Annotated in this window: 52 protein-coding genes (2 of these 52 running past the window's edge); 30 read left to right on the forward strand and 22 right to left on the reverse strand. The window is 65.6% G+C overall.

All coding sequences use genetic code 11. The features are described 5' to 3' along the window. The 3 genes in view from cbiB to BLEFHOIH_RS23005 are tightly spaced (each overlapping or abutting the next) and all read right to left on the reverse strand, a layout consistent with a single transcriptional unit that may run on beyond the window. Nucleotides 1-396, reverse strand: partial view of an adenosylcobinamide-phosphate synthase CbiB gene (gene cbiB / locus BLEFHOIH_RS22995; RefSeq protein WP_088348370.1) — the 5' end (the start) only. The gene continues 567 nt to the left of window position 1, outside the view; 396 of the gene's 963 nt are visible here — the first part of the coding sequence; it begins with the start codon at nt 394-396; its stop codon lies beyond the left edge, outside the window. Then, nucleotides 386-1,705, reverse strand: coding sequence for a cobyrinate a,c-diamide synthase (locus BLEFHOIH_RS23000; protein ID WP_088348371.1), 1,320 nt, complete (start codon nt 1,703-1,705; stop codon nt 386-388). The genes cbiB and BLEFHOIH_RS23000 overlap by 11 nt, the downstream gene beginning before the upstream one ends. After that, nucleotides 1,702-2,577 carry an ABC transporter substrate-binding protein gene (locus tag BLEFHOIH_RS23005; protein ID WP_170937340.1) on the reverse strand — a complete coding sequence of 292 codons (876 nt, stop codon included), beginning with the start codon at nt 2,575-2,577 and terminating at the stop codon, nt 1,702-1,704. The genes BLEFHOIH_RS23000 and BLEFHOIH_RS23005 overlap by 4 nt, the downstream gene beginning before the upstream one ends. A 77-nt stretch (nt 2,578-2,654) precedes the next feature. Here BLEFHOIH_RS23005 and BLEFHOIH_RS23010 point away from each other — a divergent pair, with 77 nt between their 5' ends. After that, nucleotides 2,655-4,565 (forward strand): TonB-dependent receptor, encoded by a 1,911-nt coding sequence (locus BLEFHOIH_RS23010; protein WP_088348373.1) that lies wholly within the window; start codon nt 2,655-2,657, stop codon nt 4,563-4,565. 67 nt (nt 4,566-4,632) lie between these two features. On the opposite strand, the gene preA is transcribed toward BLEFHOIH_RS23010, so the two are convergent. The 3 genes from preA to BLEFHOIH_RS26945 all read right to left on the reverse strand — a co-directional run bounded on the left by preA (nt 4,633) and on the right by BLEFHOIH_RS26945 (nt 7,541). Beyond that, the gene (preA, locus tag BLEFHOIH_RS23015; protein WP_088348374.1) at nt 4,633-5,943 is read right to left on the reverse strand and encodes an NAD-dependent dihydropyrimidine dehydrogenase subunit PreA; all 1,311 of its coding nucleotides are present in this window, start codon (nt 5,941-5,943) and stop codon (nt 4,633-4,635) included. A gap of 16 nt (nt 5,944-5,959) precedes the next feature. After that, nucleotides 5,960-7,279, reverse strand: coding sequence for an NAD(P)-dependent oxidoreductase (locus BLEFHOIH_RS23020; RefSeq protein WP_088348375.1), 1,320 nt, complete (start codon nt 7,277-7,279; stop codon nt 5,960-5,962). 124 nt (nt 7,280-7,403) lie between these two features. Next, nucleotides 7,404-7,541 (reverse strand): hypothetical protein, encoded by a 138-nt coding sequence (locus tag BLEFHOIH_RS26945; RefSeq protein WP_170937341.1) that lies wholly within the window; start codon nt 7,539-7,541, stop codon nt 7,404-7,406. Between the two features lie 81 nt (nt 7,542-7,622). On the opposite strand from BLEFHOIH_RS26945, the gene BLEFHOIH_RS23025 reads away from it, so the two are divergent. The 9 genes from BLEFHOIH_RS23025 to BLEFHOIH_RS23065 all read left to right on the forward strand — a co-directional run bounded on the left by BLEFHOIH_RS23025 (nt 7,623) and on the right by BLEFHOIH_RS23065 (nt 17,729). After that, on the forward strand, nt 7,623-8,630 hold the full coding sequence (locus BLEFHOIH_RS23025) for an ABC transporter ATP-binding protein (protein WP_088348376.1): 1,008 nt from the start codon (nt 7,623-7,625) through the stop codon (nt 8,628-8,630). Nucleotides 8,631-8,651: 21 nt separating this feature from the next. Then, complete coding sequence (locus BLEFHOIH_RS23030) at nt 8,652-9,938, forward strand: extracellular solute-binding protein (protein WP_088348377.1); 1,287 nt, start codon at nt 8,652-8,654, stop codon at nt 9,936-9,938. A 202-nt stretch (nt 9,939-10,140) separates the two neighbouring features. Continuing rightward, a complete protein-coding gene (locus BLEFHOIH_RS23035) occupies nt 10,141-11,037 on the forward strand; it encodes an ABC transporter permease (RefSeq protein WP_088348378.1) in 897 nt (298 codons plus the stop codon). Nucleotides 11,038-11,040: 3 nt separating this feature from the next. Continuing rightward, nucleotides 11,041-11,925, forward strand: coding sequence for an ABC transporter permease (locus BLEFHOIH_RS23040; protein ID WP_088348379.1), 885 nt, complete (start codon nt 11,041-11,043; stop codon nt 11,923-11,925). Nucleotides 11,926-12,109: 184 nt separating this feature from the next. Beyond that, nucleotides 12,110-13,420, forward strand: coding sequence for a glutamine synthetase family protein (locus BLEFHOIH_RS23045; protein ID WP_088348380.1), 1,311 nt, complete (start codon nt 12,110-12,112; stop codon nt 13,418-13,420). A gap of 1 nt (nt 13,421) precedes the next feature. After that, entirely contained in the window at nt 13,422-14,054 is a 633-nt protein-coding gene (locus BLEFHOIH_RS23050; protein ID WP_088348381.1) for an isochorismatase family cysteine hydrolase, read from the forward strand. Nucleotides 14,055-14,550: 496 nt separating this feature from the next. Then, nucleotides 14,551-15,381 (forward strand): sugar phosphate isomerase/epimerase, encoded by an 831-nt coding sequence (locus tag BLEFHOIH_RS23055; RefSeq protein WP_088348382.1) that lies wholly within the window; start codon nt 14,551-14,553, stop codon nt 15,379-15,381. A gap of 7 nt (nt 15,382-15,388) precedes the next feature. After that, nucleotides 15,389-17,074 carry a GMC family oxidoreductase gene (locus BLEFHOIH_RS23060; RefSeq protein ID WP_088348383.1) on the forward strand — a complete coding sequence of 562 codons (1,686 nt, stop codon included), beginning with the start codon at nt 15,389-15,391 and terminating at the stop codon, nt 17,072-17,074. Between the two features lie 40 nt (nt 17,075-17,114). Next, complete coding sequence (locus BLEFHOIH_RS23065) at nt 17,115-17,729, forward strand: gluconate 2-dehydrogenase subunit 3 family protein (protein ID WP_170937342.1); 615 nt, start codon at nt 17,115-17,117, stop codon at nt 17,727-17,729. Between the two features lie 49 nt (nt 17,730-17,778). Here the strand turns inward: BLEFHOIH_RS23065 and BLEFHOIH_RS23070 are convergent, their stop codons facing one another. From BLEFHOIH_RS23070 to BLEFHOIH_RS23080, 3 genes are all read right to left on the reverse strand, one after another. Then, nucleotides 17,779-19,245, reverse strand: coding sequence for a tripartite tricarboxylate transporter permease (locus BLEFHOIH_RS23070; RefSeq protein WP_088348488.1), 1,467 nt, complete (start codon nt 19,243-19,245; stop codon nt 17,779-17,781). A gap of 36 nt (nt 19,246-19,281) precedes the next feature. After that, nucleotides 19,282-19,770 (reverse strand): tripartite tricarboxylate transporter TctB family protein, encoded by a 489-nt coding sequence (locus BLEFHOIH_RS23075; RefSeq protein ID WP_088348385.1) that lies wholly within the window; start codon nt 19,768-19,770, stop codon nt 19,282-19,284. Nucleotides 19,771-19,842: 72 nt separating this feature from the next. Further along, complete coding sequence (locus tag BLEFHOIH_RS23080; RefSeq protein ID WP_088348386.1) at nt 19,843-20,838, reverse strand: tripartite tricarboxylate transporter substrate binding protein; 996 nt, start codon at nt 20,836-20,838, stop codon at nt 19,843-19,845. A 268-nt stretch (nt 20,839-21,106) separates the two neighbouring features. On the opposite strand from BLEFHOIH_RS23080, the gene BLEFHOIH_RS23085 reads away from it, so the two are divergent. Beyond that, nucleotides 21,107-22,375, forward strand: a complete 1,269-nt coding sequence (locus BLEFHOIH_RS23085; protein ID WP_125461868.1) for a hypothetical protein — start codon at nt 21,107-21,109, stop codon at nt 22,373-22,375. Beyond that, a complete protein-coding gene (locus BLEFHOIH_RS23090) occupies nt 22,365-27,560 on the forward strand; it encodes an AAA domain-containing protein (RefSeq protein WP_088348388.1) in 5,196 nt (1,731 codons plus the stop codon). Before BLEFHOIH_RS23085 ends, BLEFHOIH_RS23090 begins: the two co-directional genes overlap by 11 nt. A gap of 184 nt (nt 27,561-27,744) precedes the next feature. On the opposite strand, the gene BLEFHOIH_RS23095 is transcribed toward BLEFHOIH_RS23090, so the two are convergent. Further along, nucleotides 27,745-27,942, reverse strand: a complete 198-nt coding sequence (locus BLEFHOIH_RS23095) for a hypothetical protein (RefSeq protein WP_088348389.1) — start codon at nt 27,940-27,942, stop codon at nt 27,745-27,747. Between the two features lie 468 nt (nt 27,943-28,410). Between BLEFHOIH_RS23095 and BLEFHOIH_RS23100 the strand changes: the two genes are divergently transcribed. Then, the gene (locus BLEFHOIH_RS23100) at nt 28,411-29,004 is read left to right on the forward strand and encodes a LysE family translocator (RefSeq protein WP_088348390.1); all 594 of its coding nucleotides are present in this window, start codon (nt 28,411-28,413) and stop codon (nt 29,002-29,004) included. Nucleotides 29,005-29,016: 12 nt separating this feature from the next. Here BLEFHOIH_RS23100 and BLEFHOIH_RS23105 read toward each other — a convergent pair whose 3' ends face one another. Beyond that, on the reverse strand, nt 29,017-30,063 hold the full coding sequence (locus BLEFHOIH_RS23105) for an iron ABC transporter substrate-binding protein (RefSeq protein ID WP_088348489.1): 1,047 nt from the start codon (nt 30,061-30,063) through the stop codon (nt 29,017-29,019). Nucleotides 30,064-30,247: 184 nt separating this feature from the next. On the opposite strand from BLEFHOIH_RS23105, the gene BLEFHOIH_RS23110 reads away from it, so the two are divergent. The 6 genes from BLEFHOIH_RS23110 (at nt 30,248) to cobD (ending at nt 35,915) form a co-directional block, all read left to right on the forward strand. Next, a complete protein-coding gene (locus BLEFHOIH_RS23110; RefSeq protein WP_088348490.1) occupies nt 30,248-31,258 on the forward strand; it encodes an iron ABC transporter permease in 1,011 nt (336 codons plus the stop codon). Further along, nucleotides 31,255-32,046 (forward strand): ABC transporter ATP-binding protein, encoded by a 792-nt coding sequence (locus BLEFHOIH_RS23115; RefSeq protein ID WP_245297157.1) that lies wholly within the window; start codon nt 31,255-31,257, stop codon nt 32,044-32,046. The genes BLEFHOIH_RS23110 and BLEFHOIH_RS23115 overlap by 4 nt, the downstream gene beginning before the upstream one ends. Nucleotides 32,047-32,228: 182 nt before the next feature. After that, a complete protein-coding gene (gene modA, locus BLEFHOIH_RS23120; protein WP_088348492.1) occupies nt 32,229-33,011 on the forward strand; it encodes a molybdate ABC transporter substrate-binding protein in 783 nt (260 codons plus the stop codon). Between the two features lie 15 nt (nt 33,012-33,026). Beyond that, entirely contained in the window at nt 33,027-33,710 is a 684-nt protein-coding gene (gene modB / locus BLEFHOIH_RS23125) for a molybdate ABC transporter permease subunit (RefSeq protein ID WP_088348493.1), read from the forward strand. Then, nucleotides 33,707-34,825 carry a molybdenum ABC transporter ATP-binding protein gene (modC, locus tag BLEFHOIH_RS23130; protein ID WP_088348391.1) on the forward strand — a complete coding sequence of 373 codons (1,119 nt, stop codon included), beginning with the start codon at nt 33,707-33,709 and terminating at the stop codon, nt 34,823-34,825. The genes modB and modC overlap by 4 nt, the downstream gene beginning before the upstream one ends. 94 nt (nt 34,826-34,919) lie before the next feature. Continuing rightward, a complete protein-coding gene (gene cobD, locus BLEFHOIH_RS23135) occupies nt 34,920-35,915 on the forward strand; it encodes a threonine-phosphate decarboxylase CobD (RefSeq protein ID WP_088348392.1) in 996 nt (331 codons plus the stop codon). A 96-nt stretch (nt 35,916-36,011) separates the two neighbouring features. Here cobD and BLEFHOIH_RS23140 read toward each other — a convergent pair whose 3' ends face one another. Further along, nucleotides 36,012-36,647: a TetR family transcriptional regulator C-terminal domain-containing protein gene (locus BLEFHOIH_RS23140; RefSeq protein ID WP_088348393.1), complete on the reverse strand. Its 636-nt coding sequence runs from the start codon at nt 36,645-36,647 to the stop codon at nt 36,012-36,014. A gap of 208 nt (nt 36,648-36,855) precedes the next feature. Here BLEFHOIH_RS23140 and BLEFHOIH_RS23145 point away from each other — a divergent pair, with 208 nt between their 5' ends. After that, nucleotides 36,856-38,106, forward strand: coding sequence for a Zn-dependent hydrolase (locus BLEFHOIH_RS23145; protein WP_088348394.1), 1,251 nt, complete (start codon nt 36,856-36,858; stop codon nt 38,104-38,106). A gap of 64 nt (nt 38,107-38,170) precedes the next feature. Next, the gene (gene hydA, locus BLEFHOIH_RS23150) at nt 38,171-39,625 is read left to right on the forward strand and encodes a dihydropyrimidinase (RefSeq protein WP_088348395.1); all 1,455 of its coding nucleotides are present in this window, start codon (nt 38,171-38,173) and stop codon (nt 39,623-39,625) included. A 91-nt stretch (nt 39,626-39,716) separates the two neighbouring features. On the opposite strand, the gene BLEFHOIH_RS23155 is transcribed toward hydA, so the two are convergent. Beyond that, the gene (locus BLEFHOIH_RS23155) at nt 39,717-40,622 is read right to left on the reverse strand and encodes a haloalkane dehalogenase (protein ID WP_088348396.1); all 906 of its coding nucleotides are present in this window, start codon (nt 40,620-40,622) and stop codon (nt 39,717-39,719) included. Beyond that, a complete protein-coding gene (locus tag BLEFHOIH_RS23160) occupies nt 40,619-41,212 on the reverse strand; it encodes a TetR/AcrR family transcriptional regulator (protein WP_088348397.1) in 594 nt (197 codons plus the stop codon). The genes BLEFHOIH_RS23155 and BLEFHOIH_RS23160 overlap by 4 nt, the downstream gene beginning before the upstream one ends. A 224-nt stretch (nt 41,213-41,436) precedes the next feature. Between BLEFHOIH_RS23160 and BLEFHOIH_RS23165 the strand changes: the two genes are divergently transcribed. After that, nucleotides 41,437-41,895 (forward strand): nucleoside deaminase, encoded by a 459-nt coding sequence (locus BLEFHOIH_RS23165; RefSeq protein ID WP_245297158.1) that lies wholly within the window; start codon nt 41,437-41,439, stop codon nt 41,893-41,895. A 31-nt stretch (nt 41,896-41,926) separates the two neighbouring features. Here the strand turns inward: BLEFHOIH_RS23165 and BLEFHOIH_RS23170 are convergent, their stop codons facing one another. Continuing rightward, nucleotides 41,927-43,867, reverse strand: a complete 1,941-nt coding sequence (locus tag BLEFHOIH_RS23170; RefSeq protein ID WP_245297166.1) for an ABC transporter ATP-binding protein/permease — start codon at nt 43,865-43,867, stop codon at nt 41,927-41,929. Nucleotides 43,868-44,352: 485 nt separating this feature from the next. Here BLEFHOIH_RS23170 and BLEFHOIH_RS23175 point away from each other — a divergent pair, with 485 nt between their 5' ends. From BLEFHOIH_RS23175 to BLEFHOIH_RS23185, 3 genes are all read left to right on the forward strand, one after another. Continuing rightward, a complete protein-coding gene (locus tag BLEFHOIH_RS23175; RefSeq protein WP_125461869.1) occupies nt 44,353-44,949 on the forward strand; it encodes a cache domain-containing protein in 597 nt (198 codons plus the stop codon). Nucleotides 44,950-45,079: 130 nt separating this feature from the next. Then, complete coding sequence (locus BLEFHOIH_RS23180) at nt 45,080-45,751, forward strand: response regulator transcription factor (RefSeq protein WP_088348401.1); 672 nt, start codon at nt 45,080-45,082, stop codon at nt 45,749-45,751. A 119-nt stretch (nt 45,752-45,870) separates the two neighbouring features. Then, a complete protein-coding gene (locus BLEFHOIH_RS23185; protein ID WP_088348402.1) occupies nt 45,871-46,290 on the forward strand; it encodes an NUDIX hydrolase in 420 nt (139 codons plus the stop codon). An 11-nt stretch (nt 46,291-46,301) separates the two neighbouring features. Here the strand turns inward: BLEFHOIH_RS23185 and BLEFHOIH_RS23190 are convergent, their stop codons facing one another. The 5 genes from BLEFHOIH_RS23190 to hemE form a co-directional block, all read right to left on the reverse strand. Further along, a complete protein-coding gene (locus tag BLEFHOIH_RS23190; protein ID WP_088348403.1) occupies nt 46,302-46,631 on the reverse strand; it encodes a multidrug efflux SMR transporter in 330 nt (109 codons plus the stop codon). Nucleotides 46,632-46,813: 182 nt separating this feature from the next. Then, nucleotides 46,814-47,272 carry a cupin domain-containing protein gene (locus BLEFHOIH_RS23195; protein ID WP_088348404.1) on the reverse strand — a complete coding sequence of 153 codons (459 nt, stop codon included), beginning with the start codon at nt 47,270-47,272 and terminating at the stop codon, nt 46,814-46,816. Nucleotides 47,273-47,334: 62 nt separating this feature from the next. Further along, on the reverse strand, nt 47,335-48,600 hold the full coding sequence (rho, locus tag BLEFHOIH_RS23200) for a transcription termination factor Rho (protein WP_088348405.1): 1,266 nt from the start codon (nt 48,598-48,600) through the stop codon (nt 47,335-47,337). A gap of 380 nt (nt 48,601-48,980) precedes the next feature. Further along, nucleotides 48,981-49,418, reverse strand: a complete 438-nt coding sequence (hemJ, locus tag BLEFHOIH_RS23205; RefSeq protein WP_088348406.1) for a protoporphyrinogen oxidase HemJ — start codon at nt 49,416-49,418, stop codon at nt 48,981-48,983. A 92-nt stretch (nt 49,419-49,510) separates the two neighbouring features. Beyond that, the gene (gene hemE / locus BLEFHOIH_RS23210) at nt 49,511-50,560 is read right to left on the reverse strand and encodes a uroporphyrinogen decarboxylase (RefSeq protein WP_088348407.1); all 1,050 of its coding nucleotides are present in this window, start codon (nt 50,558-50,560) and stop codon (nt 49,511-49,513) included. A 397-nt stretch (nt 50,561-50,957) separates the two neighbouring features. Here hemE and BLEFHOIH_RS23215 point away from each other — a divergent pair, with 397 nt between their 5' ends. The 3 genes from BLEFHOIH_RS23215 (at nt 50,958) to holA (ending at nt 53,565) form a co-directional block, all read left to right on the forward strand. After that, entirely contained in the window at nt 50,958-51,806 is an 849-nt protein-coding gene (locus BLEFHOIH_RS23215; RefSeq protein WP_088348408.1) for a pyruvate, water dikinase regulatory protein, read from the forward strand. Beyond that, entirely contained in the window at nt 51,799-52,419 is a 621-nt protein-coding gene (locus tag BLEFHOIH_RS23220; RefSeq protein WP_088348409.1) for a Maf family protein, read from the forward strand. The genes BLEFHOIH_RS23215 and BLEFHOIH_RS23220 overlap by 8 nt, the downstream gene beginning before the upstream one ends. Nucleotides 52,420-52,521: 102 nt before the next feature. Continuing rightward, entirely contained in the window at nt 52,522-53,565 is a 1,044-nt protein-coding gene (holA, locus tag BLEFHOIH_RS23225) for a DNA polymerase III subunit delta (protein ID WP_088348410.1), read from the forward strand. Between the two features lie 71 nt (nt 53,566-53,636). Here holA and secB read toward each other — a convergent pair whose 3' ends face one another. Then, a complete protein-coding gene (secB, locus tag BLEFHOIH_RS23230; protein ID WP_088348411.1) occupies nt 53,637-54,137 on the reverse strand; it encodes a protein-export chaperone SecB in 501 nt (166 codons plus the stop codon). Nucleotides 54,138-54,349: 212 nt separating this feature from the next. Next, complete coding sequence (locus BLEFHOIH_RS23235; RefSeq protein WP_170937343.1) at nt 54,350-54,961, reverse strand: FxsA family protein; 612 nt, start codon at nt 54,959-54,961, stop codon at nt 54,350-54,352. A 227-nt stretch (nt 54,962-55,188) separates the two neighbouring features. On the opposite strand from BLEFHOIH_RS23235, the gene BLEFHOIH_RS23240 reads away from it, so the two are divergent. Continuing rightward, entirely contained in the window at nt 55,189-55,902 is a 714-nt protein-coding gene (locus BLEFHOIH_RS23240) for a Tim44/TimA family putative adaptor protein (RefSeq protein WP_088348413.1), read from the forward strand. A gap of 60 nt (nt 55,903-55,962) precedes the next feature. Then, nucleotides 55,963-55,974, forward strand: the start of a protein-coding gene (locus BLEFHOIH_RS23245; RefSeq protein WP_088348414.1) for an MltA domain-containing protein. Its footprint extends 1,101 nt past the window's final position; 12 of the gene's 1,113 nt are visible here — the first part of the coding sequence; its start codon is at nt 55,963-55,965; its stop codon lies off the right edge, out of view.

Consider the following 55,974-nt stretch of genomic DNA (forward strand, 5'->3'; position numbering starts at 1 on the left):
CCCGACGATCAACGAAACGGCCACGCGCGCGGCGGCCAATCCGCCCCCGCCGAACGCGCGGCGGACGCGCGCGACGTGATCGTAGAGGCTGCGCTGCGCCAGCAGCACCGCGACGGCCAGAATCTCCCCCGCGAGGCCGAGCGGATGCAGCGCGAAAGCAGAGTGCAGCGCCCAGCCGGCCGCACCTGCCGCCGCGATCAGCACAATTAACGCGACCACGCCGCCGAGCCGCCGCGCCGAGCCACGATTGAGCGACCTGTCCAGCCAGCCGATCAGCCGTCCGAAAATCACCACCGGATGCGGCGCGCGCCGCCAAAGCCAATCGGGATCGCCGGCCGCCGCGTCGAGCGCCAGCGCGGCGGCGAGGATGAACGCGGCCTGCGTCTCAAACAGCATCTGGCCCGGCCATCACAGCGGGGGCGACGGCGTGGAAGAACGAGCCGGAGACATTGCCCGAACGATGCCCGGCAAGGCCGAGGCTCTCTCCCTCGCCGTCATAGACCGCCGCGTAGGCTTCGGTATCGGCGGGCGGCGGCGTCAGCATCGTCGCGTAATGAAACTCGTGGCCCATCAGCGCCCGGCCGCCAAACTCGGCCCGCCGATAGCCCAAGGTCAGACGCCGCGCCTGAAAGCTCGTCGCAACCGGCAGCAGCCCGGCCATTTCATGCGCAATGCCATCGGCATCGGTTAGCGAGCGCCCGAGCACCATGTAGCCGCCGCACTCGCCATGAATAGGCCGGGTCTCGGCGAAGGCGCGCAGCTCTCGCATGAAGCGCTGCGCACCGGCCAAAACGCCGGCGTGCAATTCCGGATAGCCGCCGGGCAGGAAACAGGCGTCGCAATCCTCCGGCGGAGGCTCGTCGGCCAGCGGGGAGAAATATACGATCTCCGCCCCCGACATCCGCCAACCGGCGAGGACATGCGGATAGATAAACGAAAACGCCGCATCCTTCGCGATGGCGATGCAGCGTCCTGGAGCCGGGATCCCGGCAATCGCGCCGCCCCCCGCTATCCTCGCTCCGCCTGCCCGCGCGGCAATCGCCGGCACGTCGCAGCCCGTCTCGACCGCCGCCGCGAAACCCTCGAGCCGCGTCTCCAGCCCGCCGATCTCACCAGCCTGCACCAATCCCAGATGCCGCTCGGGCAAGGCGAAATCCGCATTCCGCGCCAGCGCTCCGAGCACCGGGATCGCCAGGCCCGAAAACCCATCCTCGACGCTCGCGCGATGCCTTGCGCTGGCGACATTGTTCAGCACCACACCGGCGATGCGGATGCGCTTGTCGAAATGCGCCAGCCCCGCCGCAATAGCGGCCGCCGTCTGCGCCACGGCCCGGCAATCGATCACCAGCAGCACCGGCCAGCCATAGCGCAGCGCCAGATCCGCCGCCGCGCCCCGCCGCCCGAGCGGCGCGCGCACGCCGTCGAACAGGCCCATCGCGCCTTCGGCTACGACGATATCCCGCCCCGCCGCGCCATGCCCGGCGATAGCGTCCAGAAGATCAGACCCCATCGCGAAGCTGTCGAGATTGAAACTTTCCTGGCCGGTCGCGACGGCGTGGAATGCCGGATCGATATAATCCGGCCCGCTCTTGAAGCCGCGCACCCGCAGGCCGCGATTGCGTAGCGCCCGCATCAGCCCGAGCGCCAGCGTCGTCTTGCCTGCGCCCGAGCCGGCGGCGGCGATCACGATCCCCGGCGCGCTCATTGCGCAAGACCCCGCACGCCGCGCGCAAGCGAGCGCAAAAGGCGCGGCAGCGACGGGCCGCCGCAAACGATCTCATTGCCGTCGATGATGACGCGGCGGGCTTCCGGAAAACTGTCACGCAGCCCCGGGTGGAACAGCAGTGCCGAGCCCTGATCGCCGGGCCGGTCGATGGCGTCGAACATCACCAGCGCGTCGGGCTGGATTTTCAGCACCGCTTCGAGCGAGCCCTGCCGCGTGCCCTTCAGCCCGGATTCGACCCCGGCATTGGCGAGGCCGAGCTGATTGAGCGCGTCGTCGAACAGCGTGCCCTTCCCGGAAATATAAGCGTTTCTGCGCAGTTGCAGCAGCCGCAACGGACGGCTGCCGATGGCGGCGCGCGCTTCCGCCAGGGCGGCGTCGATCTCGGCGATCAGCGCTTCGCCGCGCGCGGGCTGCCCGATCATCAGCGCGGTGCGGCGGATGTCGGTCTTGGCCGCCGCAATGCTCTCGGCGGGTGCATAGGTCTCGAGCCGCAGCCCGAACGCTTTCAGGCGCTGCCGCGTCGCGGTGCGGGTGAAGCTGCCCGCCAGCACCAGATCGGGCTTCAGCTTCAGCACCTCCTCGGCCTCGCCGCGGATGAGCGGGACGCCCGACGAAGCGATCTCGTCGGGCGTGAGCGAATAGGCTGGATTGGCCGCGTAATTGGTCATGGCGGCGATCTGGCCGCGGTCGGCCAGCGCCCAGAGCAACTGGTCGGTGCAGGCATTGATGGAGACGATGCGTTGGAGCGCTTTGGCCGCCCTTGGCGCGGGGCCGACCGGCAGAAAAGCAACAGCGGCCAGCAGAACAATTGCCCTGTGTCCCGCCCGTATTGCCGCCGTCCGACGCGCCATGTTAGCCGATCCTCTTGCCCGAGACACATACCGTGGCGGGCGCCCTAGCGGCAAGGCCGATCCGAGCGAGGTCCTGAATGTCTGCGTTGCGTGCGTATGCGTATATTTTCGTATTTTCAACAGCTTGTGCCGCATCTTCGGCACCCCTGAAGGCCCAGGAGCCGACCGCGCTCGAGGGCATCGTCGTCACGGCAAACCGCTTTCCCGAAGAGGCCGGCAAGATCGGCAGCGCCGTGACCGTTATCGGGCGCGAGGAGATCGAGGCGGCGCGGGCCGAAAATATCGTCGAGCTTTTGGAGACCGTCCCCGGCCTGACCATCAACCAGGCGGGCGGGCTCGGCGGCACGGCCTCGGTGTCCATTCGCGGCGCGGACCCTGACCAGACGCTGGTGATGATCGACGGGGTGCGCGTCAACGACCCCGCCAGCACCGGCAGCGAGTTCGATTTCTCGGTGTTCACGCTGGCCAATGTCGAGCGCATCGAGGTCATTCGCGGGCCGCAATCGGGCGTCTATGGCAGCGACGCCATCGGCGGCGTCATCAACATCATCACCCGCAAGGGCGAGGGCGCGCCGCATGCCGTCACCGAGATCGAGGGCGGCAGCTACAAGACGTTTGCCCAGCGCGCCTATGCGGCCGGGTCGAAGGACGGCGTCAGCGTCTCGGTCGGGGCGACGAATTTCCGCACATCGGGCTTTTCCCGTTTCGACGGCGGCAGCGAGGACGATGCCGCACGCAAGCAGTCGATCAATGCACGGCTGGACTACGATCCGACCGATGTTTTCGGCGTCACGGTCACGGCGGCGCGCTATGAGGTCAAGGCCGACACGGACAGCATCGGCCTGACCGGCACGCCGCGCGACGCCGCCGACAATGTCGACCGGGTGCTGACCATGGCCACGGCTTCGGCGCATCTCAGCCTGCTGGGCGGCGGCTTGCAGAACCGCCTCACCGCCTTCGTCACCGATAGCGACCGTGACTTCTTCGACGACAACGGCGCGCGCACCACGCCGAGCCTGATCGGCAAGACCAGCACCTTCGAGGGCACCAGCCGGGGCGTCGAATATCAGGGCGAGCTTGCGCCGCGCGGCGTCGACCGGCTGGTGTTCGGCGGCAAGCTCGATCAGCAGACCGGCCTCGCCTTCGACGAGGACACGCTGAAGGGCTTCAAGCTGCGCTACGACGTCGAGGAGGTCTGGCGCTCGGCTTTCGCCATATACAGCTTCAACCCGACCGATGAGCTCAATCTCACCGGCGCGGTGCGCGCGGACGAATTCGGCCCGGCCGGCACCGAGGCGACCTACCGGCTGACGGCGGCCTATCGCGTCCCCGCATGGGGCACGAAATTTCGCGGCAGCTATGGCACCGGGGCAAAGGCGCCGACCTTCCAGCAGCGTTTCGAGGACTCAGCCTTCGCAAAAGGCAATCCCGACCTGACGGTCGAGACCAGCCGGGGCTTTGACGCGGGGGTAGACCAGGAATTGGCTGACGGAGCGGTGACGCTGTCGGGCAGCTATTTCTCCAACGACATCGAGGATCTGATCGCCTTCGACGGCAAGACCGGCAGCTTCAAGAACATCGCCGCCGCCGAGATCGACGGCGTCGAACTATCCGCCGTGCTGCGGCCGGCGCGCTGGATGTCGTTGCGCGGCGCCTATACCTATCTGGATGCGATCGACGCGGCGACCGGCCTCGCTCTGCAGCGCCGCCCCAACAACGCTTTCAACGTCAAGCTGACGGTGCTGCCCGTCGAGGGCGTGAGCCTGTCCGCCAGCGCGACCTATGTCGGCGAGCGCTTCAACAATGACGGCGAGGAGGATTTGCTCGACTCCTATGTCCGCGTCGATCTCGCGGGCAGCTACGCGCTTTCGCCGGGCGCGGAGCTGTATCTCCGCGCCGAAAACCTGCTCGATGCCGATTATGAGGAAATCAAGAATTTCGCCACTGCGGGACGTTCCGCCTATCTGGGCTTGCGGGCGAGATTTTAGGGCCGGGGCGAAGGCTCGCGACTTGAATGGTCGCGCCGCTTCGCGTCGCGACCGGCCAAACCTGCAACTACTCAGCAGCCTGCACCCGCATCGGATTGTTCGGATGCGTGGTCCAGTTCCCATACTCTCCGTCAACCACCTGCCCCGTCCGCCGGTCCAGCACACCGGCGGCCAGCGGCTCCATGGTGATGCAGTTCTCCACCGGGCAGACATTCACGCAGAGATTACACCCCACGCATTCCGCCTCGATCACCTCGAAATGGCGCTTGCCGTTAGCTAGCGCGGTGATGGCCTGATGCGAGGTGTCCTCGCAGGCGATGTAGCAGCGGCCGCATTTGATACAGAGCTGCTGGTCGATGCGGGCCTTGGCGACGTAATTGAGGTTGAGATATTGCCAGTCCGTCGCGCGGCCCGCGGCGCGGCCGACAAAGCTGTCGAGGCTGGCATGGCCCTTGGCGTCCATCCAGTTCTCCAGCCCGGCGATCATCTCCTGCACGATCTTGAAGCCGTAGGTCATCGCGGCCGTGCAGACCTGCACCGTGCCGCAGCCCAGCGCCATGAACTCGGCCGCGTCGCGCCATGTGGTGATGCCGCCGATGCCCGATAGCGGCAGCCCCTTGGTCTCCGGATCGCGCGCGATTTCGGCGACCATGTTCAGCGCAATGGGCTTTACCGCGGGGCCGGAATAGCCGCCATGCGAGCCATAGCCGTCGATGGAGGGCTCGGGCGAAAACGTGTCGAGATTGACGGAGGTGATCGAGTTGATGGTGTTGATGAGCGACACGGCATCGGCGCCGCCGCGCCTGGCGGCGCGGGCTGGCCAGCGGATGTCGGTGATGTTCGGCGTCAGCTTGACGATGACCGGCAGGCGGCTATGCGCTTTGCACCAGCGCGTGACCATCTCGATATATTCCGGCACCTGACCCACCGCCGAGCCCATGCCGCGCTCCTGCATGCCGTGCGGGCAGCCGAAATTCAGCTCGATGCCGTCGCAGCCGGTGTCCTCGACCAGCGGCAGGATGGACTGCCAGCTCGCCTCGTCGCAGGGCACCATCAGCGAGACCACCACGGCGCGGTCGGGGAAGTCGCGCTTGACGGCCTTGATCTCCTGCAGGTTGAGCTGGAGCGGACGGTCGGTGATCAGCTCGATATTGCTGAAGCCGAGCAGCCGCCGGTCCGGTCCCCAGACGGCGCCGTAGCGCGGGCCGTTGACATTGACGCAGGCCGGGTCGTGGCCGACGGTCTTCCAGACCACGCCGCCCCAACCGGCCTTGAAGGCGCGGCGGACGTTGTATTCCTTGTCGGTCGGCGGTGCGGAGGCGAGCCAGAACGGGTTCGGCGATCTGATGCCGAGGAAATTCGAACGGATGTCGGCCATGGCAATGGTCCTCGGCTCAGGCGCTGAGCGCCTTGTGAATGCTCTCTGCCGCGTCGCGCCCCTGCGCGACCGCCGTGACGGTGAGGTCGTCGCCCGCGGCGACGCAATCACCGCCGGCCCAGACCTTCGGGTTCGAGGTGCGGCCCTCGGCGTCGACCTGGATGCGACCGCCTGATAGCGCCAGCGGCGTCTCGTCCTCGACCGCGCCGGACACCAGAGTCTGGCCGATGGCCTTGAAAACCTGATCGCATTCGAGCGTGACCGTCTCTCCGCCCTGCTCGAACGCCATGGCGACCACCCGGCCCGCATCGGCGATCACGCGCAGAGGCCGCATCTCGCAGCGGATCGCGACGCCGCGCGTCTGGGCCAGGTCCTGCTCGTAGAGCGAGGCTTTCATGCGCTCGCGCGGCCCGCGATAGCAGATCGTCACCGCTTCCGCGCCGAGGCCCTTGGCCTGGATGCCGGCATCGATCGCGGTCATGCCGCCGCCGATCACCACGACGCGGCGACCGACCGGCACCGTACCGAGATCGCTCGCCTGCCTGACTTCGGCGATCCAGGCGACGGCATCGTCCGACCCCCGCGCCTCGGCGTCGGCCTCGCCCAGCGCATTGACGCCGGCAAGGCCCACGCTGAGGAACACCGCATCATATTGCTCGGCGAGCCCGGAGAGGAAGACATCGCGCCCGAGCGCCCGCTCATGATGGATGGTGATGCCGCCGATGGCGGTGACATAGTCCACCTCGGCCTGGGCGAAACCATCCACGGCCTTATAGGCGGCGATTCCATATTCGTTCAGGCCCCCCGCTTTCGGCCGCGCCTCGAAGATCTGCACCTCGTGGCCCTTCATGGCCAGACGGTGCGCGCAGGCGAGGCCCGCAGGCCCCGCGCCGATCACCGCCACGGTCTTGCCCGTCGGCGCGGCGCGGCCGTAAAACTGCTTGCCCGCCGCCATTGCCTTGTCGGTGGCGTAGCGCTGCAGCAGACCGATCTGCACCGGCTTGCCTTCGGCGGCTTCGCGCACGCAGGCCTGCTCGCACAGCGTCTCGGTCGGGCAGACGCGGGCGCAGATGCCGCCGAGGATGTTCTGATCGAAAATCGTCTTCGCCGCGCCGAGCGGATTGCCGGTGCCGATCTCGCGGATGAACAGCGGGATGTCGATGGCGGTCGGACAGGCCGTCATGCAGGGCGCGTCGTAGCAGAAATAGCAGCGGTCGGCTTCGACCACCGCCTCGTGCGTGCTGAGCGGCGGGTGCAGGTCGGCGAAGCGGGAGCGGTATTCTTCCGGCGCGAGACGCCCCGAGGCGATCCCGTCTGTCGGCACGCTTTGAGCCATGGGCTTCGACCACCTTAGTTTCGTTCTAAAAAAGCTAGCGCAGTTCTTTTTTTTTATCAATTGGTCAAACTTTGGCCCTGCCTCCGGCTGCCGACCCGAAGCGCCCCACGCGCCGGGACGGCAATCAGGCCAGCGACAGCCCGGCATGGTTTTTGCATCGATACGAGGCGTCCGCTGCCGAAGCATCGTGCAACAGGATGGCGGCAATAATGATGTTAGGCGATTGAACGCGCAGGAGTAGAATGGTCGGATCGGCAAGCATCGAAGCATCGCATTCGCACACCTCTCATGGCCGCCGAATGGCGGCGGTCCGTATTCCGCAGACATTGGCAAAGGTGATTGCATGAAGGGCGCCGCGCTTGAGCTTGTTGCCGTCACCAAACGCTATGGCGACACCGTCGCCGTCGATACGATCGACCTGAAAGTGCCGGCGGGCGATTATTGCTGCTTGATCGGCCCATCCGGCTGCGGCAAGACCTCGACCTTGCGCATGATCGCGGGGCATGAATCCGTTAGCGCGGGCGACATCATCCTCGGCAATGCCAATGTCACGCTGCTGCCGCCGGCGCGGCGGGGCACCGCGATGATGTTCCAGTCCTACGCACTGTTTCCGCATCTGAGCGTGCTCGACAATGTCGCCTTCAGCATGAAGATGGCAGGCGCACCGAAAGCGGAACGTCACGCCAAGGCGGCCCAGCTTCTCGGCCTGGTCGACATGGGCAAATACGCCCAGCGCCTGCCCGCGCAGCTCTCCGGCGGCCAGCAGCAGCGCGTCGCGCTCGCCCGCGCCCTCATCACCGAGCCCCAGATCCTGCTGCTCGACGAGCCGCTCTCGGCGCTCGACCCTTTCCTGCGCGTCAAAATGCGCGCCGAGCTGAAGCGGCTGCAGAAGGAGCTCGGCATCTCCTTCATCCACGTCACGCACGGCCAGGACGAGGCCATGGCGCTCGCCGACCTGATCGTCGTCATGAACAACGGCCGTATCGAGCAGCGCGGCACGCCGCCGCAAATCTTCACCAAGCCCGCGACCGAATTCGTGGCGCGCTTCATCGGCGGCCACAATGTGCTGCCCGGCGAAGGCTGCAAGATCGCCGTGCGCACGGACCGGACCCAGGTCGGCCGCCTGAATGGTCAGGGCCTTGCCGCCGGAGCGCTGGAAGCCCGCATCCGCGATGTCGAATATCAGGGCACCTATGTGCAGCTCGGCCTCGCCAGCGATGCGGCGAGCGAGCTGATCGCAACCGTTCCGGAAGAGGCGTTCTTCGCCGATCCGCTCAATCCCGGCGACCGCGTTTCGGTGAGCTGGCGTCCCGCCGACGCCCACCGTCTCGCCGACCCCATCACCGTCTAAAAATCCAACGAGGAGGCAGTCATGAGTAAGAAGCCAACAGCCGGCCTAACGCGCCGCAGCGTCATCAAGGGCATGGGCGCCGTCGCGGGCGCCGCGGCCGGCGCCGGCGCGATCACCGGCTTTCCCGCCATCCACGCGGCGGAGCCGATCACACTGCGCTATCTCGGCACGGCGGTGAACCAGTCCGCCGACATCGCCAAGAAATGCCTGGAAGATACTGGCATCAAGATCGAATATATCCCCGTCACCACCGACGATGTGAGCCGCCGCGTCATCACCCAGCCGAACTCCTTCGACGTAGTGGATAGCGAATATTTCCAGCTGAAGAAGCTGATCCCTTCGGGCAATCTGCTCGGCATCGATGCCAAGAAGATCAAGAACGCCGACAACATCACGCCGGTGTTCACCAAGGGGGAGCTGCCCAACGGCAAAAAGATCGGCGACCAGGGCACGGCGCCGAAGAAGGTGTTTTGGCTCGAAGGCAGCGCAGGCACCAAATTCGCCTCCAGCCCCTCCGGCTACATCACCCTGATCCCGACCACCTACAATGCCGACACGCTCGGCATCCGGCCGGACCTCATCAAGCGCCCGATCGAGAGCTGGAAGGAGCTGCTGAACCCCGAATTCAAGGGCAAGGCGTCGATCCTGAACATCCCCTCGATCGGCATCATGGACGCCGCCATGGTGATCGAGGCCATGGGTGAATACACCTACCCCGACAAGGGCAACATGACCAAGGAGGAGATCGACCGCACGATGAAGGTCCTCACCGAGGCCAAGCAGGCGGGCCAGTTCCGCGCCTTCTGGAAGGATTTCAACGAGAGCGTCAATCTCATGGTGTCGGGCGAGACAGTCATCCAGTCGATGTGGTCGCCGGCGGTGACGGCTGTGCGCTCCAAGGGCGTGCCTTGCGTCTACCAGCCGCTGAAGGAAGGCTACCGCGCCTGGGCCGCCGGGTTCGGATTGCCCAAAACTTTGGCAGGCAAGAAGGCCGACGCTGCCTATGAATTCATCAATTGGTTCCTGGACGGCTGGGCCGGCGCCTATCTGAACCGCCAGGGCTATTATTCGGCCGTGCTCAGCAGCGCCAAAGCCAAGATGGAGCCCTATGAATGGGCGTTCTGGATGGAGGGCCAGCCCGCCGCGCAGGACATCAAGGCCCCAGACGGCACGCTGCTCGAAAAGGCCGGCTCGGTCCGCGACGGCGGCTCCTATGACGCCCGCATGGGCGGCGTCGCCTGCTGGAACGCGGTGATGGACGAGAACGACTACATGGTCCGCAAATGGAACCAGTTCATCGCGGCTTAAGCGCCTGAACGCCGGGCGCGGGTGGCGGTTCTCGCAATCGCCATCCACCCCGGCGGCGTCCCGGACGGCCGTCAGGCCGAGCCGGGACCCATTGGCCTCGCCGCCGGCACCGGTCGCGCGGTGAGGCAATTAGGCGCCGGCTCTCAGGCCGGGGCGACGAGAATGTGGGTCGGACTTCGCAGAGCATATCGGGGAAAACGCCATGGCCGCCACGCAGGACAGTCCACTCGAACAGGGGCCGCTGGCCTGGCTGCAGGCGCTGCCGCTGGCGCTGATCTTCGGGGTCTTCTTCGTGGTGCCGTTGGTGCTGACCGTCATCGTCAGCGTCTGGAATTACGACGAATACCAGATCATCCCCGACATCACCTCGCGCAATTATGTCGAGGCGTTCGAAGGCTGCCTGAGCCAACTGCCCGCGCTCTGCACGACGCTCAAGACCTATGCCACCACGCTGCGCATCTCGATCACGGTCTGGGCGATCACGCTGGTCCTCGGCTTCGCCGTCGCCTATTTCCTCGCCTTCCACGTCCGTTCGCAGACCATGCAGATGGCGCTGTTCCTCGTTTGCACCATCCCGTTCTGGACCTCGAACGTCATCCGCATGATCTCCTGGATCCCGCTGCTCGGGCGCAACGGACTGGTCAACCAGACGCTGGAAGGGGCTGGGCTGATCGGCTCGCCGATCGAGTGGCTGCTGTTCTCGGAATTCTCGGTGATCCTCGCCTTCGTGCATCTCTATACGCTGTTCATGATCGTGCCGATCTTCAACTCGATGATGCGCATCGACCGGGCGCTGATCGAGGCGGCCTATGACGCCGGCGCCTCCGGCTGGCAGACGCTGTGGAACATCATCGTGCCGCTGACCAAGCCCGGCATCGTCATCGGTTCGATCTTCGTCATCACCATCGTCATGGGCGACTTCATCACTATCGGCGTCATGGGCGGCCAGCAGATCGCCTCGGCCGGCAAGCTCATCAACACCCATATGGGCGCGCTGCAATTCCCGCCTGCCGCCGCCCACGCCGTGATCCTGCTGGCGACAGTCCTGGTCATCATCTGGGGCCTGACGCGCATCCTCGACATCCGCAAGGAGCTGTGAACCATGACCGAGCACCGCCCCGCCAGCTTCTATTGGCTCGCCCTGCTGTTCGGCCTGTTCGTCTTGTTCCTCTACGGGCCGATGATCACCATCGTGCTGCTGTCGTTTCAGGGACCAGAGGGCGGCCTGACCTTCCCGATGAACGGCGTCTCGACCTATTGGTTCGGCAAGCTTTGGCGCGAGGGCCTGCCCAATGTCGACATCTGGGCGGCGTTCAACCGCTCGATCAAGCTGGGGCTCGCGGTGATGGTGGTGACGGTGGTGCTCTCGCTGCTCGCTGGCCTCGCCTATCGCAAGCGCTTCAAGGGCTCGAACACGCTGTTCTATATCGTCGTCGCAAGCCTGATCATGCCGTCCATCGTCGTGTCGCTCGGCATTGGCCTCGAATTCCGCATCATCGACGACCTCATCAAGGGCTATGCGCCGGAGGCGCTGACCGACGGCTTCGAGACGGCGATGGGCCTATTCACCTCAGGCATCGGCGCGCATCTCACCTGGACGCTGCCTTTCGGCCTGCTCATCATGTTCGCCATCTTCAACCGCTTCGACAAGCGCTATGAGGAGGCCGCGCGCGACCTCGGCGCAACGCCCTGGCAGACCTTCCGCCATGTCGTGCTGCCAATCGTCGGGCCGAGCATCGTCGGCATCGGCCTGTTCGGCTTTACGCTCTCCTGGGACGAGATCGCCCGCTCCAGCCAAGCCATCGGCTATCTCAACACGCTGCCGCTGGAATTGCAGGGCCAGACCACCACGGTGACGACGCCGGTCATTTACGCGCTCGGCACGCTGACGACGGCGGTGTCGGTGCTGGTGATCACGTCATCGCTCGCGGCGATCGCGGTGCTGCGCTTGCGCCAAGCGCGGCGGATTGCGATGACCGGGGGCTAGCGATCGGACCGGGGCACACCCTCAGTCATTCCCGCGAAAGCGGGAATCCAGTACACCGCAGCGCAGGATCATTGGCAGAGAGTAACGGCGAGTTTGCCTTACCGGATCCCCGCTTTCCCGGGGTGACAAAAAGTGCGGTCATTCAACGGGGTCGCGCTCAATCAACACGCGGGAGGACTGAGCGATGCGGCGGGAAGCGTTCGTCTTCGTGTGCTACAGCGATTTCTCCGGGCAAGTCCGCGGCAAGGGCTTTCCCTTGCGCGAGCTCGAGGCGCGCTGGGAGCGGGGCGTCGGCTGGACGCCGACCAACATCATGATCAATTGCTTCGGCAACACGCCCGTCACGCCCTGGGGCGGCTCGGGCGATCTGGTGCTGCGCCCGGACCCCGCCGAACTGGTCGAGCTGGATTTCGGCGATGACGGGCCGGTGGAGCGCTTCGTGCTCGGCGATGTCGAAAGTCTCGACGGCAGCCCGTGGGCGGTCTGCCCGCGCCACTATCTGCGCTCGGCGTTGGCCGAACTCGGCGCAAGCTTCGGCCTCAGGCTGCGCGCCTCGTTCGAACATGAATTCACGGTCATCGGCGTCGAGCCCCGGCTCGGCGCGGCCTATGGCATCGAGGCGCTGCGCTCGGTGGGCGACCTGCCGGAGGTGATCCTGGCTCAGCTCGATGCGGCCGAGTTGGAGCCGGAAGCCTTCCACCCGGAATTCTCGCCGGGCCAGTTCGAAGTCTCCGTCGGCCCGGCGCTCGGTGTCGAGGCGGCCGACCGCGCGGTCAAACTGCGCCAGATCGTGCGCGCCTGCTGCGAGCGCAAAGGCTGGCGGGCGAGCTTCTCGCCGATCATGCGCAAGGGCGGCGTCGGCAATGGCGTGCATATCCATTTCAGCCTTGAAGACCGCGACGGCCGTCCCGCCACCTACGATCCCGCGCGTCCCGAGGCCGTCTCGGAAATTGCCGGCCAGTTCGCCGCCGGCATCCTCGCCCATGGCCGCGCGCTGTGTGCCGTCACTGCGCCGAGCGTGATCTCCTACGAACGGCTCCGCCCCAATGCCTGGAGTGCGTCCGTCACCAATCTCGGCGCGCGCGACCGCGAGGCTTTTTTGCGGATCTGTCCCGTCTCGGAAAAGCCCGAAGCCGATGTCGGCGAAAGCTTCAACCTGGAATACCGCGCCGCCGATGCCGCCGCGACGCCGTATCTGGCGCTCGGCGCGATTCTGCGGGCGGGGATGGACGGCCTGCGCAAATCCATGCCGCCGCGCGACCCGCTCTCTGTGATCGACATCGCCCGCCTCTCTGACGCCGAGCAGCTGGAGAGAGGCATCCTGCCTCTGCCGAAGAGCCTGGGCGAAGCTCTCGACTGCCTGGAGGCAAGCGGCGATTTGCTCATGCCGGACGCCGTGCGCATCCCCTATATCATGCATAAGCGCGCCGAGATCGCCGAGCTTGCGGACCTGCCGCCCGACGAGGTTTTCACACGCTATGGCAGGGCTTACTGACATGACCAACACCATCCGCCCGCGCGGCGCGCCGATCATCCCGTCGCGGACAGCCTTGCTCATCATCGACGTCCAGAAAGGCACCGCCGCGCGCGAAGAAGACGGCAATCCCTATTTCTACTCGCTGACCAACGACGTCGTCGTTCCCAATCTTGTGGCCTTGCGCGACGCCGCGCGCGCCGCCGGCATGGAAGTGATCTACACCGTCATCCAGAGCCTGACCGCGGATGGCCGCGATCTCTGCCTCGATTACAAACTCACCGGCTTCCACTTCCCGCCCGGCAGCGAGGCGGCGCAGATGGTCGACGCCCTCGCGCCCGGCCCGGACGAAATCGTGCTGCCGAAGACCTCCTCCAGCGTCTTCAACTCGACCATGCTCGATTACCTGCTTCGCAACATGGGCAAGGACGCCGTGATCGTCGGCGGCTTCCTCACCGACCAATGCATCGACCACGCCATCCGCGACGGCGCCGACCGCGGCTATGAAATGATCTGCGCCGTCGATTGCTGCGGCACGCAGACGCCGGCGCGTCATGAGGCGGCGCTGGCGGCGTTCAGCGGATACTGCCGGCAGGTCAGGAGCGCGGAGCTGATCGCGGAGATGGGCGGCGGGGGCGGCGAGGGCGGCCGCTAATCCCACCCACACTTGTCATCCCCGCGAAAGCGGGGATCCAGTGATCGGGAGGAGCACCGTTTTTGACAGGTCCATGGCCCCGTTTCAGCGCGTCGATCCGAAATCTTTACCGCCGACCGATAAGCTGGAGAGAGCTAAACCAGCGTGAGATGCGAGGTTGTTGCCGCGCCATCGGTCTTCACAATTGCGTGTGCAGCGGCACTGCGTCACGCCGCAAATCCAGAGTTCGTCACGGGCGGAAAACCCTGTGTCATGGCGGATTATGACGCCCGGCAGCGCTCTTGGTTGATCGCGCGGCATATCGTCAAGCGGCGGCCAAACCGCGCCCGGTCGATTGACGCGACCAGCCGACTGTCTGACAATATATCAGTGAAAACAACATGAGGGCGATGTGGCGCGGACGAAGTGGTCAAGGCGAGACGCTCTTAAGCTCCCGCTGGGATTGGGGGCTCTGGTCGCCTTCCCTGGACGCGGGGCTCAAGCGGAGCCGCTGGGAATGCCCATCGGGGTCCAGCTCTATCAACTGAGCGACGAGCTCAATCGCGATCTCGCCGGCAGCCTCAAAAAAATCGCTGCAATTGGTTACAGCTTCGTTGAGGCGCCCAGCTTTTACGGCGCCAAACCGGCGGTGTTCGGAGACTCTCTGAAAGCGGCCGGGCTGTCCTGCATCGGCGGCGGCGTCGTCCCCAATTCGATCGCGCCGGGCGATAAGAGCCTGGAAACCCACTCAGCGCAGCTCTTCGACGATTTCGTTGCCGCCGGCTTCACGGATGCCGTCTGCGTCATCCCCCCGCTGCCGAAGCGCATGCGCAGCGCCATGCCCGCCTCCGTCGAGGAGGCGTTCTCCCAATTCACGGCCGCCGATTGGCGCGAGGCCGGCACGTTCCTCAACGCCGCCGGAGAGCAGGCGAAGAAAGCCGGCCTGCAACTGGCCTATCACAACCACGGCTGGGAATTCCGGCCAGCGGGCAGCGGCGGGGAGCTCGGCTACGACATTCTGGCGGCCTCGACCGATCCCAGCCTCGTCCAGTTCGAGCTGGATTGCGGCTGGGTGGCCTCGCAAGGGCTCGATCCAACCACTTACGTGCGCAAATACGGGCAGCGCATTTCCTTCATGCATATCAAGGACATCGCCCGTCCCCTGCAACCCGGCGAGCGGTTGCAAACCGTCGCCGTCGGCAAGGGCATCATCGATTGGCCGTCCCTGTTCGCGGCGGCCAAAGGAACGGCGCTCCGTCACTACTATGTCGAGCTGGAGCCGCCCTTCGATACCGTCTGGCAGACCGTCAGGGAAAGCCACGATTATCTCCAGAGTTTGAAGGTCTAAGCTAAGTATGCAGGTTGATAATAGTTTCGACGCGATCGTCGTCGGGTCGGGGATTACAGGTGGCTGGGCCGCAAAGGAGCTGACAGAGAGCGGTCTGAAAGTCTTGATGATCGAGCGCGGTCCGATGGTCGAGCACCAGGTCGACTACAACACCGAGACGCTCGCCCCCTGGGAGCTTCCCTTTCATGGCTTTGGCGATCCCGGCATGAGGGAGCGGGACTATCCGATCCAGGGCCATTCCGGCTTCCTCGACGAATGGAACCACCGCTTCTTCGTCAAGGACCACGAAAACCCCTATCAGACGCCAGCGGACCGGCCCTTCGCCTGGATCCGCGGCTATCAGCTCGGCGGCAAATCGCTGCTCTGGGGGCGACAGTCCTACCGCTGGAGCGATTATGATTTCGAGGCCAATAAGCGCGACGGCCACGGCGTCGACTGGCCGATCCGCTATGCCGACCTCGCGCCTTGGTACGACAAGGTCGAGGAATTCGCCGGAATCTCCGGCTCGTTTGAAGCATTGCCTCAGCTCCCGGACGGCAAGTTCCAGCCGCCCATGCAGCTCAACCATGTCGAGAAGGCGTTCAAGGCCACGATCGAGGACGAGTTCCCCGGCCGCACCTTGATCATCGGCCGCGTCGCCAACATGACCGAGGACAAGGAAGGCCGCTCGCGGTGCCAATACCGCAATATCTGTTCGCGCGGCTGCTCCTATGGCGGCTATTTCAGCACGCAAAGCTCGACCCTGCCGGCGGCGCGCGCGACCGGCAATCTGACGCTGGTCACGGACAGCCGCGTTGTCGGCATCGACTATGACCCGCTGGAACGACGCGCGACGGGCGTGCGGACCGTGAACGAGGCGACCGGCACCGGTCACACCTATAATGCCCGCGTCATCTTCGTCTGCGGCGGGGCGCTGAATTCGGTGTTGCTGCTGATGCTGTCGCGCAGCGAGCAGTTTCCGCGCGGCCTCGGCAATTCGAGCGGCGCGCTCGGGCGCGGCATCATGGATCACGCCACTTCGGCGGTCGGCGGCACGGTCTCGGGCTTCCTCGAGCATAATTATTACGGCAACCGGCCGAACGGCTTTTACATCCCACGCTTCCGCAACATCACCGAGCCGAAAGAGGGGATGCTGCGCGGCTATGCCATGCAGGGCAGCGCCTTGCGGGCGAATTGGAAGCGCGGCCTCCGGCGGCCCGGCGTCGGCGCGGAGTTCAAGAACGGCCTGCGCCAGCCCGGCGAGTGGCAGCTCGTCATGGCGAGCTTTGCCGAATGCCTGCCGCGCGACGCCAACCACGTCTCGCTCGACGAGGCCAATCTGGACTCGCACGGCCTGCCGCAACTCAAGATCGACGTCACATGGTCCGACAATGAGGTGGCGCTCCTCCGCGACGCCATCGCCGAGTCCGTGCGCATGATGACGGCATTCGGGGTGCCTGTCAGCGCCGACGATCCGCACCCGAACACGCCCGGCAGCGCCATCCACGAGATGGGCGGCGCCCGGATGGGCCACGATCCCAGCACTTCGGTGCTGAACAAATACAGCCAGCTTCACGACGTCAGGAATGTGTTCGTGACGGATGGCGCGGCGATGAGTTCGTCGGCCTGTCAGAACCCGTCGCTGACCTATATGGCCATTACCGCCCGCGCCTGTGCGTCGGCGGTCTCGATGCTGCAGAACCACAGTCTGTAACGGGCCTCGACGCCAAAAAAAGATAGGTGACGAGATGAATATGCACGATCCCAGCATGCGGAAAACCGTGTCCGGCCGAAGGCGTCCGCCCCCCATCAGCCGCCGTTCGATGCTGGCGGGCGGCCTCGCGGCCGGCGCCGCGCTGATGACCTCCGGCGATGCCGCGCTGACCTGGTCGCGGGTGGCCGCGGGCGAGCGCGCGGAGGGACTTTCGGACGCCTGCTGCGCCTTCATCGATATATTTTGCGAGACCCTGATCCCCGACACCGACACGCCGGGCGCCAGGAGCGCCAACGTCCCGAAATTCCTGTCCTTGTTCGTCGCCAGCGCGCCGGGGGACTCGGTGGCGGCGTTCGAGGCCAATGTCGCGCTGATCTGCGCCGATCTCGAAAAGCGGGCCGGCGCCCCGTTCCAGCAGCTCGCGCCGAAGGACCGCGAGGCCGTGCTCGCGGCATTCGACGCCGACGCCATCGACAAGACAGCGGAGCAGCCCTATTACGCCAGCTACGTCTCTCTGCGGGTGCTGACGGTGCTCGGCTACTACACCTCGCATGAGGGCGGCGCCGAGGAGCTGCGATATGAGTTGGTGCCCGGCCGCCACGAGGCCGACATCCCGCTCGACCCGGCCTACCGCGCCTTCTCCAACGCCAGTTGAACGCGGCAGAATCGGCCGGCGGCCGTCTGGCCGGTCCCGCCGCGCCAATTCACTGCGCCAGGGGCCGCGACCGCAACCGCCAGAGCCATGCGCCGAGCGGCCAGAGCAGCGCGGCGATGGTGAACGAGGCGAGCACGGCGGAAACCGGCCGCTCGAAGAACGGCAGGATGCTCCCGTCGGACTTGATGATCGAGGTGACGAAACTCTGCTCGACCATGGTGCCCATGACGATGCCGAGCACCATCGCGGCGACCGGATAGCCATTGCGCTCCATGACGAAGCCGATGATGCCGAAGGCGGCGACGATCATCACCGAATAGAGGTTGTTGCCGGTCGCGAATGCGCCGACCGCGCAGAGCAGCACGATCACCGGCATGATCGCCGCGCGCGGGGCGCGCAGGACATGGCTCGCCGCGCGGATCATGACGATGCCGAGCGGGATCATGATGATGTTGGCGAGGATGAAGATGATGTAGAGCGCGTACATGCTCGAGGCGCGCTCGGTGAACAGCGTCGGGCCGGGATTGAGGCCCTTCATATAAAGCACGCCGATGGCGATGGCGGTGATGGTATCGCCGGGAATGCCGAACAGCAGCGCCGGCACCCAGCCCGAGGCGAGGCTGGCATTGTTGCTGGCGCCCGCCTCGATCAGCCCCTCCGGATGGCCGGTGCCGAATTTCTCCGGCGTCTTGGAGAAGCGCTTCGACATCGCATAGCTGACCCAGGCCGCCATGTCCGCGCCCGCGCCCGGCAGCACGCCGATGATGATGCCGACGATATTGCCGCGCACTTGCGGCTTCACATATTGCTTCGTCAGCGCGATCTGGCCCGCGAGGATGCTGCCGAAGCGCCGGTAGGGCAGCTTCGGCGGCTCCGAAGTCAGCATGGCGCGCATGACCTCGGACACGGCAAAGACGCCAACCAGCGCCGGGATCGGCTCGATGCCGCCGAGCAGGTCGACGCTGCCGAAGGTGAAGCGCGCCGCGCCCGCCGGATTGTCGATGCCGACGCAGGAGACCAGAAGGCCGAGGAACATGCTGGCGATGGCCTTGACCGGTGATGAGCGGGCGACCAGCGTCGCGCACATCAGGCCGAGAAAGGCGAGCCAGAAATATTCGAAGGTCGAGAAGTTTAGCGCGATCTCGGCGAGGGGCGGCGCCAGCAACATCAGCGAAATCGTGCCCGCGATGCCGCCGAGCGCGGAGAACCACAGGCCGATGCCGAGCGCCATTTCCGGCTGGCCCTTGCGCGTCATGGCATAGGCTTCGTCGGTATAGGCTGCCGAGGCGGGCGTGCCGGGGATGCGCAGCAGCGCGCCGGGGATGTCGCCGGAAAAGATCGCCATCGCCGAGGCGGAGATGATGGTGGCGATGGCGGCAATCGGCGACAGGTAGAAGGTGACGGGCACAAGCAGCGCCGTCGCCATGGTGGCGGACAGGCCGGGCAGCGAGCCGACCACCAGCCCGTAGATCGAGGACAGCAGGATGGCGATCAGCACGTCGGTCTGGCAGACCATGCCGATGGCTTCAAACAATGTGCTCACGCGCGGACCTCACCATGGCATGGGAATGAGCCCCGGCGGCAGCGGCACCCGCAGGAGCTTGGAGAAGAGGAGATGCACCAGGACCGGCGCAACGATGGCCAGCGGCACGGCGAGGCGGAGGCGAGCCCCGAGCGCCGTCGCGGTGGTCAGCACCATCAGCCCGGCTGTCAGCACGAAGCCGAGGCGGTCGACGGTCAGCACGTAGAACAAGAGTAGGCCCGGCGGGATCAGCGCCATCAGGCCGCGCCACCAGTCGGGAGGCCCGCTTTGCACCTCGGTGGCGGAGAGCGTTTCGTCCTCGGGGTCCTCTTCAAAGCTTTTGCCGACACCGAGCGCAATCAGCGCTCCGCAGAGGCACAGCCCGGTGCCGATCACCATCGGAAACACATCCGGGCCGACCTGCTGGCCCGGCACCGGCGGCAGGCGCGAGCCGCCATAGGCGGCAAGCCCACCCAGGGCGACGAGGAACAGACCCGTTACGCGGTCGGAAAACTGCATGATTGCGAAAGCCGGATTGCCTGGAATGAAGGGGGGAGCCGTGGACCCGCTCTAAGATCCACGGCCTCAGCGTCAGCCCTTGGCGAGACCGGCGGCCTTCATGGCCACGCCCATCGCCTTGTCGCCCGCTTCCATGAACGATCCGAACTCCGCGCCCGGCGCCCAGCGCACGCCAAAGCCCCGGCTCGCCATGAAGTCGCGGAACTCGCTGGATTCGTTGACCTTCTTGAGCGCAGCGGTCATGGCGGCGACGGTTTCCGGCGGCATCCCCTTCGGCCCGGCGATGCCGCGCCAGGCGCCGGTGGTGTAGTCGATGCCCATCGCCTCCTTCAGCGTCGGCACGTCCTTGAAGGCGGGATTGCGCTCGGCGGCCATGATGGCGAGGCTGCGCGCCTTGCCCGCTTCGATCATGGCGCGCGCCTCCGGCACCGAGCAGGTGACGATGTCGAGGCCGCCCGCCGCCAGATCCTGCATGGCGGGCGCGGCGCCGTTCAGCGGCACCCAGGCGACGTGATCCGGCTTCAGCCCCATCGCGGTGAGCCAGCCGACCAGCGCCAGATGCCAGATGCCTCCCTGCCCCGTCCCCGAGGCTTTCAGCTTGCCGGGCGGCGCCGCCTTGACGGCGTCGGCCAGTTCCTTGACGGTCTTGTACGGGCTCGAAGCATTGACCTGGATGCCGGGCGGGTCCTCATTCATCAATGCGAGCGGGGTGTAGCTGTCAGGCCTGAACTCGGTCAGCCCCTGCCAGTGCAGCATGGAGATCTCGACCGTGAGTATCCCGATGGTGTAGCCGTCCGGCGCCGCGCTGGCGATGGCGGCATGGCCGACCACGCCCGAACCGCCGGTCCGGTTGACGACATTGAAGGGCTGCTTCAGCTCCTTCTCCAGCACCGCCGAGACGATGCGCACGGTCGCATCCGTGCCGCCGCCCGCGCCCCACGGGCAAATCACCGTCACCGGACGCGCCGGCCAGGTCTGCGCCTGCGCCGGATTGAGGCCGAGCGCCAAAGCCGCACCGCCCGCTGCGCCGCCGGCCAGCACCTGGCGGCGGGTCAACCCGCTTGTCATTGTTTCCTCCCACCTGTTTGCTTTCTGTTTTCCCCGATGATACCGCAAATGCGTCGAAGCGCCACAGCCAGTCGACTTGGAGCGATACGATCGGCCCGTGCCGCCGCCCCGGCGATCCGCGGCCGACCACAGGAAACGCATTTTTCACTTCGATACAGTCTTCTGCGGCGGGGACTGGCGGGGCATCCGTAGACGAGGGCACTTGCCCGCGGGCGTGTCTGACGAAATAGTGGGGCGCCGAAGGGCCCTGAGGTGAGGGAGCACATCCATGTCCGCAATGGACAAGGCCAGCGCCGCATTGCAATCCGCCGCCGACCTGCCGCCGCCCGAGGCGATGCCGGCCCGATTCGGCGCGCTGCCTTACCATGTCGCGGTCGCCGGGCATTTGCGCACCGGAGAGGCGGCGCTGTGGAGCTGGTTCGAGTCCGACCAGTTCTCCAAGCGCTATAGCGAGATGGTCAAGCTGGAGCTGCTGAAATCCACCTACCGCCTGACCCGCGCCGACCAGCCCGGCCTCTACGCCCAGGCCGATGTCGCCTTGAACGCGCTCGGCCTCGACCTGCCGGTGACGGTCTATCAGCGACAGGGCGGCGGCGACGGCGCGAATGCCGCACTGATCTTCCTGCCGGACGAGGCGGCGATCATGCTGATGGGCAATATCGCCGAGCTGCTGAGCGAGGGGGAGACGCTGGCGCTGCTCGGCCATGAGCTGGCGCATCACCGGCTCTACACGCTGGATGGCGGCCAATATTTCACGGCGGCGCGGCTTCTCGACTGGTGCGCCGAGCAGCCCGGCTGCGACGCCGCCTTCCGGGAGACCGACCGGCTCTATCAGCTCCACACCGAGATTTTCGCCGATATGGGCGCGCTGCACGTCACCAGTGACCGCGACGCGGTGATCGCCTCGCTCATCAAGGTCTCGACCGGGCTCAGGAGCGTGACGGCGCGTTCCTACCTCGAGCAGACCAGCGAAATCCTGGAGGGCGACAAGGCCGGCTCCGAGGGCGTCACCCACCCGGAACTCTATATCCGCGCCAAGGCGCTCGACCTGCTGGCCGCCGACCCGCCCCGCATCGGCGAGACCGAGGCGCTGGTGCGCGGCAAGATCGAAGCGGGGCGGCTCGACATTCTCGGCCAGCACAAGCTGAGCACGCTGTCGCGCGAGCTGGTGGATTGCCTGATGGTGCACCCCTTCATGCGCGGCGAATATGCCGCCAACCTCGCCGAGCGCTATTTCCCCGGCTACCGGCCCGCCGCCGTACCCTCGGCCGATCATGCCGCCATGGCGGTGGAGATCGCGGGACTGGCGAAATCCTGCCACGACTATCTCGCCTTTCTCCTGCTCGACTTCGCCACCGTCGATCCCGATCACGGCGAGGCGGGCCTTGCCTGGACGCTCGATCTCGCCGACCGCATCGGGCTGTTCACGGTCTACGAGGCCCTCGCGCGCAAGGAGCTGAAGCGCAAGAAGGAGGATCTCACCAAGCTGAGGCGCGGCGCGGCCGAGAAGATCGAGAAGGCCAACCATGCAGCCTGACGCCATCGAGCCGGAAGCAACGCAGGGCTTCGCCGATCTGCTCGCCGCATGGCGCGAGGCGGACAGCGCCGGCACCGACGATGTGCTGACCGCCGCGCTGCCGCTGATCGAACAGGTCGCGGCGCTGCATGAAGAGGGCAAGGTCGCGCCGCTGAACGGCGTCGACGCGCTGCGCGTTTCGATGGGCCATCTCTGGTTTCCGAACCGCATGGCGGGCGACGCCGTGGACAACGCGTCCGCCTTGCGCGCCGTCGAGCAGGCCGAAGCCGCCCGCCTTGAAGTCACCTCGCGCTACAAGGAGCGCAGCGAAAGCGGCGGCGTGTCGGTCGTCGACGCCACCGTCGCGGAGCGGTCCGAGGAGCAGCCACGCCGCGCCTATTACCCGGACTACATCGCCTGGGAGCAGCGCGCCGGCCATCACGACCAGCTCTCCGACATTTTCGTGCTCGGGCTGATCCTCGGCAGCCTCGCCATGCGCCTCGACCTGACCGACGACGAGGACATGCGCAGCTTCGCCCGGATGCGCGGCGACCTGATGCGGCACAATCCGCGCCTGCATCCGGTGCTGTCGCAGATCATCGAGAAGATGACCGAACTCGACCGCCGCCGGCGTCCGCAGGACCTGCGCCAGATCGCCAACGCGCTCGCCCATTACCGCGACCAGGATATCGAGCTGGACGACGGCGACCACGAGGCGGCGCCCGACCCTTCCGACCGCCCCGGCGTGCGCAAGCACCTGCATCAGAAGCTGCGCGACCGGCTGTTCGAGATCAACCGCCGCAACCGCCTGATCTATTTCCGCGAGACCGGCGCCACCATCAATCTGACGGTTGGCTCGATGCCCTATCTGATCGACCACAAGTCGATCAAGCCCGCCCAGCTCTTCCACCTGAACGACCGCATCAGCGCCGACCTGAAGCGGCCGATCGACCTCAGTAGCTGGCTGCAATTCCAGGACTATGAATTCCTCCCCGCCAATCTCGACCGCATCCGCCTCGACGCCCAGCGCGACGCCCGCGAATACGGCTTTTCGCAATTGCGGCTGGTGGTCGCCTTCCTGCGCTGGACCAATCTGAAGGAAGCGCCGAACGAGCGCATCAACAGCCCGCTGATCCTGCTGCCCGCCGAGCTCACGCGGCGCAAGGGCGTCAAGGACAGCTTTCGCCTGGAAGCCGCGCCGACCGAGGCGCAGATCAACCCCGCCCTGCGCTATTATCTGCGCAAGCTCTACGACATCCGCCTGCCGGAATTCATCGACGCGAGCAGCATGGAGGCGGTGCGCGCGCTGCACGCCGATCTCGTGCGGCAGCTCGCGCGCTCGGCCAAGGGCGTCGACCTGGCGCTGGTCGAAACGCCGCGCATCATGCTCATCCACCGCACGGCGCGGCGCAAGATGGACGATTTCCGCCGCCGCCGCGCGCGCACCGGCGTCGGCATCAAGGATTATGCCGGCCTCGCCTATAGCTATGCGCGCGGCACCTACGAACCGCTCGGCGTGCAGATCTTCGAGCGCGACATCCGCGTCAGCCGCGCGCCGCGCCGCGAAATGGCCGAGGAAGGCATCAAGCCGAAACTGCACCAGATGGTGGCGGCCGAAGAAGCCGCCGCCGATCAGGCTCCGGCGGAACCCGGCCCCGCCGAGCGCGAGCGCACCTTCTACGCCGTCGATGACGGCAATGCCGCCGGCTCGCATGACTGGGAGATCGACCTCTGCTCGGTGACGCTGGCCAATTTCAACTACCGCAAGATGACCCTGGTGCGCGACTATGCCGACCTCATCGGCAAGCCCGCCCGCGAGCATGTGAATTTCGACCCGCTCTTCTCCGACGAAGCGCGCCGCGCCTTCCGGCCCGACAGCGGCGCGCGCCGTGAAAATTACATGGTCTTGCCTGCCGACCCGAGCCAGATGGACGCCATCGCCCGCGCCAGCACCGGCGAGAGCTATGTCATCCAGGGGCCGCCCGGCACCGGCAAGTCGCAGACCATCACCAATCTGATCGCCGATTACGTGGCGCGCGGCAAAGCGGTGCTGTTCGTCTGCGAGAAGCGGGCGGCGCTCGACGTGGTGTTCCACCGGCTGAAGCAGATCGGCCTCGGCGATGTCTCGACGCTGATCCATGACAGCCAGGGCGACAAGAAGGCGTTCATCGAAGAGCTGAAGTCGATCTACGAGGACTGGACCGCCAGGACGCCGCGCGAGGATGTTGCGCGGCACCGGGCGGCGCTGGTCGGCGAGATCGAGGCGCGGCTGGCGGAGTTGCAGCGCTTTTCGGCGGCGATGACGGCGCCGGTCGAGGAGGGCGGGCCGCCGTTGCGCGACCTGATCGAGGAACGGCTGAAACACGGCGCCGCCGCCAGCGAACTGCCTCCGGCGGCCAAGACCGGGATGCCCGGCTGGGCCGCCTTCCATCAGGCGCGGCCGGTCCTCGCCCCGCTTCGCGATGCGCTGATCGCCAGCGGCTACGACGGCATCCTGGCGCGCTCGCCCCTGCGGCTGCTGCGCGGCGACCTCGCCAACCGGCCCGACGCCACCGAGCGCGTGGAACGCGCCTTGCGCCGCGCGCGGACGGCCCTCGCCGATGCGGCGGGTGCGGTGGAGGAGACGCGGGCCTTTCTCGACCGCGAGACGCTGAGCTGGGGCGAGGCGCTGGCCGCCGGAGCGTTCTGCCGCGCGGTCCAGCCGATCGCGGCGGCGGAAAAGCTCGCCATCCTCGATGACGGCGACATCTCCGCCGCGATGCTGTCGGTGTCGCTGGACAAATTCGCGGAAGTGGAGGCCAAGGCCCAGGCGGCCCGCGAGGCCGCCGCGGGATGGGCGGAAGACGCGGAACTGCCCGATCTGAAAGCCCTGATCGAGGCGGCGCAGAAGCATGAAGGCAAGTTTTTCGCCTTCCTCAACGGCGATTGGCGGCGGGCGAAAAGCGCCGTAGCCACCGGCTATAAGGGCGCCGAACCCGGAATTGGCAAGGCGCTCGGCCTGCTGGCGGAGATGCAGCGCGCAAAACTCGCCTGCGACCAGGCGCGGCAGGCGATGGAGAAGACCTGCGGCTTCGAGCTCACGGACGACATCCGCGCCTCTCTCCTCCGCATCTGGACGGCGGGCTCGTCGCTGCCCGACATCGAGCGCGACATCATCCGCATCTGCCTCGACCGCGAGGACGCCGCAGCTGCCGTGCAGAAGCTCGCGCGCCAATCCACCGCCCTGCGCCGCGCGGAGGAAGAACTTGCGGTCATCCTGTCCGGCCATGCCCGGCTCACCCGCGAGGCCATCGCCGCCAATCTGGAAGACCTCGCCGAAAACACCGGCCAGATCGCCGAATTCGCCGATCTGCTGGCCGATCTCGACAAGGCCGGCGCGGAGATTTCTCAGACCATCCGGCTCGTCGACCTGCCGCTCGAGCAAATCGGCATCGCCGTGCTCGACGCCGCCATCGACCGCGCCTTCCGCCGCAACCGCGCACTCGACCGCTTCGACAGCGCGCGCCTCGAGGACATCGTCGAGGATTTGAAGCAGCGCCACGCCGATCTGCGCCGCCTCAACGGCCAGCACGCGGTGGACGCCTGCCATCAGGAATTCCACAGCGATCTCACCCGCTCGAACGAATCCGGCGCCGGCACCGAGCCGGGCGAAAAGGACTGGCGGCGCGATTTCCGGCGCGGGCGCAAGACGCTGGAAAACGAGTTCCAGAAATCGCGCGCCTACAAATCCATCCGCGAGCTGTTCGCCGGCGAGGCGGGCCGCGCCATGCGCCGGCTGAAGCCGGTCTGGCTGATGAGCCCTTTGAGCGTCGCCGACATCCTGCCGCTGGAGGAAACGCTGTTCGACGTCGTCATCTTCGACGAGGCCAGCCAGATCCCGCTCGAAGACGCCATCCCGACGCTCTACCGCGCCAAGCAGATGATCGTCGTCGGCGACGAGATGCAATTGCCGCCGTCGTCCTTCTTCTCCTCGCAGGGCGGCGACCCCGAGGAAAGCGACACCTCCGAGCTGTTCGTCTATGACCTCAACGCCGACAGTTTTCTCAACCGCGCCTCCGCCGTGCTGCCGCGCACGCTGCTCGCCTGGCATTACCGCAGCCAGCACGAAGCGCTGATCGAGTTCTGCAACAAGGCCTTCTACAAGAGCGAGCTGCAGACAATCCCGAGCACCGCCGAACTGCCGCGCCGCGAGCCGATCCGCGTCGCCGCCGCCGAGGACGCCAAGACCACCGCGCTCGCGGCGCTCGACCAGCCGCTCTCCTTCCACCGGATGGAAAATTCGCCTTACGACAGCCAGCGCAATCCCGGCGAGGCGGCCTACATCGCCCAGCTCGTGCGCGAAATTTTGAACCAGCAGAAGGGCTTGAGCATCGGCGTCGTGGCGTTCTCGCAGGCGCAGCAGCAGGAGATCGAGAGCGCGCTCAATGCGCTCGCCGGTACCGACCGCGCTTTCCGCACCCTGCTCGACCTGGAGGAGGACCGCGAGCATGACGGGCAATATGTCGGCCTGTTCGTGAAGAACCTGGAGAATGTGCAGGGCGACGAGCGCGACATCATCATCCTCAGCGTCTGCTACGGGCCGGACGCCAAGGGCCGCATGATCATGAATTTCGGCCCGATCAACCAGAATGGCGGCGAGAAGCGGCTGAACGTGATTTTTTCGCGCGCCAAGCGCCACATGATGGTGGTGTCCTCCATCGACGGCGCGCAGATCACCAACAGCTACAATTTCGGCGCCAACGCCCTGCGGAAATACCTCACCTATGCGCAGGCCGCTTCCACCGGCCAGCCGGAGGCGATGGCGGCGGCGCTGATGGAATATGGCGTTCGCGGCGGCGAGGCGGCGCTTCAGGATCACGGCCAGTTCGTCGCCGATCAGATCGCGGCGGAGTTGACGGCGCGCGGCTTTACGGCGTCGCGCAATCACGGCCGCTCCGACCTCAAATGCCACATCGCGGTGAAGCGGGCCGACGCGGAGGATTACCACCTCGCGGTTCAGATCGACGACCGCGCCCATTACGGCACCGCCGATCTCGCCGCGCGCTATGTGGTGCGCCCGAGCATCCTCGCCGCCTTCGGCTGGGAGGTGATGACCGTACTCGGCAAGGATTGGCGCGACGATCCGGCCAAGGTGGTCGAGCGCATCGCCGCGCGGCTCGCCCCAAAGCCTGAGGAGGTTCCCCAGGAGGAGCCGCCCGCCGAATGACGGCGTTGCGAAATCGCTGAGCGGCACGAAAAGAGGCCGGCCGCTGCAAGTCAGGCCGGCCCAGGCACGCGGGACGTCAATGCAAAATCGCTTGGTCAAGGAAGCAACGAGCGGGACCGTTCCGACGTCATCCCCGCTCGAACTCTGGTGATCCGCAGCCGGATGCGGCTGCGGGAGCCCCGTCCTAGGAGGCGTGCCGCCGCCTCAGCGCGGCGTGTTCGCGGACCGCGCGCTCGGCGGCTTCCGGTTTGGCAAATCTGTGGCCGTCGAGCGCCTTGAACGCCTTGACCGCGGAGTGGAAGCGGAACACGCGCTCATCGTCGCCGCGAACGATAATGCCGACCAATTCGTCAGCGATTTCAATTGAATAACCTTCCGACATGCGCTCAATCCTCGCCAGGTGACTGGCATCTTCAGTGCTGATGGTCATCGCCGGCCTGCGGCCGGAAAAGCTGCGTGCTGCGACGGCAGCCCGGACAGCACATCATCGCGAAGGCAGAGGATTTGGCGTGAAAACCGGCTTTCATTCGGGTTCTCCTCATCTACGGAGACACGAGCGGATCGTGGCACCTTAGCGTTTGGTTTCGCGGCGCAAAGTGGGTCGACAAATCACCGCGGCGGACACATCAGGCGTCCAGCACGGCCAGAATCCCGCAAAGCCCGCCCCGCCGCCACCAATTAAATCTGCTAAGAAATGCAGCCTGGGTTGTAAGCGCGGCGCTCCGCATCGGGGCCATCCCACCGGGAACCGCAGCGCCGATGCCCTGCCGAGCTGCGCAGCTCGGGAATAGCTGTCATGCCGATGGCGGCAGGACTTGCCGCGCCGGCGCAATAATGGCTTTTCTGCCCAATGTTCGATACTCTCCTGCCCCTTACCCTCTTTGCGCTGGCCTCTTCGGTGACGCCCGGGCCCAATAACGTCATGCTGACCGCATCCGGAGCGGCTTTCGGCTTTCGCCGTTCGCTGCCGCATATGCTCGGCATCACCATCGGCTTTCCCGTCATGATCTTCGCCGTCGGGCTGGGGCTCGGCACGATTTTCATCCGCTACACGCAGGTGCATCTGGCGCTGAAACTGGTCGGCGCGGCCTATCTGCTCTATCTGGCCTGGCGCGTCGCGCAAGCCGGACAGCCCGATGGCGGCGACGCCAATGCCCGGCCGCTGAGCTTTCTCGAGGCCGCCGCCTTTCAATGGGTCAACCCGAAAGCCTGGATGATGGCGGTCAGCTCGATCCCGGCCTTCACGACGGTCGGCGGCAATTATTACGCCGAGCTCCTGGTGATCTGCCTCGTCTTCGCGGTGATAACCGTGCCGACCTGCACGCTCTGGTGCCTGTTCGGCGTCGCCATCCGCCAGCTCATCCGCACGCCTGGGACGGCGCGCATCGTCAATCTCAGCCTTGCCGGGCTGGTCGCGCTTTCGATCGTGCTGCTGTTTTTGTAAGCGACCGATCGACTAACGGCCTCGCAGCAGCGTCGCAAGCTGCGCCTCGTCTAGATCGACGTGGTAGAAGCGCCGGTAGAAATCGCGTGTGATGTCTTTCAGGTCTTCGGGGAAGAGTTTTGGGTGCAGCAGCGCCGCAAGCCAGCGGATGCCGATCAGGCGGTTGACGCCGGGCGGCGCGTCGAACCAGCCATAGGGCAGATTGGGCGCGAGATAGATGCGGCCCGCGCGAACCGCCCGCACGGATTGCCAGAGCGGATCCGTTGAGACCTTGGCGTGGAAATTGGGATCGAGGGTCAAAATCACATCCGGGTTCCAGCCCAGCACCTGTTCGATAGAGACCTTGGTCAGACCGCCCTTGCCGGCCTCCGCCGCGACATTGACCGCGCCGACATATTCCAGCGCCTCCATGTTGATCGACCCGTCCAGCCCGGTTTCGAGCCCGTCCGCGCCGCGCCCGTAATAGATGCGCGGGCGTTCGCCGGCTGGGACTTGCGCGAGCTTCGCCTTGATGCCGTCAAGCACGTCCTCGGCATAGTGGGCGAGCTCCTCGGCGCGGTCCTTCAGCCCCAGCGCATCGCCGAGCGCGCGGTAGGTCGCGGGCGTGGCGGCCAAGGCGCCGTCGAACAGCAGATAGGGAATCTTCGTCTGGCTCTGCACCTCGTCGGCGAGCGAGACGAAGGTCGGCGCGGTGCTGCCGGCATCGATGATGAGATCCGGCTTGAAGCTGAGCACGGTCTCCAGATTGGCGGTGTTGCCGCGCCCGGTCAGCCGGCCATATTCGGGCAGGTCGCGGACGGCGGGCGACAAAAACGCCTTCTCCGGCGGGCGCGGCGCGCGCACCCAGCCGACCATCGTCTCGGGCGCCAGCGTATAAAGCAGGATCGAGGCGGGCGGCCCGGCGGCGAGCACCCGGCCCACGCTGGCGGGGATCTCCACGCGGCGTCCGCCGGCATCGGTCACGCTGCGGGTTTGCGTCTGGGCCGAGAGCGGCGGCGCGCCGAGGGCGGCGGCGGCGATGATCGAAAGGCACAGGCGCAAGATGGCGCGTCGGTCCATATTGTCTTCCATTCCGGTTCTGCGATATGTTTATCCAGATATATCGCATGGTTACCAGAATGGCCGCAACTCACGACTGCGCCACCGCAATTGCGCCGCCCGCCGAATTGCCGCAAGGTCGGGCATGACGACAGGCAGCATGGACAGCGACGACGCGGACGAAACCGGCCTCGCCACGGCGCGGATGGGCCGGCGCGGCGCACCGCTGACGCTGATCGCCGCGCTGACGCTGCTGCTCGCCGCGATGATGATCGGCGCGATGCAGCTCGGCCGCTATCCAATCGCGCTTGCCGATATTGGCGGGGCCATGCTGCGCCTGTTCACCGGCGGCGCGGCGGCCGGCCAGATCGACACCGTGCTTTGGCAGATCCGGCTGCCGCGCATCCTCGCCGCCGTGCTGGTCGGCGCGGCGCTCTCGGCGGCGGGCGCGGCCTATCAGGGGCTGTTCCGCAATCCGCTGGTCTCGCCGGACATCCTCGGAGTCTCGACCGGCGCCGGGCTCGGCGCGGTGATCGGCATCTTCCTGTCGCTGCCGGTGCTCGGCATCCAGCTTTTCGCCTTCCTCGCCGGGTTGGCGACCGTCGCGCTGGTCTCCGCGATCGGCCTTTTGGTGCGCGACCGCGAGCCGATCCTCGTGCTGGTGCTGGCGGGCGTCGTGGTCGGCTCGCTGGCGGGCGCGGCGATCTCGCTGCTCAAAATCCTCGCCGATCCCTATGAGCAGCTTCCCGCCATCACCTTCTGGCTGCTCGGCAGCCTGTCCAGCATCCGCAATGGCGACGTGCTCTCCGCTTTGCCGATGATCCTGCTCGGCCTCGTGCCGATGATCCTTTTGCGCTGGCGCATCAACCTGCTCTCGCTCGGCGACGAGGAGGCGAGCGCCCTCGGCCTCGAAACGCACCGGCTGCGCTATCTCATCATCGCCGCCGCCACGCTGATGACGGCGAGCGCCGTCGCCATTGCCGGCGTCGTCGGCTGGGTCGGGCTGATCCTGCCGCATCTGGCGCGGATGCTGGTCGGCCCCAATTTCGAGCGCCTGTTGCCGACCGCCATGCTGATGGGCGCGTGCTATCTGCTGCTGGTCGACACGCTGGCGCGCACCATGGCCAGCATCGAAATCCCGCTCGGCATCCTGACCGCGCTGGTCGGCGCGCCGTTCTTCCTCTGGCTGCTGGTCGCCAGGAGGGACGGCTGGTGAGCGCGCCCCTGCTCGAAGCGCGCGGCCTCGCCTTCGGCTATCCCGGCCGCACCGTCGGCCGCGATGTCGCCCTGTCGCTGCGGCCGGGCGAGATCATCTGCCTGCTCGGCCCGAACGGCTCGGGCAAGACCACCTTATTCAAGACTCTGCTCGGCCTGCTGCCCACGCATGGCGGCGAGGTGCGGCTCGGCGGCGATCTGCTCGGCCGGATGCCGCGCCGCGAGATCGCGCGCCGCGTCGCCTATGTGCCGCAGGCGCACGCCGCGCATTTCCCGTTCAAGCTGCTCGACATGGTGGTGATGGGCCGCGCCGCGCATCTGGGCCTCTTCGCCGCGCCCTCGGCCAGGGACCGCGAGCGCGCCCGCGCCGCTCTCGACCTGCTCGGCATCGCCGATCTCGCCGCCGCCGAATATACAAGGCTCAGCGGCGGCCAGCGGCAACTGGCGCTGATCGCCCGCGCCATCGCCCAGGATGCGGCCATCATCGTCATGGACGAGCCGACCGCCAGCCTGGATTTCGGCAATCAGGTCACGGTGCTGTCGGAGGTGAAGCGCCTCGCCAGCCGCGATCTGGCGATCATCCTCTCCACCCACGACCCCGACCACGCCTTCAGCGTCGCCGACCGGGTGCTGCTGCTGCAGAACGGGCGTTTGATAGCCGAGGGTGACCCTGCGTCGGTGCTGACGCCGGAGCGGCTGCGGGCGGTCTACGGCGTCGAGGTCGCCGTGGAGCAGCTATCGCGCGGCCAGACCGTCTGCGTGCCCGATTACGACCAGCCGCGCGGCTAAACAGCATTCATGCAAGCCCTTCGCTTGACTGTCAGCCGCAATATGCCATCATGCGCTGTATCCAACTGAATATAGCGATTAGGTTTCCCATGCCCCTTTCGCAGATCAGCGCTTGCCGGTTTCAGCCAGGGCGGGTTATGACACGTTGTGTTTGTTCGTATATAGCGAGGGAGTGTATGCTCATGGCCGAGTTTGCCCTCTTGTTCCGTCCCTTGAAGCGGCTGGCGTCCTTGGCGGCGCTGCCGTTTGCCCTGCTCCTGCTCGCTGCCGCCCCGGCCGAAGCGGGCGAAGTCAAGGTCGCGGTCGCGGCAAATTTCACCGAGGCGGCCAAGGACATCGGCGCGGCGTTCGAAAAATCGACCGGCCACAAAGCCGTGTTCAGCTTCGGCGCCACCGGCCAGCTCTATACGCAGATCAGCCAGGAAGCGCCCTTCGAAGTCTTCCTTTCCGCCGACCAGACGACCGCCAAGAAGGCGGCCGATGACGGCTTTGCGGTGCCCGACAGCCGCTTCACCTATGCTACCGGCGGGATCGTGCTGTTCAGCAAGTACAAGGACCTCGTCACCGGCGAAGCAACCTTGAAGGACGGCAAGTTCACCAAGATTGCCATCGCCAATCCGGCCACCGCCCCTTACGGCGCCGCAGCCGTCGAGGCGATGAAGGCGCTCGGCGTCTACGAGGCGCTGACGCCGAAAATCGTGCAGGGCAACAGCATCGCCCAGGCCTATCAATTCGTCGACACGGGCAATGCCGAGCTTGGCTTCGTCGCGCTGTCGCAGGTGATCGGCAAGGATGAGGGCTCGCGCTGGATCGTGCCGGCAGGGCTTTACACCATCATCGCGCAGGACGCCGTGCTGTTGAAAAAGGGCGCGGAGAATGAAGCGGCCCGCGCCTTTCTCGCCTATCTTAAGGATCCGGAAGCCAAGGCGGTGAAAGATAAATTCGGTTATGGCGCGGGCGATTAGCAGTCAGGTCCATTGATGCCGGATATCGCCGAGCTCTGGTCTCCGATCCGGTTGACGCTCGAGCTGGCGACAATCGCCACAGTGCTGCTGCTCGCCATCGGCACGCCGATCGCCTGGTGGCTGGCCCGCTCACCGGCGACATGGAAGGAGGCGGTCGCGGCTGTGATCGCGATGCCTCTCGTCCTTCCGCCGACCGTGCTGGGCTTCTATCTGCTGATCGCGCTCGGGCCGAACGGTCCCGGCGGCTGGGTCGCGGGCCTTTACGGCGCGCGCACGCTGGCTTTCACCTTCGAGGGGCTGGTGATCGGCTCGGTGCTGTTCTCCATGCCCTTCGTCGTGCAGCCGATCCGCAATGCTTTCGAAGCCATCGGCGAGCGCCCCCTGGAAGTCGCCGCCACCTTGCGCGCCTCGCCCTGGGACCGCTTCTGGACCGTCGCCGTGCCGCTCGCCCGGCCCGGCTTCATAACCGGCGCGGTGCTCGGTTTTGCCCATACGGTCGGCGAGTTCGGCGTCGTGCTGATGATCGGCGGCAATATTCCGGGCGAAACCAAGGTGTTGTCGATCGCCATTTTCGACTATGTCGAGACGCTGCAATGGAGCAAGGCGCATATTCTGGCGGGCGGGATGCTGGTCTTCTCCTTCTGCGTCATCCTGGCGATGATGCTGCTGGAGAAGCGCATCGGGCGGCCCGGCGCATGAACGGCGAGGCCGGAGCCATCGCCGCAGCCTTCTCAGGCAGCCTTGGGACCTTCAGCCTGGACGTCGCCTTTGAGGCGCCGATGCGTGGCGTCACGGCGCTGTTCGGTCCATCCGGCTCCGGCAAGACCACGATCTTGCGCTGCATGGCGGGCCTGCATAAGCTCGCCGGGCGGCTGAGCGTCGGCGGCGAAATCTGGCAGGACGACGCGGCCGGCATCTTCCGCAAGGCGCATCAGCGGCCGATCGGCTATGTCTTCCAAGAGGCGAGCCTGTTCCCGCATCTGTCGGTGCGGAAAAACCTGCTTTACGGCGCGCGGCGCGCGGCGAAACAGGGCGCGGAGGAGTTGATCCGCGAGGATGAGATCGTCAGTCTGCTCGGCATTGGCCACCTGCTAGGGCGGGCGCCGCTGGCCCTGTCCGGCGGCGAACGCCAGCGCGTGGCGGTGGGGCGTGCGCTGCTGTCCCAGCCTCGGCTTTTGCTGATGGACGAACCGCTCTCGGCACTCGATCGCATGGCCAAGGACGAGATCCTCCCTTATTTCGAGGCCCTGCACCGGCATCTGTCGATCCCGATCGTCTATGTCAGTCACGACATCGCAGAGGTCGAGCGGCTGGCCGACACGCTGGTGCTGCTGGAGCGCGGGCGCGTGCTCGCCGCCGGTCCGCTATTCGAGCTGGAGGCCGACCCGGGATTGCCACTGCTGCGCGCGCCGGAGGCTGCTGTAACGCTAGAGGGCCGGATCGCCAGCATCGACGAGGCTTATGCGCTGACGGCGGTTTCGGTCGCGGGCGGCATGTTGGTCGTGCCGGGCATTCAGGGCCGCCTTGGCGATGCGCGCCGGCTGCGGATTACCGCAGCCGATGTGAGCTTCAGCCTGTCGCCGCCGGGCGATACGACGATCCTCAATTGCCTGCCCGCGCGCATCCTCTCGATCACCGGGCAGACGGATGGCGAGCCGCAGGTCACCGTCGTGGCGGGGTTGGGCGCGGATGGCGCGGGGGCGCGCATCGTCGCGCGCATCACCCGCAAATCGCTGGAGGCGTTGGCGCTCGCGCAGGGTTCGCAGGTGTTCGCGCAGATCAAGAGCGTTGCGCTGCTGGCGTCCGGAGCCTGACGGGCGCGACGCCCGCGACTTGGTGTTGCGGGGCGAACCTATGGCGGCCCGTCCTGCTATCATGCCGGCTCAACGGACCCGAGAGACAGACCTCATGCGACATGGCGGCGATTTGGCGGAAGCGGCGGCGCGTTACGGCGTGCCCGAATACGCTTGGCTCGACCTGTCGACCGGGATCAGCCCGCTGGCCCACCCATTCCAGCCGCCCAGTGCCGATGCCTGGCAGAAGCTGCCCCAGTCGGACCGGCTCGAAACGTTGCTTAAGGCCGCGCGGGCCGCTTACGGCGCGCGCTCCGACGCGCCCATGATCGCGGCATCCGGCACGCAATGCCTCATCCAGCTTCTGCCCCTCGCACGCCCGACAGCGCGGGTTGCCGTCGTCGGTCCGACCTATAACGAACATGCGGCCTGCTGGCGGCGCTCCGGCGCGGAGGTCGAGATCGTCCACGACCTGGATCGCGCTTCGGGGGCCGATGCCATCGTGCTGGTCAACCCGAACAATCCGGATGGCCGCGCCTGGGAGCGCGAGCACGTACTCGCCTGCGCCGGGTCGCAGGCGGCGCGCGGCGGAGTCCTCATCGTGGATGAAGCTTTCGCCGATGTGCTACCCGAGATCAGCGTGGCCCCGCAGGGTGGTGCCGACGGCCTCGTCATCCTGCGCTCCTTCGGCAAATTCTTCGGCCTCGCGGGAGTCCGCCTCGGCTTCGCGCTCGGCCCGCGCACCGTCATCGATGCGCTCGGCGCTTTGATCGGCCCCTGGGCCGTCTCCGGCCCCGCCCTTGAGATCGGCATACAGGCGCTCGACGACCGCGCGTGGCAGGACACGGCCCGGCGGACGTTGCACGGCCTCGCCCGGCGCCTCGACGCCCTGCTCGTCGAATCCGGTCTCACCGTGCTGGGCGGCACATCGCTTTACCGTCTGGCCTCGCACCCCGCCGCGACCGCGATACACGCCCGGCTGGCCGCGCAAGGCATCTGGGTGCGCCGCTATGACAGCGCACCCGACCAGCTCCGCTTTGGCCTGCCCGCCAGCGACGCCGATTTCAACCGCCTCGGCGCCGCGCTTGGCCCGGCGGCCGGCCACGCCTAGAGCGGGAAGTTTGGTATGGAATCACCCGTTGTGGCTTAGTACGCAGCAGCGGGTCGAGCACGCCTTCTCGTATAAGCGCGACCATTGACCGGCCACTCAGCGCGGCCGCAGCCCCTCCAGAAAGAGCGCCTCGATACTTCGCGCGGCGTCCTCGAACCGGCCCTCTCCAGCGCGGTCCAGCCCCAGCACGGCGCGCACCTGCACGTCGAAATCGGCGTAGTGCTGCGTGGTCGCCCAGATCGCGAAGATCAGGTGATGCGGGTCGGTCTTGCCGAGCTTTCCTGCGCGCATCCATTGCCGCAGGACCTTGGCCTTTTCGTCCACCAGCGGCTTCAGCTCGCGGGTCAGCATTTCGCCGACCCGCGGCGCGCCTTGCAGCATTTCATTGGCAAACAGCCGGCTCTCGCGCGGGAAATCGCGGGCCATCTCGATCTTGCGCCTGATATAGCCGCGCAGCTCCTTCAGCGGATCGCCCTCGGCGCTCAGTTCGCGCAAGGGAGCGAGCCAGGTGTCGAGCAGCCGGTGCAGCAGGGTCGAGTGAATTTCCTCCTTGCTGCGGTAGTAGTAGAGCAGGTTCGGCTTCGACATGCCGGCGGCTTCGGCGATCTGGTCGATGGTCGCGCCGCGAAAGCCGTGCGTGGAAAACACCTCGAGCGCCGCGCCCAGAATGAGCTCGCGCTTCTCGCGTTGGATGCGGGTGTTCGGTCCCGTGGCGGGCGCTTCAGCCGTCATCTTTTACGGACCTTTTCGCAAGGGTTTCGCATAAGCTAGACGCTCGAAATCCCTCGCGGTTTACGCCAACTATGCCCTTGACCGGTAACCCGGCAATGCTAGGATTTGTCCAATCGGTCAAAATTCTACAGCAGCCACACGCCGAAGCCAATGACGAGGGACACAGCGCGTCCCGGCGGTTTCGCGGTCGCAGCGAGGATGAGCAGGCATGGCGGCGCCCGGAGAGAACCTTCGCATCAACGGCGCCCGGCTTTGGGAGTCCATCCACGAGATCGCCAAGATCGGCCCCGGCGTCGCGGGCGGCAGCAACCGCCAGACGCTGACCGACGAGGATGCCGAGGGGCGCGCGCTCTTCCAATCCTGGTGCGAGGCGGCCGGGCTTGAAATGGGCGTCGACGCCATGGGCACCATGTTCGCCACCCGCGCCGGCACCGATCCGGAAGCGCTGCCGGTCTTTATAGGCAGCCATCTCGACACCCAGCCGACCGGCGGCCGCTATGACGGCGTCTTGGGCGTGCTCGGCGGGCTGGAAGTCGTCCGCACCCTCAATGATCTCGGCATCAAGACCAAACATCCCATCATTGTCGCCAACTGGACCAATGAGGAGGGCACGCGCTTTGCCCCCGCCATGGTGGCCTCGGGCGTGTTCGCAGGCGCCATCGACCAGGACTGGGCCTATGGCCGCACCGACGCCAAGGGCCTGCGCTTCGGCGACGAGCTGGAGCGCATCGGCTGGAAGGGGCCGGAGGCGGTCGGCGCGCGGAAAATCCACGCCTATTTCGAGCTGCATATCGAGCAGGGGCCGATCCTGGAGGCCGAGGGCAAGGATATCGGCGTCGTCACCCACGGGCAGGGCACCTATTGGACACAGCTCACGCTGACGGGCGTTGCCGCCCATACCGGCTCGACGCCGATGCCGATGCGCAAGAATGCCGGGCTCGGCATGGCGCGCATCCTGCAATTGGTCGATGAGATCGCCTGGTCGCACGCGCCGGACGCGGTCGGCGCGGCGGGCCATATCGACGTGTTCCCCAATTCGCGCAACGTCATCCCCGGCAAGGTGGTGTTCACCGTCGATTTCCGCTCGCCCGACCTCGCTGTGCTCCAGGACATGGAGAAGCGGCTCTACGAGGGCGCGCAGAAAATCGCCGACGAGATGGGCCTCGGTTTGGAGCTGGAGAACGTCAACCGCTTCGATCCCGTCACTTTCGACGCCGGCTGCGTCAAGGCAATACGCGACGCGGCGGAGCGGCTTGGCTATTCGCACCGCGACATCATTTCGGGCGCGGGACACGATGCCTGCTGGATCAACCGCGTCGCCCCGACCGCGATGGTGATGTGCCCCTGCGTCGGCGGCCTGTCGCACAACGAGGCCGAGGAGATTTCGCAAGAATGGGCCGCCGCCGGGGCCGATGTGCTGTTCCACGCGGTGATCGAGACGGCGGGGATCGTGGAGTAGAACGTAGATTGCGATCCGGCGTGATCGCGCCGGGCCATCCGGCCAGACAGGGGAGCGGAGATTTATGTCCACCGTCATCAAGAACGGCACCATCGTCATTGCCGACCGCACCTGGCAGGCGGATGTGCTGATCGAGGACGGCAAGATCGCCCGCATCGGCGGCGGCCTCACAGGCAACACGGTGCTCGATGCGACCGGCTGCTTCGTCATGCCCGGCGGCATCGACCCGCATACGCATCTCGAAATGCCCTTCATGGGCACCTATTCCTCCGACGACTTCGAGAGCGGCACCCGCGCGGCGCTGTCCGGCGGTACCACCATGGTCGTCGACTTCATCCTGCCGAGCCCGGGCCAGTCGCTGCTCGAGGCCATGCAGATGTGGCACAACAAGACCGGCCGCGCCGCCTGCGATTACGGCTTCCACATGGCGATCACCTGGTGGGGCGAGCAGGTCTGGCGCGAGATGGAGACCGTCGTCCGCGACAAGGGCATCAATTCGTTCAAGCACTTCATGGCCTATAAGGGCGCGCTGATGGTGCATGACGACGAGATGTACGCCTCGTTCAAGCGCTGCGCCGAGCTCGGCGCGCTGCCGCTTGTCCATGCCGAGAACGGCGACGTCGTCGCCGAGCTTCAGGCGCGGCTGATGGCCGAAGGCAAGGATGGGCCGGAATCGCACGCCTATTCGCGCCCGCCCGAGGTCGAGGGCGAGGCCACCAACCGCGCCATCATGATCGCCGACATGGCCGGCTGCCCGGTCTACATCGTCCACACTTCCTGCGAGCAGGCGCATGAAGCCATCCGCCGCGCCCGGCAGAAGGGCATGCGCGTCTACGGCGAGCCGCTGATCCAGCACCTGACGCTCGACGAGAGCGAATATCAGAACAAGGACTGGGACCACGCCGCGCAGCGCGTGATGAGCCCGCCTTTCCGCGACAAGAGCCATCAGGACAGTTTGTGGGCGGGCTTGCAGGCCGGTTCGCTGCAAGTGGTGGCGACCGATCACTGCGCCTTCACCACCAAGCAGAAGCGCTTCGGAATCGGCGATTTCACCAAGATTCCGAACGGCACGGGCGGGCTCGAAGACCGTCTGCCGATGCTGTGGACCTATGGCGTCGAGACCGGCCGCCTGACCATGAACGAGTTCGTCGCGGTGACGTCAACCAACATCGCCAAGATCCTGAACGTCTATCCGCAGAAGGGCGCCATCGTCGAAGGCGCCGACGCCGATATCGTCGTGCTCGACCCGGCCAAGGGCAAGACCATCACGGCGGCCAGCCAGCAATCGGCCATCGATTACAACGTCTTCGAGGGCAAGCAGGTGAAGGGCCTGCCGCGCTACGTGCTGACGCGCGGCAAGCTGGCGGTCGATGACGGGGTGCTGAAGAGCGAGCAAGGCCACGGCCGCTATGTGCCGCGCGAGCCGTTCCCGGCGGTCGCCCGCGCGCTGTCGCAGTGGAAGGAGCTGACCGCCCCGCGCAAGGTGGAACGCTCCGGCATCCCTCCGAGCGGGGTTTGAGGGCGAGGTGTCACGCCGGCGAGCGGAAATTTCAAAGAGCTGCGGTTGCGCCTCGCGGTTCCGACCGCCGTTCCGATGGGCGGCGGCCTGGTTAAAGCTTCGCAGCCGGTCTTGCGCGCCCGGCCTCGATCTCGGCAATGAACGCCGCGACCGCCCTGCCGATCATCTCGGGATGATCCTCCTGCAGGAAATGCAGCCCGGAGCCGAGCCTGACCAGCCGGCAATCGGGGAGGCGATGCGCGAAGTCCTCTGCTAATTCAGGGGAAACGAGAGCACCGGGATCGGCGGCGAAGAGCAGCTTCGGATAGGTCGAGGTGGCGAGCGCCGCGTGGGCCGCCTCGATTGTGGCGTACACATCCGCCGGCTCATGCGCGATCGGCAGCTCGTTCGGGAAGCGCCAGGTGGGTCGACGGGATTCCGGCGTGGGGAACGGGGCGCGATAGACGGCCATTTCCTCATCGCTGAGCTTTCTTTGCACTGAGCCTGGAAGCACGCGCTCGACAAAGGCGTTGTCTTGAAGGATCAGCGTTTCGCCTTCGCAGGGCGTTCGAAACCGCCGGAAGATTTCACGCCGCGGTGATCCTCGCAGGAATTCCGCCCAGGTCGGAATGGGCCTGATGAACTCCATGAAGGCAAGGCCGCGCATGAACGACGGTTGGCGCGCCGCCAGATGAAAGGCAAGCGCCGTCCCCCAATCCTGCGCCACCACATAAGCCGAGGCGATCCCGGCCTTTGCGATGAACGCATCGAGATAGCGGACATGGTCCTCGAAGCGGTAGGCGATGTCGGGCTTGCCCGACTGGCCGAAGCCGATGAGATCCACCGCGATGCAATGCGCGGTCCCGGCGACGAACGGCATGATGTTGCGCCAGATGAAGGAGGAGGTAGGGTTGCCGTGCAGGAAGAGCGCCACTGGCGCGCCCGGTGCCCCTAACTCGCGATAGGCCATCGCCGAATCCAGCACGCGAAGACTTGGTAGGCTGATATCCGCACTCATGCCGATGGCTCCTTGAAAATCGTCGAGAAAGCAATGCGCTTGAAGCGCTCCAGCGGTTCGGCGGTGCGTGTGACCTTCATGCGCAAGATCGCGCCCTGCCAGGAGGAAAGCAAAAACTCCGCAAGGTCTTCAGCCGGGATCGCGGCTTCGATATCTCCGGCCGCCTGGCCCTCCGCGATGCATGCGGCGAAGGAGGAGCACCATTCGAGAAAGATCTCCTCCAGCCGCGTGCGCAGCATCTCGCTCACCGGCGCCGCTTCGAGGCTGAAGTCGCCGATCAGGCAGCCCCGGCTGAACTCGGCTTTTGCAAGACGGTCAGTGATGATGTCGAGATAATTGCGCAGACGCTCGCGCGGCGTCCGGCTTTCGTCGCCTAGCGCTTCGGCAACCAGCAGCTTCAGATCCTCGAAATAGTGGTCGAGCACCGCGCGCGCAAACTCTTCCTTGGACCGGAAATGATTGGTGAACGAGCCCTGCGGCGCCGGGACCTCGGCGACGATCGCGCGCACGCCCGCCCCGACATAGCCTTTGCGGAACATCACCTTGAGCCCGGCTTCCAGGATTTGGTCACGGAGTGAATGTCTTGCCATCGGAAAACAATACGGTCGTCCGTATTATTCGTCAAGCAGCTTGCAGGCAGATGACGAACATCGCGCAAGCGTGCCGCGCCGACCGGCGCCGAGGCGCAAACCGCCGCTCGCCGCGAAGTCCGCTGCCGAACGATCCCGCTTTTCTTCGCCGCCGGAACCTTGCATGATGCGAGGCACGCATAGCCGCGCCGGCGCGGCCTACCGGCACACCACCGGAGCCCTTGATGGATCACGACGGCGCCGCGTTCATGGCAGAAGCCTACCGCCTCGCGAAGAAGAGCTTCGACGAGGGCGGCTTGCCGATTGGCTCGGTGCTTGTCCGCCGAGGCGAGATTATCGGCGCGGGGCATAACCAGCGCATCCAGCAGGGCGATGCCATCGCGCATGGCGAGATGGACGCCATCCGCAATGCCGGCCGGCAGCGCACCTATAAGGACACGGTGATCTATACGTCGCTGTCGCCCTGCATGATGTGCGCGGGCACCATCGTCCAGTTCGGCATTCCGCGCGTTGTCATCGGCGAGAACACCACGTTCGGCGGCAATGAGGCGTTTCTGCGCGAGCGCGGCGTCGAGGTCGTCATCCTCAACGATCCCAAATGCATCGCGCTGATGGAGCGCGTCATCCGCGAGCGCCCGGGCGACTGGTTCGAGGATATCGGCGAGGACGAGCCGACGGCATAGCTGCGGAGCGGCGGGCGCCGGTTCCCCAGGCTCAAGGCCTCATTTCCGGCGTTGGCGTTTCATTGCCCGCGGCCTCGCCATCCGGGCCGCGCCCTTCGCCGGCGGGCCTCTTGTTGGAGCGCGTGACGTAGCGCCGGAGCTGCCGCCATAAGGCCCGTCGCGAGGATTCGACCAGCTCGACATCGCGCACCAGCTTGGCCCCGTCCTGCCGCTTTTCGAGTTCGATCTTGCGGGTGTGGAAATCCTCAAGTTCCGGCCGGTGGCCGACGCTCAGCAAGGTGGTCCCTTCCAGGTCGACCAGCAATTCCATCAGCTTGACCTGGCTCTTGGCATCGAGCGCGGCGGTCGCCTCGTCGAGCACCACGATATCCGGCCGGTGCAGCAGGATGCGGGCGAAGGCGAGGCGCTGTTTCTCGCCGCCCGACAGCGTCTGGTCCCAAGGGGCCTCCTCGTCGAGCTTTTCGATATGCTGCTCCATGCCGACCCGCTTGAAGGCATCGGCAACCTCCTCGACGCTCCGGCTTTCGGGCGCGTCGGGGTAAGTCGCCGCGCGGCGGAGCGTGCCGATCGGCACATAGGGCCGCTGCGGCAGCAAAAACATCTTGGCGTCCTTCTTGACCTCGATGGTGCCCCCGCCCCAGGGCCACAGACCCGCGATGGCGCGCACCAGCGTGCTCTTGCCCGAGCCGGACGCGCCGGCGATCAGCACCCGCTCGCCCGGCATGATGACGACATCGGTATCGTCGACCACGGCGGTGCCGTCATTCAGCCGCACGGACAGGTCGCGCAGGCGCAGCGCCGCTCCGGTTCCTTCGGTCTCGATGCTGATCCGTCCGACGCCGTCGCCCTCTTCGGCCTCCTGGAGCGAGTCCAGCGCGACCATCAGGGATGCGACGCGCCGGGCCGACGCGGTCCAATCGGCCATGCGGGGATAGTTGTCGACCAGCCAGTTGAAGGCGCCCTGCACGATGGTGAAGGCCGACGCGGCCTGCATGATCTCGCCGAGCGTCATCGAGCCGTCGAGGAATTTGGGCGCGCACAGGATGATCGGCAGCACCGGCGCGATGAAGCTGGAAGTTTGCGAGACGACCGTCGTCTTCATGTTCTGGAAGGCGATGTCGCGCCAGGCGGCGAGCACCTTCTTCAGCGAGCGGTCGACGCCGGCGCGCTCCTCCTCCTCGCCGCGAATGAGGGCGATGCTCTCGCCGTTCTCGCGCAACCGCGTAATGACATAGCGGTATTCCGCCTCGCTCTGGTTCTTGTTCTCGGAGGCGGCGACGAACCGGCTGCCGATCAGCACCATCGATCCGCTGGCGATCAGCGCATAGAGCAGCGCGGCAAGCACCAGGAAGCCGGGGATCTCGAACTGCCATCCGCCCAGATTGACGGGCAGCGAACCGCCGATGGTCCACAGCACCACGATGAAAGTCGCCGCCGACAGAAAGGCCTGGGTGACGCCGCTGGCGAAATCCACCGGCGATTCGGTTGCGATGCGCACGTCGTCGGCGATGCGATACTCGGGGTTGCCGTGATCGCCGCGCACCAGATTGAGCTGGTAGTAGCGGCCATTGGTCAGCCAGCGGTCGATGAGCTGGTTGTTCAGCCACGCCCGCCAGCTCCGCTGCAGCCGCATCCGGATATAAACCTGCACCACGCTCAAGGCGACGCTGACGCCGAGGATCACGAAATAGATCACCGACAGCCACGCCACCGCAGCGGTGTCGCGGTTCTGCAGGCCGTCGAAGATCGCCCGGTTCCAGACGTTCATGGCATAGGCCGAGCCGAGCAGCAGCACGATGATGAGGAGCAGTCCGGCCGACAGCGTCCAGGCCATTGCGCGGGCCTCGCCCGCCCAGAATTTTCCGGCCGTTCGCCAGAAGCGCCTGAGCAGATTGCGCCGCCGCAGCTTCTCCGAAGTCAGATCATCGGCCGCGCCGGATGGAAGGGCATCCGGCCGGTCCGCACCGGTCATTGCTGTCATATCTATTACCTGGGCGAAGGGCGTGCGGGAGCGTGTTGCCGGCGGCCGCCGGCTTTCGTCGAAAACAAATGCGGCTGGCGCGCAAGCGTTCCCGAATGGGCGCAGCGGCGGCACGCATTTCTAACGCGGTGTATCCCATAGAGCACCGGCGCCGGCCAAACCACAAGAGTTCGGCGCCACACCCGTTACTTGCTCAACATTTTCGCTTTTCCGCATCGGCCGTGGCTCGGTTCAATGTTGACGATTCATCGACTCAGAACCGCCCTGTCCGCTGCGTTTTTCACCTCCGGCCTTAATTGAAGACATCGGCTCGATTGACCTTTGCTCAGGGCTATCGCATCCCTTCGCCGAGGACGATCAATAGCGCCCAAAAGGCGGGATGGCCCTGCCAGCCACCATCGTTTTCAAAATCTTAACGGCGCGCGGCGTAAAAACTCCGGGCGGGGTCGCGCTGGGCCGGGCGGAGCGAGATGACGATGTTTCGGCTTGTTTACGCGACTGCGGCGGTGCTGGCCTGCTTTGTTGGCGGCCAAGTCCCGGCGCTGGGCGAGGAAGCCCATATTGTCGAGGTGAAACGATACATCGCCCTGCACGTCGTGCCCTGGCTGCGCGACCATGTCGTCGTCGATGCGGTGCAGGCTCAGAATTTCGCCCATGCCGAGCTCACCGATACGGATGTCGAACGTCTCGACCAGCAATGGCGGCGGGAGTTGGATTCACCGTCGAAGCCGCTGATCGACAGCGTCTTGAACAACCCGCTCTCCCTCTTTCTGAAGGAGAAGCAGGCAGCCTCCGACGGCTATATCGGCCGGCTCGTCGTCATGGACGAAAAAGGTATGAATGTCGGCCAGAGCGGGCTGACCGACGATTACTGGCAGGGCGACGAAGTCAAATGGCAGAAAAGCTTCAAGAAACGGACCGAGCCGGTGTTCGTCGATAATGTCGAGAAGGATGCGACCGGGCAAAGGCTGCAAATCCCGGTCAGCCTGCCGGTCGTCGATCCCGAAAGCGGCCTGCCGATCGGCGCCATCACAGTCAACATCAATGTCGAAAGGCTGCCCACCACCTTTTAAGCGCGACGTTTCGGCAACGCTCAATAAGTGTTCTTTAACAAAAGAACAACCAAAGGTTGATCGAATCGGAGCCAGCGGCTAACCCGGACCGCATGGCTACGCTCATAATGAGTGAACCGGGGGTCGTCTTATGATCGTGATTGTTGACGAACGCGAGACCGTCACCGAGGGGTATACCTCTTGGTTTGACCGCGAAGGCGTTTCGGCGACCGGATTTCGCGCGGCGGATTTCGGTAATTGGGTAAAAACGGTCTCCGACCCCGACATCGATGCGGTCGAGGCGTTCTTGATCGGCGATTGCGAGGACCGGCGGCTTCTGCCGAAATTGATCCGGCATCGGACCAGCGCGGCGGTGATCGCCATGAACGATCACAAATGTCTCGACGAGACCTTGGAGCTGTTCGATGCCGGCGTCGACGACGTCGTGCGCAAGCCGGTGCATGTCCGCGAAATCCTGGCGCGCATCAAAGCCATCCAGCGCCGCGCCAAGGGCGAGGACGAGGGCAGGCTGGTCGGCGACATCCGCGTTTTCTCCGATGGCCGCGACCCGGAAGTGAAGAGCGAAGTGCTCCCGCTTCCCCGGCGCGAGCGCCGCATCCTCGAATATCTGGTCTCCAATCGCGGCCGCCGCGTCACCAAGAGCCAGATCTTCAATTTCGTCTACGGCCTGTTCGGCGAGGACATCGACGAGAATGTCGTCGAGAGCCATATCAGCAAGCTGCGTAAGCGCCTGCGCCACCGCCTCGGCCACGACCCGATCGACAGCCAGCGCTATCTCGGCTACCGGCTGGTTTACGACTAGGCAGAGTTGCCCGCGCGTGGCGGCCTTCGGGCCATCGCCCGCTCCGACAAGCGGAGCCGCTTGCTCCTTCGCCGCCGGCGCGGCAGGCTGGCGCAGGACGCATTGCAAGGAGCGGCCCTTTGAGAAAGCCTGTGACCCCCTGGCTGACGGTCGATTGCGTGGTGCTCGATGCGCAGAAGCGCGTGCTTCTCATCCGGCGCAAGAACCCGCCCTTCGAAGGGCAACTGGCGCTGCCCGGCGGCTTCGTTGAAATCGGCGAGACGGTCGAAACGGCCTGCAAGCGCGAGCTGATGGAGGAGACCGGCATCAAGGCCGGCAAGCTGACGCTCGTCGGCGTCTATTCCGACCCGCGCCGCGACCCGCGCGGGCATAGCTGTTCGGTCGCCTTCCTCGCCCACGTGAAAACCGCCAGGCCGACAGCCGGCGACGATGCGGCGGACGCGCTCTGGGTCGAGGATTGGCGCCGGGCCAAGCTCGCCTTCGACCACCGCAAGATCCTGAAGGATGCACTCGCCTTGGCGGACCGCGACGGGGCCTGAGTCCCGGCCGGTCAATGCGGAGCCGATTCCGACAGGATGTTGATGATCGCGACGCCGGCGAGGATCAGGGCAATGCCAATCACGGCGGGGGCATCCAGATGCTGGCGGAACACCAGCCAGCCGACCAGCGCCACCAGCACGATGCCCAGACCCGACCAAAGCGCGTAGACCACGCCGAGCGGCATCGTCTTCAGCGTCAGGGAGAGCAGATAGAAGGCCGCGCCGTAGCCGAACACGACGATCAGCGACGGCCCGAGCCGGGTAAAACTCTCCGAGGCCTTAAGCGCGGAGGTCGCGACGACTTCCGCCGCTATGGCCAGGATCAGATAGGCCCAGGTCATGGGGGGTGATTCCTTGAATGCTGAGAGTCGGGAGGAGGAGCCCAAAACACATTGTCATTCCCGCGAAAGCGGGAATCCAGTAGGCCGAAGCGACGCGATTAACGGGGACGCGATCGCGCCGTTTGCCCTTTACAGGATCCCCGCTCGCGCGGGGATGACGAAGAGGCTGCGATCCCCCTCCGTCACTCGGGATAGGGCGTGCCGTCCTTATGCACGAAGCGGCCGTCGGCGTTGGAGCTCATCATGTCGATGTCGGAACAGGTGGTCAGGTCGTCGGGCTGGCGCGAACCGACCTCGAGATAGACCGCCACCTTGTCCGACCTGTTGATCAAATGATGACCGTTGCCGGAGCCCTTGGCGAAGGCAGCGCAGTCGCCGGCGCGCAGCACGATATCGCCGCCATCCTCGACCAACGTCACTTCGCCTTCGAGCACATAGACGAATTCGTCCTCGTGCGAATGCCAATGGCGCTGGCTCGACCAGTTTCCCGGCGGCAGCTGCATGAGATTGACGCCGAAATCGGTGAGGCCGCCGGCATCGCCCAGACGCTGCCGGATACGTTCGGCACAAGGCGCGTCGAAGGGCGGCGGATAGGGAGCGCCTTTGCGCTGAGGCACGGCGGCAAGGTCGATCTTCGGCATCAGCGTTCCCCGGCGATCGGCGGCCGAGCTGACGCCCGGCCGCGTGTTGGGCTGAACGGTTATTAAGTGTTCATGGAGTCGAAGAAGTCGCCGTTGTTCTTGGTCTGGCGCAGCTTGTCCATCAGGAACTCGATGGCGTCCATGGTGCCCATCGGATTGAGGATGCGGCGTAGCACGAACATCTTCTTCAATTGCGGCGCCGGGACCAGCAGCTCTTCCTTGCGGGTGCCGGAGCGGGCGATGTCGATGGAGGGGAAGGTGCGCTTGTCGGCGACCTTGCGGTCGAGGATCAGCTCGGAATTGCCGGTGCCCTTGAACTCTTCGAAGATAACTTCGTCCATGCGGCTGCCGGTCTCGATCAGCGCCGTGGCGATGATGGTGAGCGAGCCGCCCTCTTCGATATTGCGCGCCGCGCCGAAGAAGCGCTTTGGCCGCTGCAATGCGTTGGCGTCGACGCCGCCGGTCAGCACCTTGCCCGAGGACGGCACCACCGTATTATAGGCGCGGCCGAGGCGGGTGATCGAGTCCAGGAGGATCACCACGTCCTTCTTATGCTCGACGAGGCGCTTGGCCTTCTCGATCACCATCTCGGCGACCTGGACGTGACGCGATGCCGGCTCGTCGAAGGTGGAGGAGATCACCTCGCCCTTCACCGAGCGCTGCATGTCGGTCACTTCTTCCGGCCGCTCGTCGATGAGCAGCACGATCAGGTAGCATTCCGGATGATTGCAGGTGATGGAGTGGGCGATGTTCTGCAAGAGCACGGTCTTGCCGGTGCGCGGCGGGGCGACGATCAAGCCGCGCTGGCCCTTGCCGAGCGGGGCGACGATGTCGATGACGCGGCCGGAGATGTCCTTCTGGTCCGGCGCCTCGACTTCCATCCGCATCCAGGTGTCCGGATATAAAGGCGTGAGGTTGTCGAAGTGAACCTTGTGGCGCATGGCCTCGGGCTCGTCGAAATTGATCTTGTTCACCTTCAGGAGGGCGAAGTAGCGCTCGCCATCCTTGGGGGAGCGGATCTGGCCTTCGACGGTGTCGCCGGTGCGCAGGCCGAAGCGGCGGATCTGGCTGGGGCTGACATAAATATCGTCAGGGCCGGGCAAATAATTGGCGTCGGGCGAGCGCAGAAAACCGAAACCGTCCTGCAGCACTTCAACGACGCCGATGCCGGTAATATCGACATCCTTGGCGGCCAATTGTTTCAATATCGCGAACATCAGCTCCTGCTTGCGCATCGTGCTGGCATTCTCGACTTCGACGCCTTCGGCAAAGCTGAGCAATTCGGTGGGCGATTTAACTTTAAGGTCTTGGAGTTTCATTTCTTGCATTCGGGATGACTCCGAACTTTCGTGCGATATTGGTAATGGGGAGGCGCGCGGCCGAAAGGAGCGCGACCTTAGGTTTGGAGGGCATTTCGAGGCGCCGTTCCCGCGATGACCGGCGAGCCGCGCGGGTTAGAATTGCGCAGGCCGCTCAAGTCTCATGCGGGCTGAAGGGAATTCAGATTCTCGGCCAAGTGAAGAATTACGACTCACACTATAGCAAAGAATTGGCGCGTGCGAAAGCAGCAGATTTTCAGCGTTACGTGACTGGGCGTCGCGGGTGCTGGCTGGCCGTCGGCGATGAGGCACTAAGTATAAAGAGGCCCGGTCCTTCTTATGCCTCTCTTATATAGGAGAGAGCGGCGGGTCCGAGAAGGTGACCGCGCCTAGAACGGCTTCACCACCACCAGGATCACGATCAGGATCAGCAGCACGGTCGGGATCTCGTTGGCGATCCGGTAGAAGCGCTCGCTATGGGTGTTGCGGTCGGCGGCGAAATCCTTGCGCCATCTGGCCAGCATGATGTGAAACACCGTCAGCAGCACGACCAAGAAAAGCTTGGCGTGCAGCCAGCCGGAGGTGCGCAGGTCGATGACGTCGAAGCCGAAGATCAGGGCGAGGCCGAGCAGCCAGGTCGCAATCATCGCCGGATTGATGATGACGCGCAGCAGCTTGTTTTCCATGACCTTCAGCGTCTCGGAAAGCTGCGAGCCGGCCGGTGCGCCGACATGGTAGACGTAGAGGCGCGGCAGATAGAACATCCCCGCCATCCAGGCGACCATCGCGATGACGTGGAAGGCTTTGACGTAGAGATATAATTCCACTTGGCGCCTCGTCTGGCTTTGCGTCTGCGGCTCTTCTCGTCATCCCCGCGAAAGCGGCGATCCCGTACGCACAAACTCGAAACTCGCGTCCCTCAATCGCCACGCACCAGCGCCACCAATCGCTCGACATGCGCGATCGGCGTCGTCTGCAAGATACCGTGGCCTAGGTTGAAAATATGCGGAACGCCCTGAAGCCCGGCCAAGATGGACCGGATGCGCGATTCGAGCAAGTGCCCTCCGGCCACAAGCAGCAACGGATCGAGATTGCCCTGCACAGCGGTCGTGGCGGCGAGCTTGCGCATCTGCGCCAGCGGCATCGCCGTGTCGCAGCCGAGCCCGTCAACGCCAGTTTCGCGGACGAACTGCTCCGACAGCACGGCGGAGCCGCGCGGGAAACCGATGATCGGGACATCCGGGTGCAGCGCCCTGAGCGCCTTGACCATGCGCACCGTCGGCGCGATCACCCATCGCTCGAATTCGGCGTCAGGCAGCACGCCGGCCCAACTGTCGAAAATCTGCACGACCTGTGCGCCGGCGGCGATCTGGGCCGAGAGATAGGCAACCGAGCTGTCGGCGACAAGGTCGAGCAGGCGGGCGAAATTTTCCGGGTCGCGATAGGCGGCGAGCCGCGTCGGCGCCTGATCGGGGGTGCCGTGGCCGGCGACCATGTAGGTCGCGACGGTCCATGGCGCGCCGCAAAAGCCGATCAGCGCCTTGTCCGCCGGGAGTGCCGCCCGAACCAGCGCAACAGTTTCGCAGATCCGGCCGAACTTCTCCCCGGTCGCCTCGGGGCGCAAAAGCTTGAGCAGCTCGGCTGGCTGCATGCCATCGAGCTTTGGTCCGGTGCCTTCCTCGAAAGCCACTTTCTGGCCGAGCGCGTCCGGCACGATCAGGATATCGGCGAACAGGATGGCCGCGTCGAAGCCGAAGCGCCGGATCGGCTGCAGCGTAATTTCCGCGGCCCATTCCGGCCGGTAGCACAGATCCAGGAAGCCGTTCGCCTTCGCGCGAAGCTCCCGGTACTCCGGCAGGTAGCGGCCGGCTTGCCGCATCAGCCACATGGGCGGTCTGCCGAGCGCCTTGCCTTTCAGGACTTCGATCAGCTTCGGCGTCGAGGGTGTTTGCTGGATATCAGCGGGCATCGCTTCGCTCTTTGATACAGAGTCTTACTTTCTTAAGTGACTCTTATTTATAGGGGGTGAATTGCGGATATTGCGGCATTGTCCACGCATTATCTACAGCTTTGCGGCAGGATCGCGAAGGCCGGGCCTCAAGATCGCCGGCGGTTTGCAAACGGCCATTGCGGCAGACGAAAAACAGCTCAGGAAGGCAATCGGTTGCGCGGTGAGGTTCATTTTATATCGTGACAATAACCCTTGTTTAGCCGCTGGCCGAGCGGTGCGCAAAGATGGCGCTTTGCAAATTCATTCAACTCGGCGAGATTTTGCCGTCCCCAAAAGCGAGGCTGTGGACGGAAATTGAATTAGCGTGCGGGACTCAGCCCGAAGGCTTTCCATAAAGTGAGGCGCTGTTCAAAACATGACAGCTTATCAACAGACCACCAAGGAGCTGCCGAAGTTTTTTCACCTGCACATGGTGTCGGACGCTTCGGGTGAAACGCTGGCGGCGATCGCCAAGGCGGCGGCTGTTCAGTACTCCAGCATCCGAGCGCTCAAGCACTCGCATCCTTTCGTGCGCAACCGCCGGCATCTCGACCGCGTGCTGCAACAGATCGAGGCCTCGCCCGGCATCGTGCTCTACACCATCGTGGAGCGCTCGATCGGGGCGCATCTGGAGCAGCGCTGCGAGGAGCTGAATATCCCGTGCGTTCCAGTGCTTAGCCCGCTGTTGAAAGTGTTCGAGGCCTATCTCGGCACGCCGTCGACGCCGATCGTGGGCGGCCAGCATGTGCTCAACACGGATTATTTCCGGCGCATCGAGGCGATGAATTTCACCCTTGCGCATGACGATGGTCAGCGCACGGCCGATCTCGACGACGCCGACATCGTGCTGATCGGGGCGAGCCGCACCTCGAAGACGCCGACGAGCCTTTATCTGGCGAACCGCGGCTTCAAGACCGCCAATGTCTCGCTGATCCCCGACATCCCCCCGCCGCCCGAGCTGGAGACCATACGCAGCGCGGTCGTCGCCGGGCTGGTGGCGAGCCCGCAGCGTCTGGCCGAGATCCGGCGGCAGCGCCTGCTCGGCATGAACGACACCAAGAACCGCGACTATACCGACACCGAAATGATCGTGAAGGAGATCGCCTATACCCGTAGGCTGTGCGGCCGGCATCATTGGCCCGTCATCGACGTGACGCGCCGCTCGATCGAGGAGACGGCGGCTGCCGTGATCAAGCTGGTGGAGGATCGCAAGGGGAATGGCTGAGAATTTCGCCGGCCGCGAACTGATCCTGGCGTCGGCGAGCGCGGGGCGGGCGGCGATCATGCGCGGGGCGGGGCTGACATTTCGACAGGTGCCCGCCGACATCGACGAGCGGGCGATCGAAGCGGGCATGGCGTCGGGACTGGACCCATTGCCCGCGCCGGAGCTCGCCGTGCGATTGGCCGTCGCGAAAGCCAAGTCCGTCAGCGCCCGCCATCCCGAGACGCTGGTGATCGGTGCCGATCAGGTGATGGAATGCGGCGGGGTGATCTTCCACAAGCCGGCCGACATCGCCGCCGCGCGGGTGCAATTGCTGGCGCTGCGCGGTCGCACGCATCGTCTCTGCTGCGGGCTCGCGGTTGCTTTGGGAGGCCGGTGCCTTTGGGACCATCTCGATGAGGCGAAGCTGGAGATGCGGGCGTTCTCCGAGCAATTTCTCGACGCTTACCTGGACATGGAGGGCGAGGCGGTGCTGCAATCCGTCGGCGGCTATCGCATCGAAGGCCCCGGCGTCCAGCTTTTCCGGCATATTAGCGGCGACCATTTTACGATCATCGGGCTACCAATCATGACCCTGCTCGCATACTTGCGCGAATGTGGGGCGGTCGCCGAGTGACCACCTGAGTGCGCGCACCGGGTTGCATTCCAGCGGCAGGATCGATAGTTGAACCCTTGACGTTCCCGCGCCGCCGCCGCGCTCACTCGCAAAGGCCGCCAAATGGTCGCCATCAAAGCCGCCGAATTGCCCGGCCTCCTCAAATCTAGCGGCACGAAGACCGACGCCTATCTGATCCACGGCACCGATGTCGGCCAGGTCGCCGAGATTGCGGGCTCGCTGGCCAAACAGCTCGCGGCGCTGTCCAAGCCGCCCGGGGAAATCATCCGCCTCAGCGAGCAGGATTTGGCGCAGGCGCCCGGTCGCCTCGCCAGCGAAGCGCGCAGCCTCGCCATGTTCGGCGGGCGTCCGGTGCTGCTGGTCAAACCTGGCCCGCAGCTCACTCCGGCGCTGTTCGAGGACCTGCTCGGAGGGCCGCCGCTCGCCGCCTTTATCATCGTCGAGGCGGGCAATCTGAAGAAGGACGCCAAGCTTCGCCAGATCTTCGAGAAGGCCAAGAGCGCCGCCGCTATTGTCTGCTATGGCGCCGATAATCGCAGCCTGCAGCAGCTCATACGGGATGAAGTCGAAAAGGCAGGGCTGACCATCGCGGCCGACGCCGCGCAGCGCCTGACCCAGCTCATCGGCGCGGATTGGGCCGTCTCCCGTGCCGAGATCGCCAAGCTGACGCTCTATGCGCTCGGTGAAACACAGATCACTCTCGCTCATGTCGAGGCCGTGGTCGGCGACGCATCGGCCCATGCTTTCGACGCAGCGATTTCCGAAACGCTTGCTGGGAACGCCGCCGCCGCGCTGGCCCAGCTCGACGCGCTGGCCGGGAGCGGTACGCCGGCCCAGGTGCTGCTCAATCTGCTCTCCGGCCATCTGCAAAAGCTGCACGCCGTGCTCGCCGCCGTCGACCGCGGCGACAGTTTCGACGCCGCCGCCGGACGGCTCCGCCCTTCACCGCATTTCCGTCAGAAGGACGAGATGAAGGCGCAAACCGCGCGCTGGCGCCTGCCGGAGGTCGCCGCCGCCATCGAGGCGGTGCACGAGACCATCCGCCAAACGCGCCTGAAGCCCGCGCTCGAGCATGAGCTCGCGGCGGCGCTGATCCTGCGGATGCCGGAGATCAATCCGCGTCTCACGAAGTCGCGCGCGGCGTAGATCGCCTGGGGGCGGCCCTTAAAACAAAAATCCCCGCGACGGCGGAGATTTTGCACGATGGCAGAAGCTACTTATTGAACCGCGGGTTCGCCGCCGGCTGCTTCGTCCTGCATCAGGCGCTGGCGGAACAGGGAGGCGAAATCGATCGGGTCGAGCAGCAGAGGCGGGAAGCCGCCTTCGCGCGTCAGGTCGGCGACCAGGCGGCGCACGAAGGGGAAAAGCAGCGCCGGGCATTCGATGAACAGCACCGGACGCAGCGCCTGTTGTGGCAGGTTCTTCAGCCGGAAGCCGCCGGCATAGACCAATTCCAGATTATACAGCGCGCCGTCCTCGTTTTTCGCGGCGGCCTCCATGGTCAGCACGACCTCGAACACGTCGTCGCCGATGGGGTGGGCCTGGACGTTGAAATTGATCTGGATGTTCGGGTTCTTGCCCGGTCCGCGCAGACTGCGCGGCGCGCCCGGATTCTCGAAGGAGAGATCCTTGATATACTGCCCCAAAACATTGATCTGAGGCTGCTGATCCTCATCCTTCGCCGCTTCAGGCGCGGTGCCGTTATTGCCGTTCGCCATGGCCTCATCCTCAGTTTTGGAGCGCGGTGGGGAAATTTCGGCCCCGCCGGGAGGCGGGGGTGCAGACGTTTCCCAAAACATCGCGCGAAGACAATCGTCGCTGGGTCACGTCGCTAGCATGACAGGCGGTGGCAGGCAACGTCCATCCCGCAATTTTGCGGAGGCTCGGCCGGCGAAGCTGAACCAAGGCCGCCGCAGGGCGGCGCTAAAGCCTATTCCTTATGCCAGGGCGAATCGGTGTCCTTGCGGCCCGGCTTGGCCGTTTCAGCCTTGCCGCCGGTGGGCGGTTCTCCCTTGGGCGGGTCGGGCTCGAGCGTCTCGAATTCGGCATCGACGGCGTTGCTCGACCGCTTCAGCCCGCCGCCGCCGCGCGGCGACGCGCCGCCCGGTTTCGGTCCGGCACCCGGGCGCGGTCCAGCCCCGCCGCCGCCGGCGGGACGTCCGAAACCGCTGACATGCACCCGCCCGCTTGCCAGCGCCCGTTTCACCACCCAGCGCCCGGCGGCGCGGCGGATCGGCGGCACGAACAGCGCCAGGCCGATGACGTCGGTCAGCAGCCCGGGCGTAATCAGTAATATCCCCGCCGCCAGAATGCCGATGCCGTCGATGACAGGCGTCAGGGGCATCTCGCCCCGCTCCAGGCTTTGTGCAAAGCGGTTCAGCGCGGAGAAGCCCTGTACGCGCATCAACACGCTGCCGGCGATCGCGGTGCCGATGGTCAAAAGGATCGTCGGCAGCACGCCGATCAGCCGTCCGGCCTCTATAAAAAGCGCGATTTCGGCGATCGGCAGGCCGATAAAGAGCAGGAACAAAAGAATGGGCATGCTGTTAAGCCCCCAACATGTGCAACAATGGGTGGCGAAATCGGCGGTATCGGCCATAGGGCGAATTCTTGCAGGTTGGCTTAACCGTTTCGATCGCGTAATTTGCTATAGGATGCGTGGCATGCTTTCTACCGCCCTTCACACGGCTGGCGGTCCTGATGGCCGCGACCTATATGATAGATGACAGCCCCTAAGCGCACATATGTATCCAAAGAAGCTGCGGCAATATGAACGGCACATTCGACATTCTGACTTTGCTTTTCTTGATCATAGCAGTTGTGATATTTCTCCGGCTTCGCAGCGTGCTGGGTCGCCGGACCGGAAACGAACGTCCGCGCTATGATCCTTACACGCCTTCCGACGCCAATGGTAAGCCGGTGCGCGATAATATCGTCACCCTTCCTCGTGGGGAGCCGCCGCGGATGACTGATGAACTGGACGAAGCCACTTTCGCGAAACGGCTGAAGGATGTGGCGCCGGTCGGCAGCGACGCTGCGCAAAAGCTGCAGTCGGTGGCGCAGGCCGATCGCAGCTTCGACCCGAAGCATTTCCTCAACGGCGCCAAGGCGGCCTATGAAATGATCGTCTCGGCCTTTGCCGAGGGCGACCGCAAAACGCTGAAATCCCTACTCAGCCGCGAAGTTTTCGACAGCTTTTCAACAGCCATCGGTGAGCGTGAAAAGGCCGGCGACACGGTCGAGTTCAAATTCGTCGGCATTTCCAGCACGGAAATCATCGACGCCGAGGTAAGCGGCAAGACCATCAACATCACCATCAAATTCGTCAGCGACCTGATTACCGCCACGCGCAACCGCGCGGGCGAGGTCATCGACGGCGATCCGGTGACCATCCGCGACGTCACCGACGTCTGGACTTTTTCGCGCGACGTCACGGCGCGCGATCCGAATTGGCGGCTTGTGGCGACAGGATCGGCGGCCTGAGGCCGCACGGACGACGGGGCCATGCGGGCGGTATTTCAGTTAGGGGCGGCGCTATTCGTCATGGCCGGTGCA

The organism is Rhodomicrobium sp. R_RK_3 (genome assembly GCF_002198715.1).
Lineage (GTDB): Bacteria > Pseudomonadota > Alphaproteobacteria > Rhizobiales > Rhodomicrobiaceae > R-RK-3.

Coding starts and splice junctions, on each gene's coding strand:
- BLEFHOIH_RS23000 (WP_088348371.1), bottom strand. CDS start 1,705: ATGAGCGCGCCGGGGATCGTGATCGCCGCCGCCGGCTCGGGCGCAGGC.
- secB (WP_088348411.1), bottom strand. CDS start 54,137: ATGGCGAACGGCAATAACGGCACCGCGCCTGAAGCGGCGAAGGATGAG.
- cobD (WP_088348392.1), top strand. CDS start 34,920: ATGCGACATGGCGGCGATTTGGCGGAAGCGGCGGCGCGTTACGGCGTG.
- holA (WP_088348410.1), top strand. CDS start 52,522: ATGGTCGCCATCAAAGCCGCCGAATTGCCCGGCCTCCTCAAATCTAGC.
- BLEFHOIH_RS23030 (WP_088348377.1), top strand. CDS start 8,652: ATGAGTAAGAAGCCAACAGCCGGCCTAACGCGCCGCAGCGTCATCAAG.
- BLEFHOIH_RS23045 (WP_088348380.1), top strand. CDS start 12,110: ATGCGGCGGGAAGCGTTCGTCTTCGTGTGCTACAGCGATTTCTCCGGG.
- BLEFHOIH_RS23085 (WP_125461868.1), top strand. CDS start 21,107: ATGTCCGCAATGGACAAGGCCAGCGCCGCATTGCAATCCGCCGCCGAC.
- BLEFHOIH_RS23050 (WP_088348381.1), top strand. CDS start 13,422: ATGACCAACACCATCCGCCCGCGCGGCGCGCCGATCATCCCGTCGCGG.
- BLEFHOIH_RS23040 (WP_088348379.1), top strand. CDS start 11,041: ATGACCGAGCACCGCCCCGCCAGCTTCTATTGGCTCGCCCTGCTGTTC.
- modC (WP_088348391.1), top strand. CDS start 33,707: ATGAACGGCGAGGCCGGAGCCATCGCCGCAGCCTTCTCAGGCAGCCTT.
- BLEFHOIH_RS23105 (WP_088348489.1), bottom strand. CDS start 30,063: ATGGACCGACGCGCCATCTTGCGCCTGTGCCTTTCGATCATCGCCGCC.
- hemE (WP_088348407.1), bottom strand. CDS start 50,560: ATGCCCGCTGATATCCAGCAAACACCCTCGACGCCGAAGCTGATCGAA.
- BLEFHOIH_RS23025 (WP_088348376.1), top strand. CDS start 7,623: ATGAAGGGCGCCGCGCTTGAGCTTGTTGCCGTCACCAAACGCTATGGC.
- BLEFHOIH_RS23080 (WP_088348386.1), bottom strand. CDS start 20,838: ATGACAAGCGGGTTGACCCGCCGCCAGGTGCTGGCCGGCGGCGCAGCG.
- modA (WP_088348492.1), top strand. CDS start 32,229: ATGGCCGAGTTTGCCCTCTTGTTCCGTCCCTTGAAGCGGCTGGCGTCC.
- BLEFHOIH_RS23035 (WP_088348378.1), top strand. CDS start 10,141: ATGGCCGCCACGCAGGACAGTCCACTCGAACAGGGGCCGCTGGCCTGG.
- BLEFHOIH_RS23220 (WP_088348409.1), top strand. CDS start 51,799: ATGGCTGAGAATTTCGCCGGCCGCGAACTGATCCTGGCGTCGGCGAGC.
- BLEFHOIH_RS23190 (WP_088348403.1), bottom strand. CDS start 46,631: ATGACCTGGGCCTATCTGATCCTGGCCATAGCGGCGGAAGTCGTCGCG.
- BLEFHOIH_RS23100 (WP_088348390.1), top strand. CDS start 28,411: ATGTTCGATACTCTCCTGCCCCTTACCCTCTTTGCGCTGGCCTCTTCG.
- BLEFHOIH_RS23195 (WP_088348404.1), bottom strand. CDS start 47,272: ATGCCGAAGATCGACCTTGCCGCCGTGCCTCAGCGCAAAGGCGCTCCC.
- BLEFHOIH_RS23055 (WP_088348382.1), top strand. CDS start 14,551: ATGCCCATCGGGGTCCAGCTCTATCAACTGAGCGACGAGCTCAATCGC.
- hydA (WP_088348395.1), top strand. CDS start 38,171: ATGTCCACCGTCATCAAGAACGGCACCATCGTCATTGCCGACCGCACC.
- BLEFHOIH_RS23165 (WP_245297158.1), top strand. CDS start 41,437: ATGGATCACGACGGCGCCGCGTTCATGGCAGAAGCCTACCGCCTCGCG.
- BLEFHOIH_RS23145 (WP_088348394.1), top strand. CDS start 36,856: ATGGCGGCGCCCGGAGAGAACCTTCGCATCAACGGCGCCCGGCTTTGG.
- BLEFHOIH_RS23170 (WP_245297166.1), bottom strand. CDS start 43,867: ATGACCGGTGCGGACCGGCCGGATGCCCTTCCATCCGGCGCGGCCGAT.
- BLEFHOIH_RS23175 (WP_125461869.1), top strand. CDS start 44,353: ATGTTTCGGCTTGTTTACGCGACTGCGGCGGTGCTGGCCTGCTTTGTT.
- BLEFHOIH_RS23235 (WP_170937343.1), bottom strand. CDS start 54,961: ATGCCCATTCTTTTGTTCCTGCTCTTTATCGGCCTGCCGATCGCCGAA.
- rho (WP_088348405.1), bottom strand. CDS start 48,600: ATGCAAGAAATGAAACTCCAAGACCTTAAAGTTAAATCGCCCACCGAA.
- BLEFHOIH_RS23160 (WP_088348397.1), bottom strand. CDS start 41,212: ATGGCAAGACATTCACTCCGTGACCAAATCCTGGAAGCCGGGCTCAAG.
- BLEFHOIH_RS26945 (WP_170937341.1), bottom strand. CDS start 7,541: ATGCTTGCCGATCCGACCATTCTACTCCTGCGCGTTCAATCGCCTAAC.
- BLEFHOIH_RS23070 (WP_088348488.1), bottom strand. CDS start 19,245: ATGGTCTGCCAGACCGACGTGCTGATCGCCATCCTGCTGTCCTCGATC.
- BLEFHOIH_RS23215 (WP_088348408.1), top strand. CDS start 50,958: ATGACAGCTTATCAACAGACCACCAAGGAGCTGCCGAAGTTTTTTCAC.
- BLEFHOIH_RS23155 (WP_088348396.1), bottom strand. CDS start 40,622: ATGAGTGCGGATATCAGCCTACCAAGTCTTCGCGTGCTGGATTCGGCG.
- BLEFHOIH_RS23005 (WP_170937340.1), bottom strand. CDS start 2,577: ATGGCGCGTCGGACGGCGGCAATACGGGCGGGACACAGGGCAATTGTT.
- BLEFHOIH_RS23110 (WP_088348490.1), top strand. CDS start 30,248: ATGGGCCGGCGCGGCGCACCGCTGACGCTGATCGCCGCGCTGACGCTG.
- BLEFHOIH_RS23140 (WP_088348393.1), bottom strand. CDS start 36,647: ATGACGGCTGAAGCGCCCGCCACGGGACCGAACACCCGCATCCAACGC.
- modB (WP_088348493.1), top strand. CDS start 33,027: ATGCCGGATATCGCCGAGCTCTGGTCTCCGATCCGGTTGACGCTCGAG.
- BLEFHOIH_RS23240 (WP_088348413.1), top strand. CDS start 55,189: ATGAACGGCACATTCGACATTCTGACTTTGCTTTTCTTGATCATAGCA.
- BLEFHOIH_RS23010 (WP_088348373.1), top strand. CDS start 2,655: ATGTCTGCGTTGCGTGCGTATGCGTATATTTTCGTATTTTCAACAGCT.
- BLEFHOIH_RS23065 (WP_170937342.1), top strand. CDS start 17,115: ATGCACGATCCCAGCATGCGGAAAACCGTGTCCGGCCGAAGGCGTCCG.
- BLEFHOIH_RS23180 (WP_088348401.1), top strand. CDS start 45,080: ATGATCGTGATTGTTGACGAACGCGAGACCGTCACCGAGGGGTATACC.
- preA (WP_088348374.1), bottom strand. CDS start 5,943: ATGGCCGACATCCGTTCGAATTTCCTCGGCATCAGATCGCCGAACCCG.
- BLEFHOIH_RS23095 (WP_088348389.1), bottom strand. CDS start 27,942: ATGTCGGAAGGTTATTCAATTGAAATCGCTGACGAATTGGTCGGCATT.
- BLEFHOIH_RS23020 (WP_088348375.1), bottom strand. CDS start 7,279: ATGGCTCAAAGCGTGCCGACAGACGGGATCGCCTCGGGGCGTCTCGCG.
- BLEFHOIH_RS23075 (WP_088348385.1), bottom strand. CDS start 19,770: ATGCAGTTTTCCGACCGCGTAACGGGTCTGTTCCTCGTCGCCCTGGGT.
- BLEFHOIH_RS23090 (WP_088348388.1), top strand. CDS start 22,365: ATGCAGCCTGACGCCATCGAGCCGGAAGCAACGCAGGGCTTCGCCGAT.
- BLEFHOIH_RS23060 (WP_088348383.1), top strand. CDS start 15,389: ATGCAGGTTGATAATAGTTTCGACGCGATCGTCGTCGGGTCGGGGATT.